Source organism: Rathayibacter sp. AY1A4, from assembly GCF_002930955.1.
GTDB lineage: Bacteria > Actinomycetota > Actinomycetes > Actinomycetales > Microbacteriaceae > Rathayibacter.
This window is the reverse complement of sequence record NZ_PSTN01000017.1, coordinates 1-55988: the sequence shown is the minus strand read 5'-3', so window position 1 is coordinate 55988 and position 55988 is coordinate 1. Positions and strand designations below refer to the sequence as shown.

Here is a 55988-nt window from a genome sequence, read left to right as displayed (position 1 = left end):
CTCTCGGTCTCGACGACGAACACCATGGCGTTCAGCCCGACCGACACGATGCCGCTGTCGAGCCGGATGAAGCTCCTGATGATCGCCGAGGCGTTCACCGGATTCGTCCTGCTGGCTCTCGTGATCTCGCGGGCCGTCAACATCCTCAGCTGACGACCGGGGCGGTCCGCCTCCGGAGGGTCACACGTGCGCGGGGGCGAGCGCGTCGATCGCGGCGCGGTAGGCGTCGATCGAGCGCGGCTCGCCCGGGGCGGTCATGAACGTGTCCCGGATGACGCCGGCCTTGTCGATGAGGAAGGTCGCGCGGGTCGCGTAGCCCTTCGCCTCGGTGAACACGCCGTACTGCTTGGCGACGTCGCCGTGCGGCCAGAAGTCGGAGAGGAGCGTGAAGTCGTAGCCCTGCTTCTCGCCCCAGGCGCGCAGCGTGTGCTTGGAGTCGACCGAGATGCCGATCAGCTCCACGTCGGCGTGCTCGAAGAGGGAGAGGTTCTCGCGCAGCGCGCAGAACTCGCCCGTGCAGGTGCCGGAGAAGGCGAGGGGGAAGAACACCAGGGCGACATTGCGCCGCCCGTGGAAGTCGCCCAGCTGGATGCGCTCGCCGTACTGGTTCGCGAGTTCGAAGTCGGGAGCCAGGGTCAGCTTCTCGAGAGCCATCGGTCCGATGTCCTTCCGTGCGCACGAGAGTCGCGCGAGCACGAGGGGCAATGCTAGACCCGCTCCGCGCAGACTCCAAGGAACGGCCCGTCTCCCCCGATCACGGGCCGGTCGACGCGTCCCGTCTGGCGCTCTCCTACAGTCGTCGGCGCACATCCCTCGTGGATCACCACAGTGCGATTCCAGGTTCGGGGCACGGGAATCGCTAGGCTGACGGAGGTGCCCGCGCGCGGCTCGTCATCCGAGCCCCGGATCCGCGGATCCGCACCGCTTCATGAGAGTGATGTCTCGGGCACGATCTGCCCCCAGAGAGAGGTCGAGGGTGACTGTTAACGATCAGGACCCGTATTCCGTCGGTCACGTGGACTCGGACCCCGAGGAAACGTCGGAGTGGAACGAGTCGCTCGATGCGCTCGTCGAGGAGCGGGGCCGGGGTCGCGGGCGCGACGTCATGCTCAGCCTCCTCAAGCGCTCCAAGGAGCTCCACCTCGGCGTGCCGATGGTGCCCACCACGGACTACATCAACACCATCGCGCCCGAGAACGAGCCCGACTTCCCGGGCGACGAGGACGTCGAGCGCCGCTACCGCGCGTGGATCCGCTGGAACGCGGCCATCCTCGTGCACCGCGCGCAGCGTCCCGGCATCGGGGTCGGCGGCCACATCTCGACGTACGCGTCGAGCGCCTCGCTGTACGAGGTCGGCTTCAACCACTTCTTCCGCGGCCAGGACCACCCGGGCGGCGGCGACCAGGTCTTCATCCAGGGCCACGCCTCCCCCGGCCCGTACGCGCGTGCCTTCCTCGAGGGACGCCTGAGCGAGCACCAGCTCGACGGCTTCCGCCAGGAGAAGTCGCACCGGGGCGGCGGGCTCTCCAGCTACCCGCACCCGCGGCTCATGCCGGAGTTCTGGCAGTTCCCGACCGTGTCGATGGGCCTCGGCCCGATCAACGCGATCTACCAGGCGCAGGCGAACAAGTACCTCACCAACCGCGGCATCAAGGACGCCTCCGACCAGCAGGTCTGGGCGTTCCTCGGCGACGGCGAGATGGACGAGGTCGAGTCGCGCGGTCAGCTCCAGGTCGCCGCGAACGACGGCCTCGACAACCTGAACTTCATCGTCAACTGCAACCTCCAGCGCCTCGACGGACCCGTCCGCGGCAACGGCAAGATCGTGCAGGAGCTCGAGTCGTACTTCCGCGGCGCGGGCTGGAACGTCATCAAGCTCATCTGGGGCCGCGAGTGGGACGACCTGCTCGCCCGCGACACCGAGGGCGCGCTGCTCGACCTGATGAACAAGACGCCCGACGGCGACTTCCAGACCTACAAGACGGAGGACGGCGCCTACGTCCGCGAGAACTTCTTCGGCCGCGACCCGCGCGCCAAGAAGCTCGTCGAGGGCTACTCCGACGAGCAGATCTGGGGCCTGCGCCGCGGCGGCCACGACTACCGCAAGATCTACGCGGCCATGAAGGCCGCGACGGAGCACAAGGGCCAGCCCACCGTCATCCTCGCCCACACCATCAAGGGCTACGGTCTCGGCCGCAGCTTCGAGGGCCGCAACGCGACCCACCAGATGAAGAAGATGACGCTGGACAACCTCAAGTCGTTCCGCGACACCATGCGCATCCCGATCACGGACGCGCAGCTCGAGGAGAACCCCTACCTCCCGCCGTACTACCACCCCGGTCAGAACGACGAGGCGATCGAGTACCTGCAGGAGCGCCGCCGCGCGCTCGGCGGCTACCTCCCCGAGCGCCGCTCGAAGTACACGCAGCTGAACCTTCCCGAGGACTCGGCGTACGCGGTCGGCAAGAAGGGCTCCGGGACGCAGGAGATCGCCACCACCATGGCGTTCGTCCGCATCCTGAAGGACATCCTCCGCTCGAAGGACTTCGGCAACCGCGTCGTCCCGATCATCCCGGACGAGGCGCGCACCTTCGGCATGGACGCGTTCTTCCCGAACGCGAAGATCTACAACCCGCGCGGCCAGCACTACACGTCGGTCGACCGCGAGCTCCTCCTGGCCTACAAGGAGAGCCCGCAGGGCCAGATCCTCCACGTCGGCATCAACGAGGCGGGCGCCCTCGCGGCGTTCACCGCGATCGGCACCTCGTACTCGACGCAGGGCGAGCCGCTCATCCCGGTCTACGTCTTCTACTCGATGTTCGGGTTCCAGCGCACGGGCGACGCGATCTGGGCGGCCGGCGACATGATGTCGCGCGGCTTCATGATCGGCGCCACCGCGGGACGCACCACGCTGACCGGCGAGGGCCTCCAGCACGCGGACGGGCACTCCCCGATCCTCGCGGCGACCAACCCCGCCGTCGTGAGCTACGACCCGGCCTACGGGTACGAGATCGCGCACATCGTGCAGTCCGGACTCGAGCGCATGTACGGCGGGAAGCACACCGACCCGAACGTCATGTACTACATCACGGTCTACAACGAGCCGATCGTGCAGCCGAAGGAGCCGGAGGACGTCGACGTCGAGGGCATCGTCCGCGGCATCCACCGCATCTCCTGGGGTCAGTGGGACGGGCCGAAGGCCCAGCTCCTCGCCTCGGGCGTCGCCGTGCCGTGGGCGATCGAGGCGCAGAAGCTCCTCGCCGAGGACTGGGGCGTCTCGGCGGACGTCTGGTCGGTCACCTCGTGGAACGAGCTGCGCCGCGACGGCATCAAGGCCGAGCAGCACAACTTCCTCCACCCCGAGGACGCCGAGCAGGTGCCGTACGTGACGCAGAAGCTGGCCGACGCGAAGGGTCCCTTCGTCGCCGTCTCGGACTTCTCGCACCAGGTCCCCGACCAGCTCCGCCAGTTCATCCCGGGCGACTTCGCGACGCTCGGCGCGGACGACTTCGGCTTCTCGGACACCCGTGCGGCGGCGCGGCGCTACTTCCAGATCGACGGCCCCTCGGTCGTCGTGCGGACGCTGCAGCTGCTCGCCAAGCGCGGCGAGGTCGACCCCTCGCTCGCGGTCCAGGCGATCGAGAAGTACCGCCTCCTCGACGTCAACGCCGGCACCACCGGCAACGCGGGCGGCGAGAGCTGACGGACGAGTCCGTGCTCTCGCAGGAACCCGCACCGTCGAGTGCGCGGGGTCCTGCTCCTGCGGCGGAGCGTCCGGCCACCCGGCCGGGCGCTCCCCGCACGAAGGAGCAGACCCTCGCCTGGCTGCGCACCCTCGCCGGTGAGCTCTCGACGCAGACGATCAAGCGCCTCGCGGACACGCTGCCCTGGTACGGCAGCATGCCCCCCGGTCGGCGCTCGGCGGTCGGCCTCGTCGCCCAGGCCGGCATCACCTCGTTCATCTCGTGGTTCGACGACCCGTCGGCCACGCCGTGGATCGCGGCGGACGTGTTCGGAGCCGCTCCCCGCGAGCTGCTGCGCTCCGTCTCGCTGACGCAGACGCTGCAGCTGATCAAGGTGACGGTCGAGGTCGTCGAGGACCGGATCAAGAACGGCGGGGAGGACCTCCGCGAGGCGATCCTCCTCTACTCGCGCGAGATCGCCTTCGCCGCGGCCGACGTCTACGCGCGCGCCGCCGAGGCCCGAGGCCTCTGGGACGCGCGCCTGGAGGCGCTGGTCGTCGACTCGATCCTCACGGGCGAGGCCGACGACGAGCTGCCCAGCCGGATCGCCGCCCTCGGCTGGCACGGCCACGGCGAGGTCGCCGTCCTGGTGGGCACCGCCCCCAAGATGCTCGACGTCGACCAGCTGCGCCGCACGGCGCGGCACATGGACGCCGACGTGCTGATCGGCGTGCAGGGCAGCCGGCTCGTCCTGGTCATCGGCCGCGCCGAGCCGAGCGAGAACGCCACGGAGGAGACCGGCCCGCCGGTCGCGTTCCTCGAGATCGCGGAGGCGCTCGAGCCCGGCTTCGGGACGGGCCACCTCGTCCTCGGCCACGAGGTGCCGACCCTGGTCGAGGCGTCCCGCAGCGCCCGCGCGGCCCTCGCCGGCTTCGCGGTCGCCCGCTCCTGGCGGAACGCGCCGCGACCGGTCAACGCCGACGACCTCCTTCCCGAGCGCGCCCTCGCGGGCGACCCGCTCGCCCGGCAGAGCCTCATCACGCAGATCTACCGGCCCCTGCAGAAGCACTCGACCGAGCTTCTGACCACGCTGTGGGCCTACCTCGACAACGGCCGCTCCCTTGAGGCGACCGCCCGCGAGCTGTTCGTGCACCCGAACACGGTGCGCTACCGCCTCAAGCGGGTCGCCGAGGTGATCGGCTGGGACGCGACGGGCGCCCGCGAGGCGCTCATCCTCCAGTCCGCCCTCATCCTCGGCTCCATGAGCGACCCGGACGGCGCCGTCCGCCGGAAGCCGTCCCGCCGCTGAGGCCGTCTGCTCGCCGAACCCCTCCCGCCCCTGAACACTTGTAGACCCGCGACAAGCTCTTTGTGCTTTGTCAGTGGCTCCACGCGCCGCACGTGCGAGCGCAGATCGGAAGACTGGATACCGTGATCGTCGTCGTCGCCCCGGGTCAGGGCTCCCAGACCCCCGGATTCCTCGCCCCCTGGCTCGAGATCCCCTCCGTGGCCGAGCAGGTCGCCGCGCACTCGGAGGCGGTCGGCATCGACCTCGCCGCGCACGGCACCGTCTCGGACGCGGACACCATCCGCGACACCGCGGTCGCCCAGCCCCTGATCGTCTCCGCGGGACTCGTGAGCCTCGCCGCCCTCCTCGAGGGCGGACGGCGCGAGCGCATCGCGGGCATCGCCGGCCACTCCGTCGGCGAGATCACCGCGGCCGCCGGAGCCGGGGTCCTCACCGAGGCCGACGCGCTGGTGTTCGTCCGCGAGCGCGCCCGTGCCATGGCCGCTGCGGCCGCCGCCGAGCCGACCGCGATGAGCGCGGTCCTCGGCGGCGACGAGCAGGCCCTGATCGCCCGTCTCGACGAGCTCGGCCTCGAGCCGGCCAACTACAACGGCGGCGGGCAGATCGTCGTCGCCGGCGCGGTCGACGCGCTCGAGGCGCTCAAGGCGGAGCCGCTCCGCGGGACCCGCGTGATCCCCCTGCAGGTGGCCGGCGCCTTCCACACCCGCTACATGGCGCCCGCCCGCGACTCCCTCGCCGGCGTCGCCGCCGGGCTGACCCCCTCCGACCCGACGCTCCGGCTCTGGACGAACCGCGACGGGTCGGTCGTAGACTCCGGTGCCGCGTTCCTCGAGCTGCTCGTCGGCCAGGTCGCCTCCCCCGTCCGCTGGGACCTCTGCATGGCGGCCTTCGCCGACGCGGGCGTCACCGGGATCATCGAGCTGGCACCCGCCGGCGCGCTGGTCGGCCTCGCCAAGCGCGGCCTCAAGGGCGTGCCGAGCATCGCCATCACGACCCCCGACGACGTGGACGCCGCCCGCGCCTTCCTCGACGAGCACGCCGCCTAGCAGGAGAGACCCCATGACGACCCCTTCCCTCACCCAGTCCAGCGGCAGCGCGTACACCCGGATCCTCGGCATCGGCGCGGCACGCGGCGACCTCGTCGTCCCGAACGACGACCTGATCGAGCCGATCAACTCCTCCGACGAGTGGATCCGCCAGCGCACCGGCATCATCGAGCGCCGCCGCGCCTCCGCCGACATCCACGCGGTCGACCTCGCGACCACCGCCTCCCTCGAGGCGATCGAGAAGGCGGGCATCCGCCCGGACCAGATCGGCGTCGTGCTCGTCTCCACGATCAGCAACACCGTGCAGACCCCGTCGCTGGCCGCGCTCCTCGCGGACCGCATCGGCGCGAACCCCGCCCCGGCGTACGACATCTCGGCCGCCTGCGCCGGCTACACCTACGGCATCGCTCAGGCCGATTCCTTCATCCGCTCCGGCCTGGCCGAGTACGTGCTCGTCGTCGGAGCCGAGAAGCTGTCCGAGCTGGTCAAGTCGACCGACCGCAGCATCTCCTTCCTCCTGGGCGACGGCGCGGGCGCCGCGGTCGTCGGCCCCAGCGACACCGCCGGCATCTCGAAGACCGTGTGGGGATCCGACGGCTCCAAGTGGGACACAGTCGGCATGGACAACCCGCTCGCGGCCTACCGCGACGGCACCGCCGAATGGCCCACCCTCCGCCAGGACGGCCCGTCGGTCTTCCGCTGGGCGGTCTGGGAGATGGCCAAGGTCGCCAAGCAGGCGCTCGCGGAGGCGGGCGTCCAGCCCGAGGACCTCGCCGCGTTCATCCCTCACCAGGCGAACATGCGCATCATCGACGAGCTCGCGAAGCAGCTGAAGCTGCCCGAGACCGTCGCTATCGGCCGCGACATCGAGACCACCGGCAACACCTCCGCCGCGTCGATCCCGCTCGCCACCCACCGCCTGCTCGAGGAGCACCCGGAGCTGCACGGCGGACTCGCGCTGCAGATCGGCTTCGGCGCCGGACTGGTGTTCGGCGCGCAGGTCGTGGTGCTCCCGTGACCGGCGCGACCCCACCCCTAAACTGACCTACGGTCACTGACGAACACCCGAAGAACCCCCAAGGAGAGAACCATGGCACTGTCCAACGAAGAAGTCCTCGCCGGCCTGGCCGAGCTTGTCAACGACGAGACGGGCATCGCCACCGACTCCGTCGAGATGGACAAGTCGTTCACCGACGACCTCGACATCGACTCCATCTCGATGATGACCATCGTCGTCAACGCCGAGGAGAAGTTCGACGTGAAGATCCCCGACGACGAGGTCAAGAACCTCAAGACGGTCGGCGACGCGGTCCGCTTCATCGTCAAGGCGTCCGAGTAGTCGTCGCCCGCGCACCCCGTCCTCGTGGCGGACACCCCGGCCGGCGATCGTCGGCCGGGGTGAGCCCGGCACCCACCCACACGGAACAGAGAAGCTCGTCATGACCAAGAAGATCGTCGTCACCGGAATCGGTGCCAGCACTCCCCTCGGCGGGACCGCCCGGGAGTCCTGGAACGCACTCCTCGCCGGCGAATCAGGCGTCCGCTCCCTCGAGCAGGACTGGGTCGCTCAGTACGACATCCCGGTCACCTTCGCCGCCCAGGCCAAGGTCCGCCCGGAGGAGGTGCTCTCCCGCCCCGAGGCGAAGCGCCTCGACCCCTCCAGCCAGTTCGCGCTCATCTCGGCCCGCGAGGCCTGGGCCGACTCCGGCATCACCGACGTCGACCCGCTCCGCGTGGGCGTCGACTACTCGACCGGCATCGGCGGCCTCTGGACCCTCGTCGACGCGTGGGACACCCTCCGCGAGCGCGGTCCCCGCCGGGTCCTCCCGATGACCATCCCGATGCTCATGCCCAACGCGGCCGCCGCCGCGATCAGCATGGCCATCCCCTCCCGCGCCTACGCCCGCACCGACGTGTCGGCCTGCGCCTCCAGCACCGAGGCCCTCGCGAACGCCTACGAGCACATGCAGCTCGGCCTCGCCGACGTGGTCGTCGCCGGCGGCACGGAGTCGGTCGTCCACCCGCTCCCGATCGCCGCCTTCGCGTCGATGCAGGCCCTCTCGCGCCGCAACGACGACCCGGCGACCGCCTCGCGCCCCTACGACGTCTCCCGCGACGGCTTCGTCCTCGGAGAAGGCGCCGCGACGCTCATCCTCGAGACCGAGGAGCACGCCCTCGCCCGCGGAGCCCGCATCTACGCGGAACTCGCCGGCGGCGCCGTCACCAGCGACTCGTACCACATCACGGCGCCGGACCCCGAGGGCTCCGCAGCCGCCCGCGCCATGATCGGCGCCCTCGAGCAGGCCGGAGCCGCGCTCACCGACGTCACCCACGTCAACGCCCACGCGACGAGCACCCCGGTCGGCGACATCGCCGAGTACCGCGCCCTGCTGCGCGTCTTCGGCGACCACCTCCCGAACATCGCCGTCTCCGCGACCAAGGCGTCCACCGGCCACCTCCTCGGCGGCACCGGCGCGCTCGAGGCCATCTTCACCGTGCTCGCCCTCCACGAGCGCACCGCACCCCCCACCATCAACCTCTTCGAGCAGGACCCCCAGATCCCCCTCGACGTCGTCACCAGCCCCCGCGCCCTCGGCGACGGACCGCTGGTCGCCATCTCGAACTCGTTCGGGTTCGGGGGGCACAATGCTGTTGCCGCTTTCCGGACGGTGTAGCGGGGCGTAGCCCCGCTCCACCGTGCGGAAAGCGGGCTGCGCCGCTCCTTGCGCGGCGCAGGCGCGTCCGCTGGGGAGGGGGGCGGGGTTTCCGAGGGCCGGTGCGGTGCGGCGACGGTGATCCGCTGGAACGCGGATCCCCGGATACGCCTCGTGCCGCGAGGGATCTGCGCCGCCGTCTGGTGCGGGCTGGTGAGCACGCCGTGCTGGTGGGGAGCGCGGGCTTCGCCGCGGCTCGGGTCGGATGCTCGGATCAACGAAGCTGTCCGGGTGGGAGCGCGGGCCTCGCCGCGACTCGGGTCGGACGCTCGGATCAACGAAGCTGTCCGGTGGGAGCGCGGGCTTCGCCGCGGCTCGGGTAGAAGGCTTCGGTTCAAGCAGCTGTGCTCGAGGGGAGCGCGGGCTTCGCCGCGACCCGGGTCGGATGCTCGGATCAGGGCGGCTTCGCTCGTGGGGAGCGTGCGACTCGCCAATACTCGAGCCGTCGGCGTCGTGCGCGACAGAGGTGCGGGCGGGTCCACGAGTCTTCCGACGCCCTCCGCCGGAACGCGGTGCTCCGCCGACCGTCTGGTCGACGTGCCAGCGAGCGGCAACCGCGAGGTGACGACGCGACTTCGAGGCGGGCCTCTGCCGGAACGGGGGTCCGCTGGCCGCCTGGTTCAGCGAGGCGGGCGGTCCCCGCGAGGCATATCCGCCGATCCGCGTGCCAGCGGATCGGCGTCGCCGGCCGCCGGCCGCTCCACGGAACCCGACCACCCGCCCGAGCCGACTGCGCGACGCCGCGCGAGGAGCGGCGTCGAATGAGCTCAGCCGACCCCGTGCATCCAGACGACGGGGGCGAAGTCGCCGCCGTAGCGGAAGGGCTCGAGCTCGTCCTCCCAGGCCTGGCCGAGGGCGAGGCGCAGCTCGCGGTGCAGCTCGATGGGATCGGCGCCGGCGAGCTCCATGGCGGAGCGGATGCGGTCCTCGGGCACGACGGTGTTGCCCGCGCTGTCGGTCTGCGCGTAGAAGATGCCGAGCTCGGGCGTGTGCATCCAGCGGCCGCCGTCGACGCCGGGAGAGGGCTCCTCGGTGACCTCGTAGCGGACGTCGGCCCAGCCGCGGAGAGCGGACGCGATGACGGCACCGGTTCCGACCGGGCCCTCCCAGGCGAACTCGGCGCGCAGCGTGCTGCGGAGCACGGGCTGCTCGATCCAGGCGAAGTTCACGGCACGACCAAGGGCGCGACCTGTCCCCCACTCGAGGTGGGGGCAGAGCGCGCGGGGGGCGGAGTGCACGAAGAGCACACCCCGAGTCTGCTGCGCCACCATGGTGTCCTCCGTTCGTCCCGGTGCGTCTTCCCCAACGACCCGGACCGCGGAACACTCTGCGGTGCGCCTTCTTCGATTATGACGGTGGACGTGCCACCACGCCCGATCATGCAGGAGCGGCGGACCTCCGTCAAGGCGGCTCGCCGCGCCTGCTCGACCGGCCGCCGGCGGCTCCTGCCTATACTCGGGTCGTCCGCGCCGCCGGACGCCGCACACCGCCAGACGCCCGCCGGGAGGAGCACCGTGTCCGTCCGCGACGGCCTGCTCGCCCTGCTCACGCTCGGCCCCGCCTACGGCCTCCAGCTGCACGCCGAGCTCCTCGACCGTGCCGCGCACCGGCCCCGGGTCAACGTCGGCCAGATCTACTCGACGCTCGAGCGCCTGCGCGAGCGGGGCCTCGTCGTCTCGGCCGGGTCCACCGACGACGGCCTCCCCTTGCACGCGCTCACCGACGAGGGCCGCGCGGAGGCGGCCGCCTGGCTGACGGGTGACGGAGCGTCCCCGGAGGAGGATTGGGACGACGTCCTCGACCGGGTGCTGCTGGCCTCGAGCCTGTCCGGCGCCGACCTCGCCGCCGTCCTCGACGCGTACGAGAGCTCGCTGCCCGCCACCGCCGACGAGCATGCGGAAGAGGAGGACGCGCACCCGCAGCGCCGCCTCGCCGCGATCGCCGCCCGCGTGCGGGAGGAGGCCCTGCGGCGCCTCCTCGAGGCGGCCCGCGACGAGCTCACGGGCGACGGGCCGGGACGGGGCGTCCGCGGATACGCTCTCGAGCGTCCCCGCCGGGGCCGTCGAGCCTCGAGCTAGGACGAGACAGGCGCGGGTGCCGTCGCCTAGGGTGGTTCGCATGTCCCGTACCCCCCTCGGTCTCCGCGTCCCCTCCCGGGCGCGCCGGCGCCTCGTCGCCGCCGGAGCGGGCACGGTCCTCGTCCTGTGCGCCGCCCTCGCCGCTCCGCTCTCCGCGTCCGCCGCCTACGACCCGTCCGACTACCCCTCGTGGTCCGATGTGGAGGCCGCGAAGTCGAGCGAGAGCGCCACCGCCGCCGAGGTCGACCGCATCACCGCCTTCCTCGCCGACCTCCGCGACCAGGCCGCCGCCCTCACCGACGCCGCCATCAGCCGGGCCGCCGAGGCGGACGCCGCGCAGAGCGCTCTCGACGAGGCGACCCAGCGCGTGAGCGCCCTGGAGGAGCGCGCCTCCGCCGCCCGGTCGGACGCCGACGCCGCGAAGGAGCAGGCCGGCCGTCTCGCCGCGCAGCTCTACCGCAACGGCGGGACCGATGCGACGCTCAACCTCCTCATCGGCGGCGACGAGTCGAGCGAGCTGCTCTACCGCCTCGGCACCATGACGCAGCTCACCCAGCAGACCAGCCGGCTCCAGACCGCGGCGCAGTCGACCGAGAACCAGGCCGTCTCCCTCGCCGCGCAGGCCGAGCAGGCCCGGGGCGAGCGCGTCTCCCTCGCCACCGCCGCGGCCGACGCGCTCTCGGCCGCCCGCTCCGCGCAGGCCGAGGCCGACGCCAAGGTCGCCGACCAGGAGAAGTACAGCCAGGAGCTCTACACCCAGCTCGCCTCGCTCAAGAACACCACCGCCGAGATCGAGCGGGAGTACGCCGACGGCCAGGACGCGAAGTCGGCGTTCGAGGAGCAGCAGCGCCTCTCCCGTCTCGCCGCCGAGGCCGAGGCTGCCCGCCAGCGCGCGGCGTCGGCTCCCGCCGCGGCCGCGGCTCCGGCAGCGCCCTCCAACAGCGGAGGCGGCGGAGGCGGCCCGGTCGAGCTCGGCGACGACGACCCGACCGGCGCGCGCAACAGCTCCGCCAAGACCATCGCCGCCCTCGGCACCTACGCCGGACGCACGGACGGCCTCTCCCCCGCGCAGGCCCAGGCCTACGCCCGCACCGCTGTCGGCCGCTTCGGCTGGGGCGCCGACCAGGTCGACCGGTGCCTCATCCCGCTGTGGAACGGCGAGTCGGGGTGGCGCTGGAACGCGCTGAACCGCTCCTCCGGCGCCTACGGCATCCCGCAGGCCCTCCCGGCGAGCAAGATGGCCAACTCGGGAGCCGACTACCAGACGAACGCGGCGACGCAGGTCGACTGGGGGCTCTCGTACATCAAGAGCGCCTACGGCTCGCCCTGCAACGCGTGGTCGAGCTGGAACAACCGCTCGCCGCACTGGTACTGATCCCGCGCCTCACTTCGCCTGGTCGTAGGAGTCGACGACGGCGACGGTGACCGGGAAGTCGACCTCGCCCTCTCCGAAGAGCGAGCGTCCGGCGCGCACCGCCGCCTCGCGGACGATCGCGGCGACCCGCTCGCCGACGTCGGCGGGAGCGTGCACGATCACCTCGTCGTGCAGGAAGTAGACGAGGTGCGCCCGGCCGACCGCGCCACCCTCGGCGCGCAGTCGCGCCCGCAGCTCGCCCATCCAGCAGAGCGCCCACTCGGCCGCGGTCCCCTGCACCACGAAGTTGCGGGTGAAGCGTCCCCACTCGCGCGCTCGCGCCGCATCCGCCGAGAGCCCCTCGGGTCCGGGAGGCGAGCTGCGCCCGAGCCACGTCGAGACGCTCTCGCCGCGCTCCCCCACCCGAGCCGCCGCCTCGACGTGCGCGACCGAGCGCGGGTAGGCACGGGCGAGCCTCGGGAGCAGCCGTCCGGCCTCCCCGCTCGTCGCCCCGTACATCGCCCCCAGCATCGCGACCTTCGCCCGCGGCCGGTCGGGGACCACGCCGGCGTCGACGATGCCCTGGTAGAGGTCGCGGCCCCGCCCGGCGGCGGCCATGGCCGAGTCGCCCGAGAGCGCGGCGAGGATGCGCGGCTCGAGCTGCGCGGCATCCGCGACCACGAGGCTCCAGCCCGGATCCGCGGTGACCGCGGCGCGGATCTGCCGCGGCAGCTGCAGCGCCCCTCCGCCCGAGGTCGCCCAGCGGCCGGTGACGACCCCGCCCACCACGTACTCCGGCCGGAACCGTCCGTCGCGCACCCACGCGTCGAGCCAGGCCCAGCCGTTGGCGGTGAGCAGCCGGGAGAGCTTCTTGTACTCCAGGAGGGGCGGCACCGCGGGGTGCTCGAGGGACTGCAGCTCCCAGGAGCGCGTCGACTCGACCGGCAGCCCCGCGCGCCGCAGCGCCTTGAGGAGCTCGGCCGGCGAGTCGGGGTTGAGCTCGGGCGCGCCGAGCTCGTCGCGCAGGCGGTCGGCCAGCGCCTCCAACCGGGCCGGGCGGCCGCCGAAGAGCGGGCGGGGGCCGAGCATCCCGGTGAGCACCCGGTCGTGCACATCGGCGCGCCAGGGCAGCCCCGCGTGGGCGATCTCGCGAGCGATCAGGGCGCCGACGGACTCGGCGGCGAGCAGCAGGCGGAGCCGGCCGGCCTCGGCGGCGCCGGAGAGCGCCTCCTCCTGCCGGGCCAGCTCGAGGACGGGGTCGAGCTCGTCGGAGCCGCCCGCCGCCTCCTCGAACCCGATCAGCGTGTCCTGCGCGGCGGGGGCCGCGGCTCCCGCGTCCCACGGGTCGAGGGGCGAGCGCGCGAGAGCCGATGCGGCGGCGGAGACCGAGCGGCGGAGGATCGCGCGGGCCAGCCGGAGGTCGTGGCACCGGGCGACGACCACGCCGGCCGACAGCAGTGCGGGGTACCAGCGCGCGGTGTCGTCCCAGACCCAGCGCGGGCGCTCCGGCTCCTGCTCCCGGACGAACGCCGCCAGCTCGGCCGGACCCCGGCCGCTCCCGGCCTCGGCGCCGCCGACGGGGTCGACCGCCCGCCACGCCCCCGTGGGGCCGCCGACGAGTGCGAGGAGCATCGGGCCATTCTCCCCCGTGGCGGACACAGAGGCCGCCGTCGCGGGGACGGCCGGGCCCCCTCTCGCTGAAGGAGTCACGGCGACGGCCGCGAGGGCGGGTAGCCGGGGAAGGGCTTCTCCTGCGCCGTCGGCGGCTGATGGGCCCACAGGGCGGCCGCGATGGTGTCCATCGAGCGGGAGTAGCCCACGAGCGTCCGCCTCTCCGGCTCCGCCGCCCAGGTCACCGCTCGGAACCAGGTCTCGCGGTACGGGCCGGTCTCGATGCGGCGCACCAGGCCGATCCGGCCGGTGCGAAGGGCGTCGACCATCACCCACTCGTCCTGCCCGCTGCTGCGCAGCATCTGGAGCGGACTCCACTCGATCATCGCGCCTCCCACCGGTCGATCCGCGGCCGTGGCGAGCACGAGCGCCGCGGCGTACACTCGCAGACTATCGAACACATGTTCGAACGGCCAACCGGGTCCGGCGAGTGAACGGGAGCACGACGATGGCGGTGATCGACGAGACGGCGCTGGTCTCGACCGACGGCGAGGGAGTGCCGATCGCGCTCGAGTGGCGGGGCGGGAGCTACCGGGTGACCGACCGGCCGACGGTGTGGACCTGCACGAGCGAGTGGTGGGCGCCCCTCGAGGGGTTCCCGCCGACGTTCGGGCGCACACCGGTGAGCATCGGCGGCTGGCGCTTCCAGGCGACGGACCTCGCGACCGGCGGAGCGTTCGTGCTCGACGTGGTCGCGTCGACGGAGCCGCAGTGGAGCGTGGTGCGGATCTACGAGTAGTGCCGGCGCGAGGCCGGCCGGGCGGCTACTTGTCGGCCGACCAGGGCGCCCGCGTCATGGCGATGAGAGCCGCGACTCCGGAGACGAGGCCGACACCGGCGATGGCGGACACGACGAGCCAGAGAACGAGTTCCATGCCGCAAGTCTACCGAGCCCCGGAGCGGATCCTCTCCGCCCCGCTTCCATCCCCCGGCTATGGAATAGCCTGGGCAGAGTGACCGACGCCCCCACCCGCGCGAGTGTCGGACTGCGCTCGGAGCGCGGCCCGATCCTGCTGTCCCTGATGATCTCGACCGCTCTGGTCGCCCTCGACGCCACGATCCTCTCGACGGCCGTGCCGTCCATCGTCGCCGATCTGGGGGGCTTCGAGCAGTTCCCCTGGCTGTTCTCGATCTACCTGCTGGCCCAGGCGGTCTCGGTCCCCCTCTACGGCAAGCTCGCCGACGTGATCGGGCGCAAGCCCATCATGCTGATCGGCATCGCCCTGTTCCTGGTCGGCTCGCTCCTGTGCGGCCTCGCCTGGAGCATGCCCGCGCTGATCGCGTTCCGAGCCCTGCAGGGCCTGGGGGCCGGTGCGATCCAGCCGATGGGCATCACCATCGCCGGCGACATCTACACGGTCGCCGAGCGTGCGAAGACCCAGGGCTACCTCGCGAGCGTCTGGGGCATCTCCTCGGTCGTCGGGCCGACGCTCGGCGGCGTGCTCTCGGACCTGGGCGCCTGGCGCGGCATCTTCCTCGTCAACATCCCGCTGTGCCTCCTGGCGGCGTTCCTCCTGATCCGCAGCTTCCGCGAGACCACGCGGGGCGAGAAGCAGCGGATCGACGTGGCGGGCGCCTCCGTGCTCGCCGTGGGCACCGCGCTGCTCATCCTCGGACTGCTCGAGGGCGGCAGCGCCTGGCCGTGGCTCTCCCCCGCCGGAGTCGGCGTGTTCGTCGTCTCGGCCCTCGCGTTCGCCGGCTTCGTCGCGATCGAGCGGCGCGCGGCCGCCCCGGTGCTCCCCCTCTGGGTCCTCACGCGGCGCGTGCTGATCTCGACCAGCCTGGTCTCGGTGACCGTCGGCGCGATCACGCTCGGCGTCACCTCGTACTTCCCGACCTTCGCGCAGGGCGTGCTCGGCAGCTCCGCTCTCGGCGCGGGCTTCGCCGTCGCGGCGATGACGCTCGGCTGGCCGGTCGCGGCGAGCCTGTCGGGCCGGCTCTACCTGCGCATCGGCTTCCGCAACACGGGCTTCCTCGGAGCGGGGCTCGTCGTGATCGGCACGGCGCTGACCGTCCTGCTCGGCGCCTCCTCGACGCTGTGGGAGATCGCCGGCTTCTGCGTGCTCATCGGCGCCGGCATGGGGCTCGTGGCGACTCCGACGCTGATCCGGGCGCAGTCGAGCGTCGACTGGAACGAGCGCGGAGTGGTCTCCTCGACCAACTTCTTCGCCCGCAACATCGGCAGCGCCGTCGCCGTGGCCGTGTTCGGCGCGATCGTGAACGCGAAGGCGGGCGGCGGCGTCCCCGCACCGGCGGACCTCGCCGAGGGCACCCGCTTCGTCTGCATCGCGCTCACGGTCCTCGCCGTGGGCATGCTCGCCGCGGTCTGGGCGATGCCGAAGGAGGGGCGCCCCGTGCCGGGAGAGGATCGGGCGGCGGAGGCCGAGCCCGATGCGGCCCGGCCGGACGCGGCCCAGCCCTAGCAGTCAGGCGGCGCCGTCGGTTCTCGTCGTCAGCCGGAGCGGCGCGCCGCGGCCGTCGCTCGCAGGCGGTCGCGGTGGATGCGGCGCACCCGGTGCGTCCAGCGCTGCAGGGACGACCCCATCCCGGGGTGCCGCGCCAGCGTGTGCAGAGCGCGGTCGAACCGGCGGAGCATGTCGGCGAAGGCGCCGAAGGGGCGGGCCGAGATGCCGACCTCGAGGTGGCGGTCGAGCACGATCCGGTGCCGGAGTCCCAGGTGCACGCTGATCTCGACGTCGTCGTGCACGTAGGCGTCGTGCCGGTGCATCTCCTCCGCGATCTCCTCCCACGCCGACCGGCGGACGGCGCAGTTGGAGCCGAAGAGCGGCCAGTTGGCCAGCGCCGACCCCATCAGCACGAAGTAGGCGTCCATGTAGGCGACCCGCGCGATCACCCGGGCGATCGGGCCGAGCTCGTCGAAGCGTCCGGGACCGGTCACCGCTCCGACCTCGGGATCGGCGAAGTGGCCGGCCAGGCGCGCCAGCCAGTCGGGTCCCGGGCGGGAGTCGGCGTCGAGCCGTGCGAGGACGTCGCCGTGCGCCTCGTCGAAGCCGTGCGCCGTGCTCGCCGGGATCCCGGCTCCGTCGTGCCGCACCACCCGCGCGCCCGCCGCTCGCGCGACGGCGGCGCTGTCGTCGGTGCTCCCGTCGTCGACGACGACGATCTCGAACGGAGCGAGCGTCTGCTCGCGGAGGAGCTCGAGCAGCTGCTCGAGGTGGCGGGCGTCGTCCTTCACGGGGACGACGACCGAGATGCGCCGGTGATCCATCCGCCCAGTCAACGCGATCGGGGCGCTCAGCGGGGACACCGCCACGCGTCTCGCGCGAGCCCGGACCTGTCAACCGGCTCCCGAGCGCGCCGGATCCGCTGATGGGATCGACCCGTGTCCGCCGGATCGGCGGCCCGATCGAGACAGGAGACGACATGACCCAGGGACCTCGAGACTTCCGGCCCACCCGTGCACTGGTGACCGCCTCGGACTCCGGCATCGGCCGGGCGATCGCGGTGGCACTGGCCGAGGCGGGCATGGACGTCGGCATCACCTGGCACAGCGACGAGGAGGGCGCGCAGGGCACGGCGGAGGAGGTGCGCTCCCTCGGCCGGCGCGCCGAGATCGCGCGCCTCCACACGACGGATCTGGAGGGCGCGGGCGACGTGATCGACGACCTCGCGGATCGACTGGGCGGGCTCGACGTCGCCGTCAGCAATGCGGGCGGAGGCGGGGGCGAGCCCTTCCTCGAGCAGAGCCTCGACAGCTGGCGCTCGACCGTCGCCCTGAACCTCGACGGAGCGTTCGTCTGCCTCCAGCGCGCCGCGCGGCGCATGGCGGCCCAGGGCACGGGCGGCAGGATCATCGCGGTCACCAGTGTCCACGAGCACCAGCCGCGGGTCGGCTCCGTCGCCTACACCGCTGCCAAGCACGGGCTGGGCGGCCTGCTGAAGGTCGCCGCACTCGAGCTCGGCTCCCTCGGCATCACCGTCAACGCCGTCGCCCCCGGGGAGATCGCGACGCCGATGAACGACGCCGAGGATGTGGACCCCGTCACGATCGACCGCCCCGGCATCCCCCTCGGCCGCCCCGGCGACGCCCGCGAGATCGCGGCGGTGGTCGCCTTCCTGGCCTCTCCCGCTGCCTCCTACATCACCGGATCCTCGTACGTCGTGGACGGCGGGATGCTGCAGATGGGGCCGCAGGCCGGCTCCCACCTCCGGCAGGACGACTGGCGCGAGGCCTGAGCCGCCGACCACGGCGCCCGCCCGCCGGGTACTCTCGAAGAGGTGCTCCGGCGGGCGGGGCGCCTGCTCCGGGATGTAGGTGACGCACGTGTGGTTCCGGCGTCGACGCAGGTTCAAGATGGAGCCGTACGACCCCGATGAGAACCCGTCGCGCGAGCCCGCCTCCGTCGAGGAGGCCGCCGAGGAGGGCCTGATGCTCGCGCAGTACGCGAGTCGCATGGCCGTGAAGAACCGGGTGCTGATGGACGGCCTCGGCGCTGACGTCCCCTTCGACTCGGTCCGCTACTCCGTCGTCGCCGCGGAGGAGCTCGAGAAGCTGGCGCGCGAGTCCGAGGCGGCCGCCGAGCGCCTGCGCGGCATCGCCGCCGACGTGACCTCCGTGGGCGGCCGCTCCGACCACGTGCACGACTACCGCTCGGCCGACGTCGACAACCTCGACCACCGCGAGCGGCTCTCGCTCCTGGTCGCCGACTCCCTCCACAGGCGGGCGCAGGACGAGGAGTACCTCGCGACGCTCGTCGACGACGCCCGTCAGGACGCGTGGCGCGAGCTCGCGCAGTCGATCGAGGAGACCCTCGACCGCACCTCGCGGATCGACCCGGACGACGAGGAGTACCGCCGCGACCGCTCGGTCCGGATGGCGCTCGTGGTCGTCGACGACCTGGTCAAGCTGGCGGAGGAGCGCGGCGTCAGCCTCGAGGACTGACGGGCTCGTCATGGGACGCCGGGACGGGGCTCAGGCCCAGCCGGCGCGGAACGACTCGGTCGCCTCGGCGGAGCGCTCCCGGACCGACTCCAGCAGCTCCTCCATGGTGGAGCTGCGGAGGAACGCGAGGCGGTCGAGCTCGGTGACCGGTGCGACGCCGGCGAGCTGCCAGGCGTGCGCGGCCGGATCCTCGGCGAGCTCGACGACCGCGCCGTAGCGCTGCTCGACGAACTCGCTCGCGACCGCCAGTGCCGTGCGGACCGCCGACTCCGCCGCAGCCAGCGCGGGGGCGTGCTTCTCGTCCCACTCCAGATCGGGCAGCAGGCGGACCTCGGCGCGCGGGTACGGGTCGTCCTCGTACCAGCGGACGACCTCGAAGCGCTCCTCGCCCACGGAGTCGAGCGTGACGAACGACTCCGCCCCGTCGATGTTCAGGATGCGCGCGCGGGCGCCGACCGCGAACCGCTGGTCGCCGCCGCCCACCTCCTGGCCGCGCTCGATGAGCACGACGCCGAACGCGAGGGTCTCGTCCTCGAGGACGTCGCCGAGCATCCGCAGGTACCGCGGCTCGAACAGCCGGAGCGGGAGCGGCATGTGCGGCAGGAGCACGGAGCCGAGCGGGAACATCGGAAGATCAGGCACGGGTTCAGGCAATCACGTCGAGCGGAGAGCGGCCAGTACGGGCGCGGCGCGTCGGGACGTGCTAGCGCATCGAGCCACCGTGTCGTCCGCTCGCGGATGCTCGCCACGCCCCGGACGATCTCCGACGGCCCGCCCTCACCCGCGAGGCTCCCACTCAGACTGGGAGCATGGATCTCGCCGAACTCCGAGCCGTCGTCCGCGCGGACCTGGCCGCCAAGGGCCACGCCTCCGACCGGCTCACCGTCCTCGTCCTCCGACTCGGGCAGTACTCGAGCTCTCGGAGGACCCGGCTCCCCCTCCACCTCGTCTACCGCCTGGTCGATCTCGTCTGGACCCGCATGATCGTCGGAGCCGAGCTGCCGCCGGCCGCTCAGGTCGGGCCCGGCCTGCGGCTCCCCCACTGGGGCCGCGGCGTGATCCTGCACCCGCGCACGGTGATCGGGAGGAACGCGTTCATCTACCACGGCGTCACCATCGGCGAGTCGAAAGGTCGTACGCCCGTCATCGGCGACGACGTCTACATCGGCGCCCGCGCGACGATCGTCGGGGACGTGACCGTCGGCGACCATGTGCGGATCGGAGCCGGCGCCGTCGTCGTCCGCGACGTCGCCTCCGGCTCGTCCGCCGTCGGCGTGCCGGCGAGGACCGCGTCGGCGGCGTCCTGAGGCACGGCACGCCGGTCCGACAGGAGCGGACCGCCCGCTCCGACGAGACCGGCATCAGGTGGAGGCCCGACCCGGCGCTGGAGAGGAGGAACGACCGCGGGTGGAGCGGAGTAGGGCGTACGGGACTTGAACCCGTGACCGACGGATTATGAGTCCGCTGCTCTGACCGGCTGAGCTAACGCCCCGCGGCGGCCGTCCGAGCGGCCGTCAGGTGGCGGCGGGTGCGGACGCTGCGTCGGAGGCCGGATCGGCCACCGGCTCCCCACGATACAGGCTCTCGAAGGTGCTGATCGTGCGGTTGATGTCGTGCGAGGCGACGATGCGGAGGGAGGCGCGCTTCATCGCCTCGAGGTCCTCCTGATCGGCCGTGAGCACGGCGGTGAGGCGCTCGGCGAGGGCCTCGGCGCTGCCCGGAGCGAAGAGGTAGCCGTTCTCGCCGTCGTGCACGAGGTGCGGGAGGGCCATCGCGTCGGCGGCGACGACGGGGAGGGCCGAGGCCATCGCCTCCATCGTCGCGATGCTCTGCAGCTCGGCGATGGACGGCATGGCGAACACGGTGGCGCGGGTGTACGCCTCCTTGAGCTCGGCGTCCGAGACGTAGCCGGTGAAGCGGACGCGGTCGGCGATGCCGAGGGTCGCGGCGAGCTGCTGGAGGTTGCGCATCTGGTCGCCGCCGCCGACGATCTCGAGCTTCGCGTCGAGCGCCGGATCGAGCAGGGCGACCGCGCGGAGCAGGACGTCGATGTGCTTCTCGCCGGTCACGCGGCCGACGAAGAGGATCGAGTCGCCGGCGCGGGCCGAGAAGTCGGGCGTGTAGTTGTCGGCGTCGATGCCGCAGGAGATGGCGTGGACGCCCCGGAGGCCCGTGTACTTCTCGAGGAACTGCGCGGCCTTGCGGGTCGGCGTGGTGACCGCCTCCGCCCGGCCGAAGGTGCGGCGCGCGGCCCGCCACGCCATCGCCACGGCCTTGGCCTGCACGGCCTTCGGCAGGAGGGTGAACTCGAGCATGTTCTCGGGCATGAAGTGGTTCGTGCCGACGATGCGGATGCCGCGCTTGGCCGCCTCGATCCCGAGGCCGCGGCCGACGATGATGTGCGACTGGAAGTGCACGACGTCGGGCTTCACCTCGTCGAGGATGCGCGCGCTGTTCTGCCGGATGCGCCACGGCATCGCGAAGCGCAGCCAGTCGTGCGGGTACCAACGCCAGCTGTAGAGCCGGTGCACGATGATCCGCTGCCCCTCGTGCGTCTCGACCCGGGTGCCGCTCCAGCCGTCGGCCGAGGGGGCGACGACGTGGACCTCGTGGCCGCGCTGCGCGAGACCGGCGGCGAGGCGCTCGGCGAACTTCGCGGCTCCGTTCACGTCGGGAGCGAAGGTGTCGCAGCCGATCACGACCGTCAGCGGTCGGGAGTCGGGCGATCCCGGTCGGGACGCGTCGCGGGGATCTGACACGGGAGGTCCTATCGGTGTCGTGCCGCTCGGGGAGAGAAGGGAGCGATCGGCGGAGGTCGGTCGGTTTCGTGGCTCTCGGCGCGGACCCATTGTAGGCAGAGGAGTCCTCACCACTCGGGATCCCGCGCCGTCAGCGCGCCTGCGGGTGGTGCTTGGCGAGGAGGAAGACGCCGTAGATGGCGACGGCACCGGCCGCGATGAAGAGCGGGATCGCCCACGGGGCCGCGTACTGCGCCTCCCCGAGCACGACGATGCCGATCGCGACGGCGACCAGCGGGTCGATGACGGTGAGGCCCGCCACGACGAGGTCCGGCGGGCCGGAGGAGTAGGCGTTCTGAACGAAGTACCCGCCGAGCGCGGTCGCGGCCAGGAGCGCCACGATGCAGACCACCGTCAGCGGGTCGAACTCGCCGTACTTGATGCGGTTGAGCACGACCTTCGCGAGAGTCGCGACGAAGCCGTAGACCACTCCGGCGCCCACGATGTAGAAGATCGCCTTCGCTCCGCGGCGGAAGACGCGGAAGGCGACGACGAAGACCGTGAGCACCACGGCGAGGATCACGAGGATCGTGATGAGCTCGGGCGTCTGGATGGACTTGTCGACCGCGTTGAACGCCGCCACGAGGACGAACGTGCCGACGCCTCCGACGCAGAGCACGATCGCCCGGATCGACGCCGCGTTCAGGCGCACCCGGCTGACCCGCGCGTTCACGACCGCGGTGATCACGAGCGCCACCGCTCCGAGCGGCTGCACCACGATGAGCGGGGAGAAGCCGAGGCTCGTCAGCTGGAAGACGATCGCGAGGCCGAGGAGCAGGGTGCCGATCACCCACGAGGGGCGCGAGAGCAGCGCGACCAGCTGGCCGCCGCTGAGCCCGGAGGAGCCGGAGCGCTTCGAGAACCGCTCCACCTTCGCCACTCCCCGGTGCTGGAACTGCGCGCCGAGGGAGAGGAACACCGCGCCCACGAGAGCGATCGGGATGCCGATGAACTTCGCCGGATCGTTGAGGAGTTCGGCGAGATCGGCGGGCATGGGGTCGACCCTACCCAGAACGCCTCCGGGAGTCCTCCGACGCACGGGTGAGGGGCTGAGCCCAGCGGATGATCCTCGCGGACCCGGTCGACGGCCCCGCGGTACCCTGTCCCCCATGGCCGTCCTCCCCATCCGCATCGCCGGCGACCCCGTCCTGCACTCCCCCGCCGCCCCCGTCACCGAGTTCGACGATGCGCTGCGCACCCTCGTCGCCGACATGTTCGAGACGATGGACACCGCCCCCGGAGTCGGCCTCGCCGGCCCGCAGGTCGGCGTCCCGCTGCGCCTGTTCGTCTACGACTACGCCGACGACGACGGCACCCCGCGCCGCGGCGTCGCGATCAACCCCGAGCTGTTCGTCACGCCGACCCCGCTCGGCGAGGCGGACGAGGACACGGAGTCGGAGGGGTGCCTCTCCTTCCCCGGCGAGCGCTTCCCGCTCCGCCGCTCCGAGCGCGCGATCCTCCGCGCGGTCGACCTCGAGCAGGAGCCGTTCGAGATCGTCGCGGACGGCTGGTTCGCCCGCGTGTTCCAGCACGAGTTCGACCACCTCGACGGCGTGCTCTACATCGACCGCCTCGAGCACGACTACCACAAGCCGGTCGCGAAGATCACCCGCAAGCGCGGCTGGGGCGGCCCCGGCGTCTCGTGGCTGCCCGGCGTGGAGCACCTCGAGGACTGACTCAGGCCAGGTCGACCCCGTGCACGCCGTTGTGGTGGCGGATCGCGGGGAACGAGGCGGTGACGCTCCGGCCGACGCCGGGCGTCCGCTTCTCGGTCACGTCGCCGCCGAAGAGGGCGGCCCGCTCGCGCAGCTCGGCGAGCGCGGGGCTGTCGATGCGCTCGGTGAGCGAGCGCAGATCCGCCTCGAGAGCGCTGGCGTCCTGCTCCGCAGCGCCGTGCTGCTCGCGGTCGTCGTCGACCTCCACCCGGAGGCCGGTGGTCGTCCATCGGGAGCTGATGCGGACCTCGGTCCCCGCGCCGCCGGTCTCCAGCGCCGAGTCGAAGGCGTACTCGAGCACCCGGAGCACGGCCACCTCGGCGCCGTCCTGCAGCGGGAACGGCTCGCCGAACGACTCCTCGCGGACGCTCAGGCCTCGCTCGCGGGCGCCCTCGATCAGGGGGACGGAGCCGCCGGTGCGCGGCAGTTCCCCCGGATCGACGGAGGCAACGGTCGCGATGCGGCGCAGCTGCGCCAGCGAGGCCTCGGCCGCCCGCACGGCACGCTGCGCCGACCGCGCGGCTGCGGCGGGGTCGCGGTCGATCGTGAGCCGGACGCTCTCGGCCTCCTCGACGACGTGCGCGGCGCTGCGGACCGCGAGCTGCTCGAGCTCGCCGACGATGCGGAGCCTCGCCTCCTGCTCGCCGACCGCCAGCTCGAGGCGGACGACGCGCGCCGCCTCCTCCGCACGGCTCTCGGCGGCACGGCGCTCGGCGCCGACGGCGCGGCGCCACAGCACGACGACCGCGACCAGGGCGATCAGGGCGAGGACGAGGACGACTTCGAGCACGACGGCCTCCGGGGGGACGGGACGGGTTCGGCACAGGAGCGCCGGAGAGAGATCGTACCCGCGCCGCGGACAGCGGACCTGAGGCCGCGGAGGGGGTTGCGGAGCCGCACTCAGCCGTCGGAGCGCACGGAGCGGGTGACGGTGAAGCGGCGGTCGCGCGCCACCACCGTGGTCGGCCCGACCGCGCGGCGCAGCTCGGCCGGATGCGCGAGGTGGGAGTTGAAGACCGTCCACAGCACGCCTCCGGGGCGCAGCACGCGGCCGGCCGCGCGCAGCATGCGCCGGGCGACGAGGTCGGTGACGGCACCGTCGGAGTGGAACGGCGGATTGCAGAGCACGACGTCGACGGAGGACGCCTCCAGCGTCGAGGCGTTGTCGTCGCGAAGGACGCGGACGGCGAGCCCATTGGCCGCCGCGGTCGCCCGGGCGGACTCGACCGCGGCACGCGAGGTGTCCGTCGCGGTCACGGCGAGGTCGGGGCAGGCCCGGGCCACCACGGCGGCGAGGACGCCGGTTCCGCAGCCGAGGTCGAGTGCGGTGCCCGCGGGAAGGGAGTCGACATCGAGGGCGGCGAGGAGGGCGCGGGTGCCGAGGTCCAGTCGCGCCCCGGCGAAGGCTCCCGGCAGTGCGACGACCTCGAGGTCGAGCTCGTCCAGACGGCGCCGCTCGGGCCCGGGCGCGGGCGGCTGGTCGGGGAGCGCGCCGCTCGCGAGCAGGGCGCGCGACTTCTGACGCGCGAGGGAGACGTCGATCCGCTCGTAGCGCACGGCGAGCACGTCGTTCATCGTGCGCGTCATGTGCTTGATGCGGCCGGCGCCGATCAGGGTCGCCGCCGGGTTCGCGAGTGCGGTCCCGGCCGCGACGGCGGCCAGGGCGTCGAGTGAGCGCGGCAGGCGCAGGAGCACCGCGTCGGCGTCGCGGACGGCCTCCGCGACGGAGTCGACGATCTCGATCGGCGCGAGGTCGACGCCCGACCCGCGCACCGTCTCGAGGTTCTGCGCGAGAGCGCGCTCGGCGGTGATCGAGTCCTGCACGACGCGTACGGCACGGCCGTCGGCGGCGAGGCCGAGGCTCAGTGCCCCGTAGGCGTCCCCAATCACGGCGAGGCGGCCGCGATCGGCGGCGAGGTCGAGCAGCAGGCGGTCGCTGGCGTCGACGGCGACGAGATCCGGCGCCTCGACGTCGGGGCGGCGGCGCAGGAGAGCGAGCACGTCCTCGCGCATCGCGCCTCCGATCGTCGGTCCGAGCGGGTGGGCCCTCGAGGGCGACCGCTCGCGGGCACGAAAAAAGGGCCCGAGAGTGGAGTCCCGGACCCTTCGCTCCCCGACTTGGACTCGAACCAAGAACCTACCGGTTAACAGCCGATTGCTCTGCCAATTGAGCTATCGAGGATCATCCGACCACCCGGAGGCGATCAGCGCGGTACTACTTTAGCAAACTCTCCGCGAACGCAAAATCGGGCGCGCACTCAGTAGCCGGAGCCCGGGTCGACGCGGCCGACGAACGGCCCGCCGGCGGCACAGGCGGCCACGTTGGCGCGCACGCGCTCGGCCAGGAGCGGCGCGGTGATCTCGGGGGTGTCCGCGCTGTGGGGCGTGATCAGGCACCGGGGCTCGCTCCAGAGCGGATGCCCGTCCGGCAGCGGCTCGGGGTCCGTCACGTCGAGCGCGGCGCCCGCGAGACGGCCTTCGGCGAGGGCCGCGACGAGCGCGTCCGTGTCGACGAGGCTCCCCCGGGCGACGTTGACGAGCACGGCGTGGGCGGGGAGCCGCGCGAGCAGACCCGCGTCGACCATCCGCTCCGTGCCCGCGGTGGCGGCGGCGGCCAGGACCAGCACGTCGGCGTCCGCCGCGGCCTCGGCGAGCCGCGACGCCGGCAGGGTGCGGGCGGCGCCCTCCACCGGCTCGTCTCCGCGGCGGACGATCGTCACCTGGCAGTCGAAGACGGCGAGCAGCCGCAGGAGCTCGCGAGCGATCCCTCCTGCTCCGACGATCACCACGGAGGCGCGGTGCAGCGTGACCGCCTTCTTCGGCCCCCACGACACGGCGCGCGCCCGCTCCGGCAGCGAGCGCAGGAGGGCGAGCACCAGCGCGAGCGCGTGCTCGGCCACCGGCTCCGCGTAGGCGCCCTTGGCGCTGGTCCAGACGACGTCCGCGCGGGACGCGGCGAGCACGGGCGCGAAGACGTCGACGCCGGCCCAGGGCAGCTGCACCCAGCGGATCGACGGGTGCTCCTCCAGCACAGCGGCCAGCTCGTCCGTGCGGCCGTAGGACAGCCAGAGCAGCGCGTCCGGACTCCCGTCGAGTCCGACGACCACTCCACCGCCCGACTCCACCGCCTCGGCGAACACCGGCTTCGGCCGCGGGAGCACCGCGACGCGCGGGACGGTCACTGGTCGGCCGCCTCGACGCGCTGCGCTCGGGAGGCGTCGAAGCGCTCGTACTCGGCGAAGGCCGCTCCGAGCTCGCGCACGTAGGGGTGCCGGGCCTCGATCAGAACCTCCAGCAGCGGCCCGTACGCGACGACCTCGCCGCCGACGAGCACGGCGATCCGGTCGGTCGCCCGGCTCAGCACGTCTATGTCGTGGCTGACCACGACGGCGGCGAAGCCCTCCCGGCGCCGCAGGTCGGCGAGGAGGTCCACGATCGACTCGCGCACCGTCGCGTCGATGCCCGAGGTCGGCTCGTCGGCGATCAGCACCTTCGGCCCGAGCACGAGCGAGCGGGCCACGGCCACGCGCTGGCGCTGGCCGCTGGAGAGCTCGTAGGGGTAGCGGTCGAGCAGGAACAGCGGCAGGTGCACGGAGTCGAGCAGCGTCGCCACCCGCACCGCCGCGGCCTTCGGGTCGTAGTGGCGGTCGCGGAGGAAGATCGGCTCGGCGATCAGCTCCGAGACGGTCAGCTCGGGGCGGAGGGTCGCTCCGGCGTCCTGCGCGAGATGCGCGACGTCGACGGTGAATCGCTTGAGCTCGCGGGCGGGGAGCGAGCGGAGGCGGTGCCCCGCGACCGTCGCGTCCCCTCCGATGATCACCGGGCGCGTGCGGCCGCCGTCGTGCCCCAGGCCGTCGCCGCCGAGCACGCGCGCGAGCGTGGACTTGCCCGAGCCGCTGCCGCCGAGGATCCCGAGCACCTCCCCCGGCTCCACGCGGAGGCTCACTCCCCGCAGCGCCGTCCACCGGCGGCTGATGCCGCGCGGCGGGTACTCGACGCTGAGGTCGTCGACGACGATGGGGGCCGGATCCCCGGCGGTCCGGCTCACGCCCGGCGCTCCGCCTCGACGATGCTGCGCAGGAGCTCGCGCCTCGAGGCCTGCTCGACCGGGTCGGGCACGGGCAGGGAGGCGAGCAGGCGCTGCGTGTAGGGGTGCTTCGGCGCAGCGAGCACCTCCGCCCCCGTCCCCTCCTCGACCAGCTCGCCGCGGTAGAGCACCGCGATGCGGTCGGCGAGCAGGTCGACCACGGCGAGGTCGTGGCTGATGAACAGCGAGGCGAAGCCGAACTCGCGCTGCAGCTCGGCGAACAGCTCGAGCACGCGGGCCTGCACCGACACGTCGAGCGCCGAGGTGGGCTCGTCGGCGATCAGCAGCTTCGGCTCGAGGGCGAGGGCCCGGGCGAGGCTGGCGCGCTGGCGCTGGCCGCCGGAGAGCTCGTGCGGGTAGCGGTCGCCGTAGGAGCGGGGCAGCTGCACCGCCTCCAGGAGCTCGTCGACGCGCGAGCGCGCCCCGGCGGCGTCGCCGGCCCGTCCGTGCACGATCAGCGGCTCGGCCACGCACTCCGCGATGGTGAGCAGCGGGTTGAAGCTCGACGCCGGGTCCTGGAACACGAAGCCGATGTCGCCGCGGACCGGCCGGAAGGCGCGCTCGCGGATGCCGCGCATCTCCTTGCCGAGGACCTTCAGCGACCCGCCGGTCACCGGCGTCAGGCCCGCGATGGCGCGCCCGATGGTGGTCTTGCCCGAGCCGCTCTCGCCGACGAGGCCGAGCACCTCGCCCGCGCGGATGCGCAGCGAGACGCCGTCGACCGCGACGAAGCCGGGACGGCCGAGCCGGCCGGGGTACTGGATCCGCAGGCCCTCGGCGGCGACGAGCGTCTCGGCCTCGGGGGCCTCGGCGCGCTCGACGGCGCGGACGCGGGCGCGCTCGACGCCCTGGCCCACGTGCGGGACGGCGGCGAGGAGCTTCCTCGTGTACTCGGCCTTCGGCGCCGAGAACAGCTCGGAGACCGTCGCCTCCTCGACCAGCTCGCCCTGGTACATCACGGCGACGCGGTCGGCCAGATCGGCGACGACGCCCATGTTGTGGGTGATCAGCACGATCGAGGTGCCGAACTCGTCGCGGCACCGGCGGAGCAGGTCGAGGATCTCGGCCTGCACGGTCACGTCGAGCGCGGTGGTCGGCTCGTCCGCGACGATCAGGCCGGGATCCAGGACCAGGGCCATCGCGATGACGACGCGCTGCTTCTGGCCGCCCGAGAACTGGTGCGGGTAGTAGTCGACCCGCTTCTCCGGCTCCGGGATGCCGACGGTGCGCAGGACGTCGATCGCGCGCTTGCGCGCCTCCTTCTTCGAGACGGAGCCGTGAGCGCGCAGTCCCTCCGCGATCTGCCAGCCCACCGTGAAGACCGGGTTGAGGGCGGTGCCCGGCTCCTGGAAGACCATGGCGACGTCGGTGCCGCGCAGCTCCCGGAGGCGGGCCTTGGGCACGGAGACGACATCGGTCGCCGCGCTGCCGTCCTTCTTCGAGAGCAGGACCACTCCGGAGGCGGTGGCCGTCTCGGGCAGGAGGCCGAGGATGGTCTTCGCGGTCACGGTCTTGCCGCTGCCGGACTCTCCGACGATCGCCAGGACCTCGCCGCGCTCGACGCGCAGGCTCACCCCGGCGACGGCGCGGACGGCGCCGCGGTCGCTCGCGAAGGCGACCTCGAGGTCGGTGATGTCCACGATCGGACGCGCTGAGGCGTCCCGGACGATGCGCTGGTCGCTCATCGCGTCTCCTCCACTCCGGCGACGGGGTCGTGCCCCGGCGTCTCCAGGCCGTCGGCGGCGAGGACGCCGCCCGGCACGACGGACGTCGCGGCGACGTCGCCGGCACCGGCGGCCACCGCGCGCCGACCGCGCAGGCGCGGGTCGGCGAGGTCGTTCAGGCTCTCGCCCACGAGGGTGATGCCCAGCACCACGAGCACGATCGCCAGGCCCGGGAAGACCGAGGTCCACCAGATGCCGCTCGTGACGTCCGACAGCGCCTTGTTGAGGTCGTAGCCCCACTCCGCGGCCGACGTCGGCTCGATGCCGAAGCCGAGGAAGCCCAGGCCGGCGAGGGTCAGGATCGCCTCGGAGGAGTTCAGTGTGAAGATCAGCGGCAGCGTGCGCGTCGCGTTCCGCAGGACGTGGCGGAACATGATCCGCGGCGTCGACGCTCCGATGACCTTCGCCGACTCGACGAAGGCGTCGCCCTTGATCCGCACGGTCTCGGCCCGGATCACGCGGAAGTACTGCGGGATGTAGACCACGGTGATCGAGACCGCTGCGGCGAAGATGCCGGCCCAGAGGTTCGACTGCCCGCCGGAGATGACGATCGACATCACGATCGCCAGCAGCAGGGTCGGGAACGCGTAGATCGCGTCGCAGATCACGACGAGCACGCGGTCGAGCCAGCCGCCGAGGTAGCCGGAGACGAGGCCGAGGAAGACGCCGAGGAAGATCGACAGGACCACGGCGACGACGATCACGAGGAACGCGGTCTGCGCTCCCCAGATCACTCGCGAGAGGACGTCGTAGCCGCCGACGGTGGTGCCGAGCAGGTGCTCCGCGCTCGGCGGCTCCTGCGCGCCGAACGACTCGCCTCCCGAGCGCAGCTGCGAGTAGCCGTAGGGCGCGATCAGGGGCGCGAACAGGGCCACCAGCAGGAACGCGCCGGTGATGATCAGGCCGGTGACGAGCATCCCCCGCTGGAGGCCGACGCTCTGCCGGAGCTGGTGGACGACCGGCAGGCGGTCGACGAGGCGGCGGCGCGGACGCGCCGGGGAGGTGGTGCTCATGCTCAGTACCTCACTCGCGGGTCGATGAGCGCCGCGATGACGTCGACGATGAAGTTGGTCAGCGCCACGATGACGGCGAGCAGGGCGACGATGCCCTGCACGGCCACGAAGTCGCGGGCCTGGAGGTACTCGGCGAGCTGGAAGCCGAGGCCCTTCCACTCGAAGGTGGTCTCGGTGAGGACGGCGCCGCCGAGCAGCAGGGCGATCTGCAGGCCGATCACAGTGATGATCGGGATGAGCGCCGGCCGGTAGGCGTGGGTGCGGACGAGCCGGAACTCGCTGACGCCGCGCGAGCGCGCCGCGTCCACGTAATCGGTGCCGAGCGTGCCGATCACGTTGGTGCGCACCAGGCGCAGGAAGATGCCCGCGGTGAGCAGGCCCAGTGCGACGGCGGGGAGCACCGCGTGCGAGAGCACGTCCGAGATCGCGGCCGGGTCGCCCGTCTGGATCGCGTCGATCAGGTAGATGCCGGTCTTGTTCTCGAGGAACTGGAGCGAGAGCTCGGTGCTCGTCGAGGCGCGCCCGGCGACGGGGAACCACTTCAGCCAGACGGAGAACACCAGCTTCAGCAGCAGGCCCGCGAAGAACACCGGGGTCGCGTAGCAGAGGATCGCGAAGATGCGCAGCACGGCGTCGGGCGTGCGGTCGCGGTGGTAGGCGGCGAGCATCCCGAGCGGGATGCCGACCAGGAACGCCACGATCAGGGCGTAGAAGGCGAGCTCGACCGTCGCAGCGCCGTAGGTGAGGAGCACCTCGGTGACGGGGCGGTTGTCGCTCAGGGTGGTGCCGAAGTCGCCGGTCAGCAGCTTGCCGAGGTACTCGAGGTACTGCACGATCAGCGGCCGGTCGTAGCCGGCGGCGGCCACACGCTCGGCGAGCTGGTCCGCGGTCAGGCGGCCGCCGAGGGCCGCCGTGATCGGGTCGCCCGTGGAGCGCATGAGGAGGAACACCAGCGTCACGAGGATGAAGACGGTGGGGATGATGAGCAGGAAGCGGACGAGCAGGTAGCGCCCGAGTCCGCCCCCGGAGCCGCGCGGTCGCCGTGTGGGCGCCGTCGCCGCAGCCGTCGTGGCTGTCGTCACGTGATGCCTTTCGTGGAGAACGGCCGGCGCCTCCTGTCGGGGAGGCGCCGGCCGCGAGGGGGTGGATCAGCCCTTGCTGAGTGCCGCGTAGCGGAACTTGAACGAGGCGTCGAGGGTGTCCTCGGCTCCGCTCACGGTGCTGCCGACGACCGCGACCTGCGAGCCCTGCAGGTAGGGGACGGTCGAGAGCTGCGCCGCGACCTTCTCCTGGATCTGCTCGATCAGCGCGGTGCGCGCGTCGGCGTCGGTGGTCGAGACCTGCTGCGCGATCAGGCTCTGCACCTCGGCGTCGTCGAAGTGGTTCGCGAGGAAGTTCTCCTTGATGAAGAACGGCGAGAGGTAGTTGTCGGCGTCGGAGTAGTCGGGGAACCAGCCGAGCTGGTAGGCCGGGTAGACGTCGCTCGAGCGGTCCTTCGAGTACTGCACCCACTCCGTGGTCTGCAGGTTCACGGTGAAGAGGCCGGTCGACTCCAGCTGGTCCTTGATCAGCGCGTACTCGTCGCCCGAGGACGGACCGTAGTGGTCGTTCGAGTACTGCAGGTTCAGGGTGACCGGAGCGGTGACGCCGGCGGCCTCGAGGGTCGCCTTCGCCTTGTCCGCGTCGGGCGCGCCGTTGCCGTCGCCGTAGAGCGACTTGAGCGGCTCGACCGCGCCGGTCAGGCCGGCGGGGACGTAGGAGTAGAGGGGGGTGTAGGTGCCCTTGTAGACCTGGTCGGCGATCTCGTCGCGGTCGATCAGGTCGGCGACGGCCTGGCGCACGGCGAGGGCCTTGGCGCTGTCGGCCTCACCGGTCGTCGCGCCGAAGGGCTGGGTGTCGAAGTTGAAGACGATGTAGCGGATCTCGCCGCCGGGGCCGTCCACGACCTTGACCGTGTCGTTGCCGCGGAGGTCGTCGATGTCCGTCGCCGAGAGGCTGCGGAACGCGACGTCGATGTTCCCCTCCTGGATGTCCAGCTTGAGGTTGGACGAGTCCGCGTAGTACTTGACGTTGACGGTGTCCGTCTTCGCCTCGCCGAGAACGCCCTGGTAGTCCGGGTAGGCCTTGTACTGGATGAGGTTGTTCACGTCGTAGTTCGCGATCGTGTACTGGCCGGCGAAGGCGTCGCCCGAGACGATGTCGGCGTCCGCGGTCAGCTCGTCGGCCGAGAAGACCTCCTCGTCCACGATCGGGCCGGCGGGGCTCGAGAGGATCTGCGGGAAGGTCTGGTCGTTCTCGGACTTCAGCGTGAAGACCACGGTCGTGTCGTCCGGAGCCGCGACGCTGTCGAGGTTCGCCAGGAGCGAGGACGGGCCGTTCTCGGCCGCGATGCCGACCTGGCGGTCGAAGGAGAACTTCACGTCGGAGGAGGTGAGGTCGTGGCCGTTGGCCCACTTCAGTCCCTCCTTCAGCTTCACGGTGTACTCCGTGGGAGCGGTGAACTCCGCCGACTCGGCGATGTCGGGCTCGACGTCCGGGCTGCCGTAGGGGGTGTTCATCAGGAACGGGAACACCTGGTTCATCACGGCGAACGAGCCGTTGTCGTAGGAGCCCGCGGGGTCGAGCGTCGTGATCTTGTCGGTGGTGCCGATGGTCAGGGCCCCTCCGGCGCTGCCGCCGGACGAGTCGTTCCCGCCGGCGGCGCAGCCCGTCAGCACGAGCGCGACCGCGGCGAAGCCTGCGGCGGCGGCCAGTGCACGGGTGCCGCGAGTGGATGCGGAATTCATCTCCGTCTGCCTCTTCCTGTCAAGGATGGGATGCGGGCGCGCTCCGGGCGCGCGGACTCTCGGCACACAGATCTCCTGTGGGCTGTGGCGTCACGACACTGGACGCCCGCATTGCTGTTCCTCATAGGTAACACAGTTGGAAGCGCTCTCCGAACCGGCACGGGCGTGCGGCCGATTTCTTCACACGACCGCAACACGCTCACTCCGTGCGCAGCGCCCGCTTCTCGCGCTCGAGCTCGACCAGGCGCACCTGCACCGCGCGCGCCATCACCGGATCGGCGGACGCGCGCTGGAGCGCCCCGCGCAGCTCGGCGATCTCGCGGAGCAGGTCGCGCTCGATGAGCGAGATCGCCACGTCGCGGGAGTAGCGGGCGAGCCCCTCCTCGTCGGCGGCCGGGATCGGCGCCACCGCGAGCTGGCGCACCAGCGAGGCGAAGGGGCCGGGGACGTCGTCGGCGACGTGCTCGACCCAGTCGCGGTCCTCCGCCCGCTCGAGGTTCGCGACCACGGCGTCGCGGACCACGCGGAGGGTCTCGTTGGTGACCGCCGCGTGCGCCGCCCTGGCCAGGAGCTCCGGACCCATCGCCTGCGGAAGCTGGAGCATCGCCATCAGCGCCTCGCGCTCGATGCGCGTGACGACGTCGACGGGGAGGTCGGCGATGCGCGCGCCGAGGGGCGCCTCGGCCGCGGGTGATCCGCCGCCGCCTCGGCCGCCCTGCTGGTCGCGGCCCTCGGGTCCGGAGGAGCGGGGCCGGGATCCGGCGGAGCGCACGGCGGAGTTGACCTCGGCCATGTCCAGGCCGAGCATCCGGGCGAGCTCGCGGGAGTAGCCGGGCCGCAGCGCCGGGTCGCGGATCTCGGCGACGACCGGGGCGGCCGCGCGCAGGGCCGCGATCCGGCCCTCGACCGTCTCGAGGTCGTAGCGGTCCAGCAGCTGCCGGATCACGAACTCGAACATCGGCTTCTTGTCGTCGACGAGGCGGCGGACGGCGTCGTCTCCGCGGTTCAGGCGGAGGTCGCAGGGGTCCAGGCCCTCGGGCGCGACGGCGACGAAGGTCTGCGCGGCGAAGCGGTGCTCCTCCTGGAACGCGCGCATCGCCGCCTTCTGGCCCGCCGCGTCGGGGTCGAAGGTGAAGACGACCTCGCCGACGCCGCTGTCGTCGCCCAGCACCCGGCGCAGCACCTTGATGTGGTCGACGCCGAAGGAGGTGCCGCAGGTGGCGACCGCGGTGGTGACGCCGGCGAGGTGGCAGGCCATGACGTCCGTGTAGCCCTCGACGACGACCACCCGGTGCCCGCGGGAGATGTCCCGCTTGGCGAGGTCGAGCCCGTAGAGCACCTGGGACTTGTGGTAGACGGGCGTCTCGGGGGTGTTGAGGTACTTGGGGCCCTTGTCCTCCTCGAGGAGGCGGCGGGCGCCGAAGCCGACGGTCTGGCCGGTCACGTCGCGGATCGGCCAGACGAGGCGGCCGCGGAAGCGGTCGTAGACGCCGCCGCGGTTGTTGCTGCTGACCAGGCCGGCCGTGGTCAGCTCCTCCTCCGAGAAGCCGCGGCGCTTGAGCGCGGTCGTGAGACCGTCCCAGCCGTCGGGCGCGAAGCCGACGCCGAAGCGGTCGGCGGCGGCGCGGTCGAAGCCCCGCTCGCCGAGGAAGCGCCGACCGACGTCGGCGCCCGGGGCCGCGAGCTGCTCGCGGAAGTACTCCTCCGCGGCGTCGTTCGCGGCGAGGAGGCGCGCTCGCCCGCCGGTCTCGGGCGCGCGGCCGTCGCCGTCCTCGTACTGCAGCGGGAAGCCGATGCGCCCGGCGAGGCGCTCGACGGTCTCGCTGAACGAGCTGTGGTCCATCTTCATGATGAAGCTGTAGACGTCGCCCGACTCCTGGCAGCCGAAGCAGTGGTAGAAGCCGGCCTGCGGGCGGACGTGGAAGCTGGGGCTGCGCTCGTCGTGGAAGGGGCAGAGGCCCTTCAGCGAGCCGATGCCGGCCGACTTCAGCGTGACGTACTCGCCGATCACGTCGCCGATGTTCACCCGCGCCTTGACCTCCTCGACATCTGACTGTCGGATCCGAGGCATGGGGTCCATCGTATCGGCCGCCGGAGCCGCCGAGCCGGGGTGGGGAGAACTGCACCAGGGCGGCGCGGATCACCCCGGAGACCTGTGATCGGCCCCGCACCCCGAGATCAGGGTCATCCCTGATCCGCACCCGCCCGCCGTCTCCGAGAATCGACCCATGCCCCCTGCCGCCGCCCGCCCGCCTCTCCTGCGTGCTCTGCTCGTCGCCCTGCTCGGCGGTCTCGTCCTGGGCGGGCTCACCAGCCTGCTGCAGGGCTCCCTCCCGCCGTCGGTGAGCTCGTTCGCCAACTCCTCCGGGGGCTGGTCCATGCTCGTGTTCGCGCTCGTGCGCCTCGGCGGCGCCCGACCGGCGGCGGCGACCGCTCTCGGCCTGCTGAGCTTCTGGGCGCTGCTCGAGGGCTACGACCTGGTGACCGCGGCGCGCGGCTTCGGCTACTCGCCTCCCTTCACGGACGTCTTCTGGCTGCTCGCCGTCCCCGCCGGGCCGATCCTGGGCGCCGCCGCCGCACTCACCCTCCACGGCTCGAGGACGTGGCGCGTCCTGGCTGTCGCGCCGCTCTCGGGCGTGCTGATCGGCGAGGGCGTCTGGGCGCTGGGCGCGGTCGCCGACACCACGAGTCCGGTGTACTGGTGGCTCCAGATCGTCCTGGGCGCGGGCTTCCTCGTCCTGGCCGTCGTGCGGAGGAGGCCGCGCGCACTCGTCTCGCTCGCGGCGCTCGGCATCACCGCGGCGGCCGCCGTCGCCTTCTTCGTCGTCTACTCCGCGCTGTGAAGCGTTCGAGAGGGTCGTCGCGGACCCTCCGCGCACTCGCGGGTTCCGCCCTCCTCCTGGCCCTCGCCGGGTGCACCACCACCGCGGACGCCCCGGTCGCGCCGCCGTCGTCCGCCTCCGTGCCGTCGTCGGCGTCCTCCGCCACCCCTCCTCCGATCGACGTCGCCGCCGAGCTGGCCGTGCTCGAGAACGAGTTCGACGCCCGGATCGGCGTCAGCGCCGTCGACACCGGCTCGGGTCGCCGGGTCGATCACCGGGCCGACGAGCGCTTCGGCTTCGCCTCGAGCCTCAAAGCCCTCGCCGCGGCGGAGTTCCTGCGCACCGTCCCCGCCGCCGAGCGGGACGAGGTGGTCACCTGGACCGTGGCCGACGTCGAGGCGGCGGGCTACTCCCCCGTCACGGAGGAGAGCACCGCCACCGGCCTGCCGCTGTCGCAGCTCGCCGAGGCGGCCGTCCGCCGGAGCGACAACACAGCGCTGAATCTCGTCCTCCGGCGCCTCGGCGGACCCTCCGCCCTCGACCGTGGACTCGAGGCTCTCGGCGACACCACCACCGAGGTGGTGAACGAGGAGCCCGCTCTGAACACGATCGAGCCCGGCAGCATCGACGACACCACCACCCCGGCCGCGTTCACGGCGGACCTCGCCGCGGTCGCCACAGGTGACGTGCTGTCCGCGGAGGACCGGGCACTCCTGCTCGACTGGATGAGCGGCAACGCGACCGGCGACACTCTCGTCCGGGCGGGCGCTCCGGCCGGCTGGAGCGTCGCGGACAAGTCCGGGGGCGCCGGCGGGATCCGCAACGACGTCGCCGTGGTGACGCCTCCCGGGCGGGACGCGGTCGTGCTGTCGATCCTCTCGGCGCGCAACGACCCCGAGGCGGACTACGACGACGCGCTGGTCGCCCGCGCCGCGGCCGTCGTGCTGGGAGCCCTGCGGTAGCGGCCGCCCGGCGTCAGCAGTGCCGGTTCACGTAGCCCGCTGCGCCACGGGGGACGACGTCGCGGTCGCGGAGGGTGACCGAGATGCTCCGGCCCTGCGCGGCGCAGGCCTCGGAGTAGGCGGACCGGCCGTTGTCGGTGTACTCGATCTCGTAGACCTGGCGCCCGTAGACGTCCGTGTACGCCGCGCACTCGTCGTAGACCTGGCACTCCTCGACGACGGCGAAGTCGAAGCCGACCGTCCTCTTCCCGGCAGCGGCGAGATCGGCTCCGTTCTTCTGGCCGATCGCCAGGCCGGAGCGGTGAGCGCGCGCCGTCAGGAGGGTGGCGAACGCCAGCGCCTGCGACTTCGTCAGCCTCCCGCCCGAGCGGGTGTAGCTGTCCAGATTATCGGCCTCGACGGCGTCGAAGCCGTCCTCGGCGCAGCCGTCGATCCAGGCGCCGACGATCGCGAGCAGAGCGGTCCGCTTCGCGGCGGTCGAGACGTCGAAGAGGTACTCGCCCGGCCAGCCCGGATCGGCGAGGGGCTTCCCGTCCGCTCGCCTCACCAGGAGCTCGGGGTGCCGCTTCGCGAAGGCGGCGCTCTCGCCGGGCTGGGTCTGGAAGGCGTTCACGTAGCAGATGCTGTAGCGGCCGGCGGCGGGCGCGTCCGTGCGGTCGCGGTCGACGATGGTGACGCTCGACGCCGGAGCGTAGGCGCCTCCCAGCTGGTAGTCGAGGACGCCGTTCGCGGGAGGGAGCAGCGGTGCAGCCGAGGCCGCGGCGGGCTGGACCAGCAGCAGCCCCGCGACGACCAGGGCGAGGAGGCCGAGACGGGGCCGACGCGGCCTCATCCGGGAGCTCCCGGCGTGCGCCCTGCGGCTCGCACGCCCGTGGCCGCCGGCAGCGCGCCGAGTGCGAGCTCGCCGATGACCGCGATGCGGTCCGCCGGTGCTCCGTCGCGGGCCTGCGTCGACATCCCGCTGAGCACGGCGACGACGAAGGCGGCGACGGATCCGGCGTCCGTCTCCGGCGGCGCGTCGCCCTCCTCGATCCCGCGCTCGACTCGGGCGGCGACGAGCGCCTCCATCTCGCGGCGACGGGCCTCGAGCCGGGGCTCGCTCAGCACGAAGCAGCCGGCAGGAGTGCCGGGCGCGGAGTACCCCTCCGCGCTGACGCGCACGACGGCGGCGACGGCCTCGCGCGCCGTCGGCCGGTCGAGCAGCTCCTCGAGCACGGCGTTCGCGGTGCCGGAGTAGCAGGCCGCGGCGGCCTCGAAGAGCTCGTCCTTGTCGCCGAAGGCGGCGTAGAGGCTCGGGGCCGAGATGCCGATGTCGCGGGTGAGCACCGCGACCGTCGTCTCGTCGTAGCCGTCGCTCCAGAAGCGGTTCATCGCGGTCCGCAGCGCCGCTTCGCGATCGAAGCTCCTCGGTCGTCCTGCCATGCCCATCAATCTATAGCAGGCGCTACGGAATGTGCTAGCGTCGTCACCCGTTCTTTATCGATCGCTACAGAAAGCGGACCCCATGCAGATCCACGATTCCACCGCCCTCGTCACCGGCGCCAACCGGGGCATCGGCGCCGAGTTCGTCCGGCAGCTCCGCGCCCGCGGCGCCCGCACCGTCTACGCCGCCGCCCGCGAGGTCTCCTCGATCGCGGTGAGCGAGGGCGTCGTCCCCGTCGCACTCGATGTGACGGACCCGGAGCGCATCGAGGAACTGGCCGCCGAGCTCGGCGACCTGCGGATCCTCGTCAACAATGCGGGCATCGCGCCGACCGTGCCCTTCCTCACCGGCGACATCGCCGAGATCCGCCGCACCGTCGAGACGAACGCGTTCGGACCGCTCCTGCTGACCCGCGCCTTCGCCGGCCACCTCCGTCGCGCCGGCGGCGGCGCCGTGCTCACCGTGCTGTCCGTGTCGTCCTTCACGTCGTTCCCGGGCGCCGAGTCCTACTCGATGTCGAAGGCCGCGGCGTGGAGCGCGACCGACGGCCTCCGCCTCGCTCTGGCCGAGCAGGGCACCCAGGTCCTCGGCCTGCACATGGGGTTCGTCGACACCGACATGGCGTCCTGGACGGACGCGCCCAAGTCCTCGCCGGAGGCGATCGTGACCGCCGCCCTCGACGGCCTCGAGCGCGGCGACTCCGAGGTGCTCGCCGACGACATCGCCCGCAGCGTCAAGGCCGGCCTCGCCCTCGATCCCGCGGAGCGCTACGGGCAGCTGCTCGCCGGCTGATCCTCGACAGGCGGCGTCACCGGAGGTCGTCGTCGATGCCGCGGAGGTCGAGGACGAAGCGGTAGCGCACGTCGTTCCTCGCCAGCCGGTCGAGGGCGATCTCGACCTCCGCGACCGGCAGCACCTCCACCTCCGCGGCGACGCCCTCCGCGGCGCAGAAGTCGAGCAGGTCCTGCGTGCAGCGGCGCCCTCCGCTGCCGGCCGAGGCGAGCCGCTTCCTGCCGACGAGCAGGTCCAGGACGTCCACAGTCACGGTGCCGAGGTGCCCGAGCAGGAACAGGGTGCCGTCGAGGGTGAGCACGCGCAGGTAGTCAGCCGGGTCGTGCGGGGCGGACACCGTGTCGATCACGACGTCGAGCGAGTCGCGGGCGGCGGTGAGCGCCTCCGCGTCCGTCGTGACGACGACGTGCTGCGCTCCGAGCCGGCGGGCGTCCGGCTCCGTGCCCGGAGACGTGGTCAGGAGCGTGACCTCGGCGCCGAGAGCCGCGCCCAGGCGGACCGCCAGGTGGCCGAGTCCGCCGAGGCCCGCCACACCGAGGCGGGTCCCGGGCCCGACTCCCGACGCTCTCAACGGCTCCCAGACCGTGATCCCCGCGCAGAGAAGCGGTGCGGCCGCGGCCGGGTCCAGACCCTCGGGGAGTGCGTAGGCGAACCGCTCGCTCACGACGTACCGGCCGGAGTACGCCCCGAGCGTGGGCGTGCCGTCGATCCGGTCCGTGCCGCCGTAGGTGAGCGTCGGGGAGCTCGCGCAGAAGTTCTCCTGGCCGGCGCGGCACATGCCGCACTCGCCGCACGAGTCGACGATGTTCCCCACCGCGACCGCGTCGCCCGGGCGGAACGCCGTGACTCCCGTGCCGACGGCGAGGACCTCGCCGACGAACTCGTGGCCGGGGACGAGCGGGTATCCCGCGTCGGCGCCCAGCGCGTGGAGGTCGCTGTGGCAGACGCCGCAGAAGTCGACGCGGACGTCGAGGTCGTCGGCGCGCAGCTCGCGCCGCCCGACGACGGTGGAGCGGAGGGAGTCGCCGGGACGCTCGGCGAGGAGTGCAGTGGTGAGCATGCCGGCAACACTACCTACCGGTTGGTAGCTTCTCCGGGATCGTCAGCGGAGTCGCAGGGCCGCGTCGACGACCTGTCCCAGTGCGGCTCGTCGGCGCTGGTGCACAGGGTCGGGGTCGCCGGGGTCGGCGACCGTGGTGACGGAGCCCTGGGCCCAGGCCGCGGCGGTCGCGATGAGGAGGGTCCAGAGATCGGCAGGGTCGAGGTCGGGGCGGAGGAGGCCGGCGCGCTGCTGCTCCGCGATGTCGGCGAGGTTCGCCTCGTCGATGCCCTCGTTGCCCGCGTACAGGTAGCCGTCCGGTTCCTGCTCGAGCCGCTTCCACATGACCAGGCGCATCAGCGCGGGGTCGGCCAGGTAGTCGTCGTAGAGCCGTCTCGCGTAGTCCGCGGGGTCCGCCGCCGTGAACGGCACCCGCTGGGCGTTGGCGAGCACGTGCGCGTCGAACACCGCGTCGAACAGCCGCTCCTTCGCTCCGAAGTGGGAGTACAGCATCGGCTTGCTCATCCCCGACCGTGCCGCTATGCGGTCGACCCGCGCTCCCGCCAGCCCGTGCGCCGCGAACTCCTCCGTCGCCGCCTCGAGGATCCGCTGCCGTGTCCGCTCCGCTCCCACGCCCTCACCGTACCCGCCGCCCCGCGCCCCTCCGCGCCTCGCGGTGCGGCGCCCTCCCCGCCCTCCGAGCCGACCGGCCGACCCGCATGCCGACGCATCGCCTCAGACGGACGCACCCGGCTCCCTGGAACCCACCACCCCGACAAGCCGACCGCGGTGACGCCTGGCGGTGACCGGCGTGCACCGCCACCGCCGAACGGCCGATCCGCGTGCCAGCGGATCGCCCTAGGCGGACGCACCCCGCTCCACGAAACGCACCACCCCGACAAGCCGACCGCGGTGACGCCCGGCGGTGACCGGCGTGCCCCCGGCACCGCCGAACGGCCGATCCGCGTGCCAGCGGATCGCCCTAGGCGGACGCACCCCGCTCCACGAAACGCACCACGTCGCCGAGCCGACCGCGCCACGCCGGGCAGGGACCGGCGTGGAATCGAGCACAGCCGAACGGCCGATCCGCGTGCCAGCGGATCGCCCTAGGCGGACGCACCCCGCTCCACGAACCGCACCACGTCGCCGAGCCGACCGCGCCACGCCGGGCGAGGACCGGCGTGGAATTCAGCACAGCCTCTCGAACCAGGCGAGGGCGCTCTGGTCGGTGAGGTTGGCGACCTGGTCGACGACGACGCGGCGGCGGGCGCCGTCGTCGGGGGCGGCGTGCCAGTCCTCGGCGAAGCCGGGCTCGAGGGTTCCCGGGCCGCGGTCGAGGAGGGTGTCGGCGAGGCGGGTGAGGACTTCGCGCTGCTGAGCGTAGATGGGCTGGCGGGTGTTCCGCGACATCACGAACGTCGCGACGATCCCCTTGAGCACGGCGATCTCGGCCTGCTGCTCGCGGGGGACGACGACGTGGCCGCCGAAGCGGACGAGGTCGGGGTGCTGGTACGCCTCGCGGGTGGCCTCGGTGGCGGCGGCGGCGAAGCGGCCGATGAGCTGGCTGGTGAGGTTCTTGAGCCGGGCCTGGTCGCGGCGGGAGCCGTCCCAGGAGGAGACCCACACGTCGAGCGAGTCGAGACGGTCGAAAGCGGCGACGAGCTCGTCGTGTCCGACCTCCCCGCCGACCCAGGAGTGCATCGACTGCACGAGGTCCTCGTGGTCGGCGCGGGAGCCGAGTGCTTCGACGTCGATGTAGCCGGAGACCACCGCGTCCTCGAAGTCGTGCACGGAGTAGGCGATGTCGTCCGAGAGGTCCATCACCTCGGCCTCGATGCAGCGCACCCCCTCGGGGGCGCCCTCGCGCATCCAGGCGAACGCGGGGGCGTCGTCGGCGTAGAAGCCGAACTTGGCGCGCCCCGACGGGTCGGCGACCGAGCGCGTGTCGGGCCAGGGGTACTTGCAGCTAGCGTCGATGCTGGCGCGGGTGAGGTTCAGCCCGTAGGGGCGGGCGTCGTCGCCGAACACCTTCGGCTCGAGCCGCGTGAGCAGCCGGAAGGTCTGCGCGTTGCCCTCGAAGCCGCCGATCCCCTCGGCCCAGGTGTTGAGCGCGCGCTCGCCGTTGTGCCCGAACGGCGGATGCCCGATGTCGTGCGCGAGGCAGGCCGTGTCGACGACGTCGGGGTCGAGGTCGAGGCTCGTGGCGAGCTCCCGGCCGATCTGCGCCACCTCGAGCGAGTGGGTCAGGCGGTTGCGCGCGAAGTCGACGCCCGCCGTGGGGCTGAGCACCTGGGTCTTCGCGGCCAGGCGGCGGAGCGCGCTGGAGTGGAAGAGCCGGGCGCGGTCGCGGGCGAAGTCGGAGCGGCGGGTCGAGTGGTCCTCCGGCAGGAACCGCTCGGTGTCGACGAGCGAGTACCCCCAGAGCGCGCGGTCATCCACCGCTGTTGTGGATCTCGGCGGCCGAGACCGCGTCGCGCTGCCCGGCGTCGAGCTCGCGGGACTCGAGCCAGCGGTCCGGGAGGGAGGGGACCTTGGGCGAGCCGGCGCGGCCCCGCTGCCCCTCGGCCGCCTCGCCCGGATAGGGCTGCGTCCAGTCGAGCGTCGCCAGGAGCTCGTCGAGCTGCGCGAGCGACTCGACGGTGGCCAGGCGGGCGCGGAGGTCGCCGCCGACGGCGTAGCCCTTGAAGTACCAGGCGACGTGCTTGCGGATGTCGCGGCAGCCGCGCTCCTCGCTCTCGAAGAAGTCGACGAGCAGCTCCGCGTGGCGGCGGAACGCTTCGGCGACCTGCCCGAGCGAGGGGCGGAACCGCTCGTCGGAGCCGGCGAACGCGGCGGCGAGGTCGCCGAAGAGCCAGGGGCGCCCGAGGCAGCCGCGACCGACGACGACTCCGTCGCAGCCCGTCTCGGCCATCATCCGCAGCGCGTCCTCGGCCGACCAGATGTCGCCGTTGCCCAGCACGGGCACGCTCGTGACCGTCTCCTTGAGCGTGGCGATCGCCGACCAGTCGGCGTGCCCGCTGTAGAACTCGGAGGCGGTGCGCGCGTGCAGCGCGATCGACGCGACCCCGGCGCCCTCGGCGGCACGGGCGGCCTCGAGGTAGGTGAGGTGGTCCGGGTCGATGCCCTTGCGCATCTTGACGGTGAGCGGGACGTCGCCGGCGGCCTTCACGGCGCCCTCGACGATCTGCCGGAACAGCGGGAGCTTCCACGGCAGGGCCGCTCCCCCGCCCTTCCGGGTGACCTTGGGCACGGGGCAGCCGAAGTTGAGGTCGATGTGGTCGGCCCGGTCCTCGGCGACGAGCATGGTGACCGCCTCGGCGACCGTGACCGGGTCCACTCCGTAGAGCTGGATCGAGCGCACCGACTCGCTGGGGTGGTGGCGGATGAGGCGCATCGACTCCGGCGTGCGCTCGACGAGCGCGCGGGAGGTGATCATCTCGCTCACGTAGAGGCCGTTGCCGAACTCGCGGCAGAGGCGGCGGAACGCCGTGTTGGTGATGCCCGCCATGGGGGCGAGCACCACCGGCGCGTCGAGTTCGAGGGGGCCGATCCGGAGCGCCGGCGCGGTGCGCGCGGGCGGGGCGGCCGTGAGAGTGGAGGACATCGGTATCGATTCTCCCAGATCCTGTGTTGGGGAAGGCGGAGTGACGAGCAGAGAGGTGGAGAGATGAACGGGAACACACCTGTGGAGGACGGTTCGCAGCGGCTGGAGGCGGACGCGTCCGCCCGCGGCCTGGCGGTCGAGATCGTGGAGAGGCCCGCTGCCGGCAGCCTGCACGAGGCGGCCGCGCTGCTCGGCATCGAGCCCGGCGACATCGTGAAGTCGCTCGTGGTGAAGCGCCACGACGGCGGCTACCTGTTCGCCCTCGTCCCCGGCGGGCGGCAGATCGCGTGGCCGAAGCTGCGCGCGGTGGTCGGAGTGAACAAGCTCCGCCTCCCGGACGAGACGGCCGCCCTCGAGGCGACCGGCTACCGGCGCGGCACCATCACCCCGATCGGCTCCACGACGGCCTGGCCGGTCTACGCCGACGAGCGGATCCTCGGCCGCCGCGTCGCGATGGGAGCCGGCGCCGACGGGCGCAGCGCCTTCGTCGACGCGGACGCCCTCGTGGCCGCCTACGGCGCGACCGTCGCCGACATCACCGTGGAGGAGCCTCCGCGGTGATCGGCGGCACCTCGGCCTGCGGTTCTGCGGCCGGGGGCACGGCGCAGACGCCGTCCTCGCACAGCGGCCCGCCGGAGTCGCCCAGCATCTCGAACGGCCCGCTCACGCGACGGCCGCCCGCTGCTCCAGCACGTGCTCGAGGACCTCGGTGAACGCCGCCGGCTCCTGGGCGCCGGAGACGCCGAAGCGCCCGTCGAGGACGAAGAACGGCACCCCCGATATCCCGTACTCGCGGGCCTTGGCGATGTCGGACTGCACCCGCCCGAGGTAGCGCCGGTCCTCGAGAGCGCGGCGCGTCTCCGCCGGGTCGAGCCCGACCTCGCCGGCGAGCGAGGCGAGCACCTCCGGATCGGCCAGGTCGCGGCCCTCGACGAAGTACGCGCTCAGGAGACGCTCGACGAGCTCGAGCTGCAGTCCGTTCTCCTTGGCGTGGTGGAGCGCCTGGTGGGCGGTGACCGTCTTGACGTGGCGCACCGACTCGAAGTGGTAGTCGAGGCCGACGCTCGCCGCGATCGCCGTGACGGAGTCGAGCATCTGCTGCGCCTGCGCCTCCGGGATGCCCTTGTGCTCGGCAAGGAACGCCGCCTCTCCCCCGCGGTAGTCCTCCGGCGTGTCCGGCGAGAGCTCGAAGCTGCGGTACTCCACGACGACCTCCGGAGCCTCGGGGTGCGCGGCGCGGAAGGCCTCGAGCCCGCGCTCGAACCGGCGCTTCCCGATGTAGCACCAGGGGCAGGCGATGTCGGACCAGACGTCGACGGACAGGGGGCTCGGCTCAGCACTCACCCCCAGGACAACGGAGGGGGCGCCCCGCTATTCCCGCAGCACGCGGACGAGCTCGTCCACGTCGGACTCATCGTTCCAGAGGTGGAAGGCGATGCGGAGCCGGCCGCCGCGGCCGGAGACGCGCAGACCCGCGGCCTGCAGCAGCTCCAGGTCCGCTCCCCCCTCGTCCGGCCAGGACACCAGCGCCCGGTGCTGAGGCTCCCGGTCCAGCCGCTCGCACAGCAGGTCGCCGAGGCCGGAGGCGTGCGCCCAGACCGCGTCGAGGTCGAGCGAGCGGAACAGAGCGAGCGACGCCTCGGCGCCGGCGAACGCCTGCCAGGCCGGCGAGACGTCGAAGCGGCGGGCGTTCTCGGCCAGGTGCATGGCCGGACCGTAGCAGGACGACCACACGTCCTCCCCCGAGTACCAGCCCGCCTGCACGGGGACGAGCTCGGCCGCATAGGCGGGCGAGACGGTGAGGAACGCCACTCCGCGCGGCGAGCACAGCCACTTGTAGGCGTGGGTGAGGGTCGCGTCGAAGCGGGAGGCGTCGACCGGCAGGACGCCGGCCGCCTGCGTGAGGTCGCACGCGGTTCGCACTCCGTGGCGCGCGGCCGCCTCGAGGACGGCGTCGAGATCGGCGAGCGCTCCGCTGCTGGACTGCACGGCGGAGAAGACGACGAGGTCGTCCCCGTCCTCGACGGAGTCGGCCAGCGCCTCGAGCGCGACGGAGCGCACGGTCACTCCGCGGTGCGCCTGGGCGAGGAAGGGGAACACGATGGAGGAGAAGTCGCCGTCCACGCAGAGCACGCGGGCCCCGTCGGGCAGCGAGGCGGCGAGCACGGCGGCCATGGCGGAGGTCTGCGAGCCGATCGCGACACGGTCGACCGGGACGCCGGCGATCGCGGCGAACGAGGCACGCGCGCGCTCGGCGACAGCGCCGTAGGCGGCGGCCGTGCTCTCCCCGGACGACCAGCCGTCGAGGTCCGCCCGCAGCGCCTCGACGGTCTCCCGCGGCGGCAGGCCGAGGGTGCAGGCGTTGTGGTAGCCGCGGGCACCGGCGAAGCGCGCGCGCAGGTCGGCGGAGTTCGGCAGTGCGGTGCTCACCTCTCGAGGATGACGCTCCGGAGCCGGATCGCCAAGACCGGGGAGCGACCGGGCGCGTCGGCGGCGGGCCCGGTCAGCGGGCGGCGAGGGCGTGCGCCTGCTCGAGCACGGCGACGACCTCGCGGGCCTCGCGGACGTTCACCGGCGAGGGAGCGCCGTCCAGGAGCGACCGCGCGACCTGCTCGAGGAACGCGGCGTATCGTCCCCGCTCACTCGGCACGGGGTGTGCGCCGGAGTCGTCGACGAGGACGCCCCATCCCTCCGGCGCGACCTCGCCGAAGCCGTCGTCGTCGGGCCTGGCGCCGCCGGTGCGGAGCGCGGTCTCCTGCGGATCGAGACCGTCGACGCTGAAGGCGGCGCGGGTGCCGAGCACGCGGAAGCGTGGCCCGGTCGCCCGGGCGACGCGGCTCATGGTGAGGTGGGAGCGGACGCCGCTGTGATGCAGGAGCGAGACGAACGCGTCGTCCTCGCTCGCCGAGCCCTCGTGGACGGTCCGGGTCTCGGCCGCCGTGACGACCGCCGGGCCGAACAGCAGCAGCGCCTGGTCGACCAGGTGGCTGCCGAGATCGAAGAGGATCCCGCCGCCCTCGGCCGGACCCGTCTCGCTCTGCCACCGGCCCGTCTTCGGCGCGCTCCAGCGCTCGAAGGTCGACTCGAAGCGGAGGACCTCGCCGAGGACCCCTTCGCCCAGGAGGCGGCGGAGCGTGAGCAGATCGGCGTCCCAGCGCCGATTCTGGAAGACGAAGACGGGCGCACCGCTCCGCTCGGAGGCGGCGATGATCGCGTCCGCGTCGGCGGCGCTCGGTGCGAAGGGCTTGTCGATCACGACGGCGACACCGGCCTCGAGCACCCGGACGGCCTGCTCCCGGTGCACCGACGGCGGCGAGGCGAGCACGACCAGCTCCGGCCGCTCGGCGAGCACCGCGTCGAGGTCGGGCACGATCCGGGCCTCCGGATGCGCGACGGAGGCCGCGGCCCTCCGACCGGCGTCGCGGGTGGAGACGGCGACGACCTCGAAAGCGGGATCCGCCGCGAGGAACGGACCGTGGAAGACGCTGCCCGCGAGCCCGAAGCCGACGATTCCGGCCCGGATCACGAGGAGGCCCCCGGCACGTCGACCGCGCCGCCGAAGCGGCGGGAGCGGCCGGAGTAGTGCTCGATCGCGTCCCAGAGGTCGGTCCGCGTGAAGTCCGGCCAGAGCCGGTCGAGGAACACCATCTCGGCGTAGGCGCTCTGCCAGAGCAGGAAGTTGCTGGTGCGCTGCTCGCCGGAGGAGCGCACGAAGAGGTCGACGTCCGGCATCTCGGGCACGTAGAGCGCCCGGGCGATCGTCTTCTCGGAGATGCCGGAGGGCTTGAGCCGCCCTGCCTGGACCTCGGCGGCGAGCCGCTGCACCGCGTCGGCGATCTCGGTGCGCCCGCCGTAGTTGACGCACATGGTGAGGGTGAGCACGTCGTTGTCCGCGGTCATCCGCTCGGCGAACTGCAGCTCGTTGATCACCGACGCCCACAGGCGCGGCTTCCGGCCGGCCCAGCGGATGCGCACGCCCCACTCGTTGAGCTGATCGCGCCGGCGGTGCAGCACGTCGCGGTTGAAGCCCATCAGGAAGCGCACCTCCTCGGGCGAGCGCTTCCAGTTCTCGGTCGAGAACGCGTAGACGCTGAGGTGCTTCACGCCGATCTGGATCGCTCCGGCCACGACGTCCAGCAGCGCCGTCTCGCCGCGCTTGTGCCCCTCGATCCTCGTCAGGCCGCGGGAGTTCGCCCAGCGGCCGTTCCCGTCCATCACTATGGCGACGTGCCCCGGAACGGCCTTCCGCGGGATCGCGGGCGGGTGGATCCCGGTCCAGTCGAGGGGGCGGTACGGCTCGGCGTCCTTGTGGGTGAAGGGCTTCATCGGGTGACGTGCTCCAGGGATCTCAGACCGCGTTCGAGATGGAACTGCGTGTAGGCGGCGACCACTCCGCTCGCCCGCGACCGCGTGGTCGGCTCGGTGGTCTCGGCATGGGCCCAGTCTCCTGTAAGCAGTGCGCCCAGCAGGACCACGACCTCCGGAGCGACCCGCGGTGCGCCGGGCGGCGTGCAGTCGGCGCAGACGACGCCTCCGAGCTGCACCACGACCGCGCCGTGGGGCCCGGGGGCGCCGCAGCGCGCGCAGTCCTCGAAGCTGGGCGCCCAGCCCGCGATCGAGAGCGCCCGCAGGAGGTAGGAGTCGAGCGTCAGCACCGGCTCGTGCTCGTGCTTCGAGAGCGAGCGCAGGGCCCCGACGAGCAGCAGGTACTGCTGCAGGGAGGCGTCCGCGTCAGTGAGGCGGTCCGCCGTCTCGACCATCGCGCTCGCCGCCGTGTAGCTGTCGTAGTCGGCCGCGATCAGCGCACCGTAGGCGCCGAGCGACTCGGCCTGCGTGACGATGTCGAGGCTCCGGCCCTCGTAGAGCTGGAGGTCGGCGACCATGAACGGCTCGAGCCGCGAGCCGAACTTGGAGCCGGTCTTGCGCACGCCCTTCGCCACCGCGCGGATCTTGCCGTGGCTGCGCGAGAGCAGCGTCACGATGCGGTCGGCCTCGCCCAGCTTGTGCGTGCGGAGCACCACGGCTTCGTCGCGATAGGTGGGCATCCTCCGATTATCCCCCCGACCCCCGACACCCGGCTGGCAGCCCGGCCGGAGCAGGGCCCGCGCCGTGGAACGATGTCCGGGTGGCAGCCTCCCTCTTCGAGATCCCGGCCTGGGCCGACCTGCTCGCGATCGCCATCGGCTGCCTCCAGGGCGCGATGTTCGCGGGCGAGTTCCGCGACCGCCGGATCGACCTGCTCGGCGTCACGATCATCGGCACGGCCACCGGCCTCGGCGGCGGCGTGCTCCGCGATCTGCTGCTCCAGACGCCTCTGGTGGCCCTGCACACCGACGCGTACCTGATCGTCGCGGTGACCGCCTCCCTGCTCGGGATGCTGCTCCAGCACCTGCTGAACCGGGTCGACGGGACGATCACCGCCCTCGACGCGCTGACCCTCGGGCTCTTCGGCGCGATCGGCACCACGAAGGCCCTGTCGCTCGGCGTGCCGGAGGTGCCGGCCGTGTTCGTCGGCACCGTCTCGGCCGTCGGCGGATCCGTCGTCCGAGACATCCTGCTGAACCGGCCGATCGCGCTGATGCACGTCGGCTCGCTCTATGCGGTCGCCGCCTCGGTGGGCACCGGCGTCCTGGTCCTCGCGCTGCGCTTCGGAGTGACGATCGACTTCGCCGCGCCGCTCGCGGTGGGCGTGACCACGGTCATCCGGCTGCTCGCGGTCCGCTACGGCTGGAGCCTGCCCGAACAGCGCGCGCTCAGCGGGGTGCCGCGCCTGCGCTGGCGCCGCCGGACCTAGCGGCGGCCGACCCGGACGCAGGGAGCGGAGTCCCGCGCGGTCCGCGCACGGGAATGCCGTGGGAGCCGCGACGCATCACGGCTCCCACGGCGGGGATCGGGCCCGATCAGGCGGAGGCGCCGGCCAGCTCGCGGACCGGGACCTCCTCGCGCAGGGCGCGGTTGACGGCCGAGACGATGGCCTTGAGGGAGGCGGTCGAGATGTCGGCGTCCACGCCCACGCCCCACAGGGTGCGGCCGTTCACCGTGCACTCGACGTACGAGGCGGCCAGCGCGTCGCCGCCGGCGCTGAGCGCGTGCTCGACGTAGTCGAGGACCCGGACCTCGACGCCCTGCTGCTCCAGCACGGCCTCGAAGGCGTTGATCGGGCCGTTGCCCCGCGAGCTGGCCGAGACGCGCTCGTCGCCCACCCGGAGGACCGCGTCCAGCGCGATGCTGCCGCCCAGATCGCTCGACGTGTTCGTGCGCAGCAGCTCGAAGCGGCCCCACTTCTCGTCGGCGCGCTCGGCGGGCGCCGGCAGGTACTCGTCCTGGAACACCGTCCAGATCTGCTCGCTCGTGACCTCGCCGCCCTCGGCGTCGGTCTTGGCCTGCACGACGCCCGAGAACTCGATCTGCAGCCGGCGCGGCAGGTCGAGCGCGTGGTCCGTCTTCAGCAGGTACGCGACTCCGCCCTTGCCGGACTGCGAGTTGACGCGGATGACCGCCTCGTAGGAGCGGCCCAGGTCCTTCGGGTCCACCGGCAGGTAGGGCACGGCCCAGGTGAGCTCGTCGACGCTTCGGCCGGTCCGCTCGGCCTCGGCCTGCATCGCCTCGAAGCCCTTCTTGATGGCGTCCTGGTGCGAGCCGCTGAAGGCGGTGAAGACCAGGTCGCCCGCCCAGGGGCTGCGCTCGGGCACGGGCAGCTGGTTGCAGTACTCGGCGGTGCGCTTGATGCCGTCCATGTCGCTGAAGTCGATCTGCGGGTCGATCCCCTGGGTGAACAGGTTCACGCCCAGCGCGACCAGATCGACGTTGCCGGTGCGCTCGCCGTTGCCGAAGAGGCAGCCCTCGATCCGGTCGGCACCGGCCAGGTAGCCCAGCTCGGCCGCCGCCACGGCCGTGCCGCGGTCGTTGTGGGGGTGCAGCGACAGCACGATGTTCTCGCGCTGCGCGAGGTTGCGGCTCATCCACTCGATCGAGTCTGCGTAGACGTTCGGGGTGGCCATCTCGACGGTGGCGGGCAGGTTCAGGATGACCTTGCGCTCGGGAGTCGGCTCGAAGACCTCGACGACCCGGTCGCAGATCTCGCGGGCGAAGTCGAGCTCGGTGCCGGTGTAGCTCTCGGGCGAGTACTCGTAGTAGACGGCCGTGCCGGGGACGGTCGACTCCATCTCGCGGCACTTGCGGGCGCCGGCCAGCGCGATGTCGATGATGCCCTGACGGTCCTTGCGGAACACGACCTCGCGCTGCAGCACGCTCGTGGAGTTGTAGAGGTGCACGATCGCCTGGCGCGCGCCGCGGATCGACTCGTAGGTGCGCTCGATCAGGTGGTCGCGGGCCTGGGTCAGCACCTGGATGGTGACGTCCTCGGGGATCGCGCCCTCCTCGATGAGGCTGCGCACGAAGTCGAAATCGGTCTGGCTCGCGCTCGGGAATCCGACCTCGATCTCCTTGTAGCCCATCCGGACCAGCAGATCGAACATGATGCGCTTGCGCTCGGGGCTCATCGGGTCGATGAGCGCCTGGTTGCCGTCGCGGAGGTCCACGGCGCACCAGCGGGGCGCGGTCGTGATGCGCTTCGACGGCCAGGTGCGGTCGGGCAGGTCCACGGCGATCAGCTCGTGGAAGGGACGGTACTTGCCGATCGGCATGGGCGACGGCTTCTGGTTGTTCAGCATGAGGTGCTCTCCCGGCGCAGTGGTGCGCACGTGTCTGTTCTCGCTCGTGACCGATCCCGCTCGCGTGCGGCTCCGCTGGTGGGCGGTGCCGGTCGGGCGGTCTCGCGGGGATCCGGATGCGGATCGACCTCGCGGGCGAGGGATGGTTCAGCCGACGACGGACTCCGCGACGAGGATGGCCTGAGGATCAGATCTCGTCGCGGCGGAGAAGGAGGAGCTGTCCGAAGCGCACCCGGTCAGGGTAGCACCGCCCCCGCGGCGCGTCACCCCGGCGTCCCGCGCTAGGAGACCAGGCCGTTCTCGTAGGCGTAGACCACCAGCTGCACGCGGTCGCGCAGGCCGAGCTTGCCGAGGGTGCGGCTGATGTGCGTCTTCACCGTCGCCTCGCTCAGGAACTCGGCGCGCGCGATCTCGGTGTTGCTCATCCCCCGCGCGGCCAGGTGGAAGATCTCGCGCTCGCGGTCGGTGAGGGTCGCGAAGGCGGGCGGGGTCTCGCGTCCGCTGCCCGCCGCTCCGAAGTGCTCGAAGAGCTCGCGGGTCGCGGAGGCGGCGACCACGGCGGTCCCCGCGTGCACGGTGCGGACGGAGGCGAGGAGGAAGCCGGGCTCCGTGTCCTTCAGGAGGAAGCCGCTCGCGCCCGCCCGGATGGCGCGCGCGGCGGCCTCGTCGAGGTCGAAGGTGGTCAGCACGAGGATGCGCGGAGGCTCGACCCGCCGCTCCTGCGCGTCCGCGAGGATCCGCCGGGTCGACTCGATCCCGTCGACGCCCGGCATCCGGATGTCCATCAGCACGACGTCGGGGGCCAGCCGCGCGACCAGCTCCGCACCCTCCGCCCCGTCCGAGGCCTCGCCGACCACCTCGAGGTCGGGCTGCGAGCCGAGCAGCATGCGGATGCCGGCGCGGAAGAGGGCCTGGTCGTCGACGAGGACGAGGCGGATGGTGTCGGTCATGCGGGGCTGCCTCCGGAGGCGAGGGGTGGGGCGGTGCGGGCGAGGGACGGGGAGGAGGGCAGGCGCGCGTCGACGACGAAGTCGTCCCCGACCGGGCCGGCGGCGAGCACTCCCCCGACGAGCGCGGCGCGCTCGCGCATGCCGACCAGGCCGTGGCCCTCGCCCGGCAGGGAGTCGCGCTCGACGTCGGCGCACCGGGCGTTGCGCACGGTCAGGGCGAGCTCGCCGCCATCCTGGCGCAGGGCGATGTCGAGCGGCGAGCCCGGGCGGCCGTGGCGGAGAGCGTTCGTGGTCGCCTCCTGGGCGATGCGGTACAGGGCCAGACCGACGGCGCGCGGCACCGCCTCCAGGTCGACGGCGAGCTCGGCGCGGACGGGGGCTCCGGCTCCGCCCACGCTGTCGAGGAGGGCCGGCAGGTCGCGGGCGCCGGGCTGCGGGCCGTCGCTCTGCGAGTGCCGCAGCTGGGCGAGGAGCACGCGCACGTCGCCGAGGGCGTCCCGGGCGACGGAGGAGATGGTCAGCAGCGCGGCGTCGGTCTGCTCGGGGCTGGTGGCGCCGAGGTAGCGCGCGCCGTCGGCCTGCGCGATCACCACGGCGAGGGAGTGGGCGACGACGTCGTGCATGTCGCGGGCGATCCGGTTGCGCTCCTCCACGGTGTCGAGCTCGCGCTGCGCTCGGGCGCGCTCCTGCTCGGCCTGCGCGCGCAGGGTCTGGCCCTCCCGGGCCCGGCGGACCGCCCGCGAGAGCAGGCCGATGGTCCAGGAGAGGCCGAGCGTCGCGAGGATCCCGCCGAAGGTGGCTCCGGCCGACAGCAGGCCGTCGTAGGCGCTCGCGACGAGGTCGAAGACGAGGACGAGGTAGACCACGGCGACCACGGCGCCGAGGACGGCCGACACCGCGCCCGCGATCCGCACCCGTCGCGACTCCGACGCGCCGGCGCCGAAGAGGACGGCCAGGATGGCCAGATCCGCCGGTCCGGGAGTGAGGCTCGCGCTCATCTGCAGGGCGGCACCGGCCCAGGCGATCGAGAGGGCGAGGACCGGTGACCGCCGGTGCAGTACCAGCGCGACCGCGAGCACGCCCGCGACCAGCAGCTGCATCGCGCCGTCCACCCCGGCGAACGGGAGGCCGGCGACGAGGAGGAGCACCAGCGCCTGACCACCGGCGACCCCCACCGCGAAGGGGTCCTGCGGCCCGGCGACCCGGGTCAGCAGCGCGTCGATCCGATCGCCCGCGAGGACCGGCGCCCGCAGCGCGTTGAGGTACACGAGGACCTTCGCCGCACCGAGCACGGAGGCGACCGCGAGGGCGACCAGGGCGAGGACCACGAACTCCACGCGCGCCGGGAGCCCGGACGGATCGAGCGGGCCGGAGAGGCCGAGCGCGACGGTGACGCCGCCGATCCCGGCGAGAATCAGGCCGCCCGCGAGCGCCAGGGCACGGGTCCAGGGGCCCACCCGGCGGGTCGTCTGCCAGAGGACGACCAGGCCGACGAGCACCCCGTCGACGGGGACGCCGCCGAGCAGGACGCCTCCGTCGGCGAGCGCGCCGACCGCGACGAGCGAGGGGGCGAGCGCGGGCAGGAATCCCGCGACGGCGAGGGCCAGCGCGAGCACGAGGCCGCCGGCGATCCGCTCGGTCGGAGTGACCCCGGTGAGCCCGAGCAGCAGATGGAGGGCGGCGAGCAGCGCCCCGGCGATCGGCAGGGCCGCCGGTCGGTCGAGGAGGGCGCGCATGAGGACCACGCTACGGGTCCGCGCGCCCGGGGGCGTCGTCCTGGAGGGTGACCGCGGTCGTCCTCCGGCGTCAGAAGCCCAGGCGCCCCAGCAGCTTCGGGTCGCGCTGCCACTCCTTGGCGACCTTCACCCGGATGGAGAGGAACACGCGGCGGCCCAGCAGACGCTCGATCTGCTCGCGGGAGACGGCTCCCACCTCGCGCAGGCGCTGGCCGCCCTTGCCGATGATGATGCCCTTCTGACTGTCGCGCTCCACGAAGACGTTGGCGTAGATGTCGATCAGCGAGCCGTCCTCGCGCTCGACCATGTCGTCGAGCGTCACGGCGAGGGAGTGCGGCAGCTCGTCCGAGACGCCCTCGAGGGCGGCCTCGCGGATGAACTCGGCGATCCGCGAGGACAGGTCCTCGTCGGTCACCGCCTCCTCCGGGTAGAGGGCGGGCGAGACCGGCATCAGGCGCAGGAGCTCGACGGCCAGGACGTCCAGCTGCTCCTCGGTCACGGCCGAGATCGGCACGATCGTGTCCCACTCGCGCAGCTCCGAGACGGCGAGCAGCTGCTTCGCCACGGACTTCTTCGAGGAGAGGTCGACCTTCGAGACGATCGCGACCTTCCGGGCGCGCGGGAAGGAGTCGAGCTGCTCGTTGATGAAGCGGTCTCCCGGGCCGATCGGCTCGTCCGCCGGGAACAGCATCCCGATCACGTCGACGTCGCCGAGGGTCGAGGTGACGAGCGAGTTCAGCCGCTCGCCGAGGAGCGTGCGCGGCCGGTGGATGCCGGGGGTATCGACGACGATCAGCTGGCCGTCGGTGCGGTGCACCACTCCGCGGATAGCGCGCCGCGTGGTCTGGGGCTTCGAGCTCGTGATGGCGATCTTCTCGCCGACGAGGGCGTTCGTGAGCGTCGACTTGCCCACGTTCGGGCGGCCGACGAAGGACACGAAGCCCGCCCGGTAGGGAGCGGCGGCGGGAGTGGTGTCGGTCATCGTGCGTCCTCGTGCTGATCGCCCGTGGCTCCGCGGGTGGGAGCCGTGCTCGGGCTGGGGGTGGTGGTGCCGCCGTCCGCGATGATCGCGACGGGGCCGGTGCCGGGCTCGCCGGCGGTGTCCAGATCGGGATCGCGGCGGACGATCACCGTGGAGATGGTCCCACGGCGAGGGTCCGCCTGCTCGGCCTCGAGCAGCACTCCGCCGATCCGCGCCGTCGCGCCGCGCTCGGGGAGGCGCCCGTAGGCCTTGGTCAGCAGTCCGCCGACCGAGTCGACGTCGTCGTCCTCGAGGTCGAGCTCGAACAGCTCGCCGAGCTCGTCCACCGGCAGGCGCGCCGAGACGCGGTAGACCCCGGGCGCCGTCTCCTCGAAGAGGTCGACCTCGCGGTCGTACTCGTCGGAGATGTCGCCGACGAGCTCCTCGATCAGGTCCTCCAGCGTCACCAGGCCCGCGATGCCGCCGTACTCGTCGACCACCATCGCGAGGTGGTTGGACTCGAGCTGCATCTGGCGGAGCAGCTCGTCGGCCTTCTTCGACTCGGGCACGAACAGCGCGGGGCGCGCGAGATCGGCGACCGTGTCGTCGTCGTCCGGCCGCTCGTAGGTGTGCCGGGCCACGTCGCGCAGGTAGAGCACGCCGAGGACGTCGTCGACGCCGTCGCCGATGACGGGGAGCCGGGAGATGCCGCGGCTCAGCAGGAGCCCCATGCCGGCGCCGACGGAGGAGGTCGCCTCGATCGTCACCATGTCGGTGCGGGGCACCATCACCTCGCGGACGAAGGTGTCGTTGAACTCGAAGATCGAGTGGATCAGCTCGCGGTCGTCCTGCTCGAGCACGTCCTGCTCGGTCGCCTCGTCGACCATGCTGAGCAGCTGCTCCTCGGAGGAGAACCCCGCCGAGCGCCCGGTTCCCGGGGTCACCCGGTTGCCGAGGGCCACGAGCCCGTGCGCGACCGGACCCAGCGCGAGCCGGAGCACGTGCACGAGCGAGGCGCTGGTGGACAGGACCGCGCGGGCGTTGGCGCGCCCGACGCTGCGGGGGCTGGAGCCGACCAGGACGAACGAGACCGCCGCCATGATCAGGACCGCCAGCAGGAGCGCGAGCCAGAGCTGCGGGACCTC

General features: G+C 72.7%; 53 protein-coding genes and 2 tRNA genes (1 of these 55 running past the window's edge). 20 read left to right on the top strand and 35 right to left on the bottom strand.

What is annotated here, in order from left to right:
- Window positions 1-153: the 3' portion of a hypothetical protein gene (locus C5B92_RS11330; RefSeq protein WP_104226669.1), read on the top strand. Its footprint begins 543 nt before the window's first position; the window shows 153 of its 696 coding nt (coding positions 544-696); the start codon falls outside the window, past its left edge; its stop codon occupies window positions 151-153.
- A gap of 27 nt (window positions 154-180) precedes the next feature.
- Here C5B92_RS11330 and C5B92_RS11325 read toward each other — a convergent pair whose 3' ends face one another.
- Entirely contained in the window at window positions 181-654 is a 474-nt protein-coding gene (locus C5B92_RS11325; RefSeq protein WP_104238203.1) for a peroxiredoxin, read from the bottom strand.
- A 322-nt stretch (window positions 655-976) separates the two neighbouring features.
- Between C5B92_RS11325 and aceE the strand changes: the two genes are divergently transcribed.
- The 6 genes from aceE to C5B92_RS11295 all read left to right on the top strand — a co-directional run bounded on the left by aceE (window position 977) and on the right by C5B92_RS11295 (window position 8713).
- Window positions 977-3703 carry a pyruvate dehydrogenase (acetyl-transferring), homodimeric type gene (gene aceE, locus C5B92_RS11320; RefSeq protein ID WP_104247522.1) on the top strand — a complete coding sequence of 909 codons (2727 nt, stop codon included), beginning with the start codon at window positions 977-979 and terminating at the stop codon, window positions 3701-3703.
- A 122-nt stretch (window positions 3704-3825) separates the two neighbouring features.
- Complete coding sequence (locus tag C5B92_RS11315) at window positions 3826-4992, top strand: CdaR family transcriptional regulator (protein WP_181028812.1); 1167 nt, start codon at window positions 3826-3828, stop codon at window positions 4990-4992.
- Between the two features lie 122 nt (window positions 4993-5114).
- Window positions 5115-6038 carry an ACP S-malonyltransferase gene (locus tag C5B92_RS11310; RefSeq protein ID WP_104226672.1) on the top strand — a complete coding sequence of 308 codons (924 nt, stop codon included), beginning with the start codon at window positions 5115-5117 and terminating at the stop codon, window positions 6036-6038.
- A 13-nt stretch (window positions 6039-6051) separates the two neighbouring features.
- Complete coding sequence (locus C5B92_RS11305) at window positions 6052-7056, top strand: beta-ketoacyl-ACP synthase III (RefSeq protein ID WP_104223464.1); 1005 nt, start codon at window positions 6052-6054, stop codon at window positions 7054-7056.
- Between the two features lie 72 nt (window positions 7057-7128).
- Complete coding sequence (locus tag C5B92_RS11300; RefSeq protein ID WP_104223463.1) at window positions 7129-7377, top strand: acyl carrier protein; 249 nt, start codon at window positions 7129-7131, stop codon at window positions 7375-7377.
- A gap of 100 nt (window positions 7378-7477) precedes the next feature.
- Complete coding sequence (locus C5B92_RS11295) at window positions 7478-8713, top strand: beta-ketoacyl synthase (protein WP_104226673.1); 1236 nt, start codon at window positions 7478-7480, stop codon at window positions 8711-8713.
- An 806-nt stretch (window positions 8714-9519) separates the two neighbouring features.
- Here C5B92_RS11295 and C5B92_RS11290 read toward each other — a convergent pair.
- Window positions 9520-10023, bottom strand: coding sequence for a DUF3145 domain-containing protein (locus C5B92_RS11290; RefSeq protein WP_104226674.1), 504 nt, complete (start codon window positions 10021-10023; stop codon window positions 9520-9522).
- 243 nt (window positions 10024-10266) lie between these two features.
- On the opposite strand from C5B92_RS11290, the gene C5B92_RS11285 reads away from it, so the two are divergent.
- Window positions 10267-10830 (top strand): PadR family transcriptional regulator, encoded by a 564-nt coding sequence (locus C5B92_RS11285; protein ID WP_181028809.1) that lies wholly within the window; start codon window positions 10267-10269, stop codon window positions 10828-10830.
- Between the two features lie 40 nt (window positions 10831-10870).
- Complete coding sequence (locus tag C5B92_RS11280) at window positions 10871-12205, top strand: hypothetical protein (protein WP_104267569.1); 1335 nt, start codon at window positions 10871-10873, stop codon at window positions 12203-12205.
- A 9-nt stretch (window positions 12206-12214) separates the two neighbouring features.
- On the opposite strand, the gene C5B92_RS11275 is transcribed toward C5B92_RS11280, so the two are convergent.
- Window positions 12215-13816, bottom strand: a complete 1602-nt coding sequence (locus C5B92_RS11275; RefSeq protein WP_104350409.1) for a bifunctional 3'-5' exonuclease/DNA polymerase — start codon at window positions 13814-13816, stop codon at window positions 12215-12217.
- 74 nt (window positions 13817-13890) lie between these two features.
- Complete coding sequence (locus C5B92_RS11270; protein WP_146076962.1) at window positions 13891-14181, bottom strand: hypothetical protein; 291 nt, start codon at window positions 14179-14181, stop codon at window positions 13891-13893.
- Window positions 14182-14285: 104 nt separating this feature from the next.
- Here C5B92_RS11270 and C5B92_RS11265 point away from each other — a divergent pair, with 104 nt between their 5' ends.
- Both C5B92_RS11265 and C5B92_RS11260 read left to right on the top strand, forming a co-directional pair.
- Window positions 14286-14594, top strand: a complete 309-nt coding sequence (locus tag C5B92_RS11265) for a hypothetical protein (RefSeq protein WP_104226677.1) — start codon at window positions 14286-14288, stop codon at window positions 14592-14594.
- Between the two features lie 283 nt (window positions 14595-14877).
- A complete protein-coding gene (locus C5B92_RS11260; protein WP_104255746.1) occupies window positions 14878-16278 on the top strand; it encodes an MDR family MFS transporter in 1401 nt (466 codons plus the stop codon).
- 29 nt (window positions 16279-16307) lie between these two features.
- Here the strand turns inward: C5B92_RS11260 and C5B92_RS11255 are convergent, their stop codons facing one another.
- Window positions 16308-17084: a glycosyltransferase family 2 protein gene (locus tag C5B92_RS11255; RefSeq protein WP_104250964.1), complete on the bottom strand. Its 777-nt coding sequence runs from the start codon at window positions 17082-17084 to the stop codon at window positions 16308-16310.
- Between the two features lie 155 nt (window positions 17085-17239).
- Here C5B92_RS11255 and C5B92_RS11250 point away from each other — a divergent pair, with 155 nt between their 5' ends.
- The gene (locus C5B92_RS11250) at window positions 17240-18052 is read left to right on the top strand and encodes an SDR family oxidoreductase (protein WP_104350414.1); all 813 of its coding nucleotides are present in this window, start codon (window positions 17240-17242) and stop codon (window positions 18050-18052) included.
- A gap of 118 nt (window positions 18053-18170) precedes the next feature.
- Window positions 18171-18758, top strand: a complete 588-nt coding sequence (locus C5B92_RS11245) for a hypothetical protein (protein WP_104350408.1) — start codon at window positions 18171-18173, stop codon at window positions 18756-18758.
- Between the two features lie 30 nt (window positions 18759-18788).
- On the opposite strand, the gene C5B92_RS11240 is transcribed toward C5B92_RS11245, so the two are convergent.
- Entirely contained in the window at window positions 18789-19400 is a 612-nt protein-coding gene (locus tag C5B92_RS11240) for an LON peptidase substrate-binding domain-containing protein (protein WP_244229436.1), read from the bottom strand.
- Between the two features lie 167 nt (window positions 19401-19567).
- Here C5B92_RS11240 and C5B92_RS11235 point away from each other — a divergent pair, with 167 nt between their 5' ends.
- Window positions 19568-20065, top strand: a complete 498-nt coding sequence (locus C5B92_RS11235; protein WP_104350407.1) for a serine acetyltransferase — start codon at window positions 19568-19570, stop codon at window positions 20063-20065.
- Between the two features lie 111 nt (window positions 20066-20176).
- Here the strand turns inward: C5B92_RS11235 and C5B92_RS11230 are convergent.
- The 3 genes from C5B92_RS11230 to C5B92_RS11220 form a co-directional block, all read right to left on the bottom strand.
- Window positions 20177-20250 (bottom strand) — tRNA-Ile (locus C5B92_RS11230).
- Window positions 20251-20272: 22 nt separating this feature from the next.
- A complete protein-coding gene (locus tag C5B92_RS11225; protein WP_258060483.1) occupies window positions 20273-21517 on the bottom strand; it encodes a glycosyltransferase in 1245 nt (414 codons plus the stop codon).
- A gap of 130 nt (window positions 21518-21647) precedes the next feature.
- Window positions 21648-22550 (bottom strand): DMT family transporter, encoded by a 903-nt coding sequence (locus C5B92_RS11220; protein WP_104234188.1) that lies wholly within the window; start codon window positions 22548-22550, stop codon window positions 21648-21650.
- A gap of 115 nt (window positions 22551-22665) precedes the next feature.
- Between C5B92_RS11220 and def the strand changes: the two genes are divergently transcribed.
- On the top strand, window positions 22666-23232 hold the full coding sequence (gene def, locus C5B92_RS11215) for a peptide deformylase (protein ID WP_104223450.1): 567 nt from the start codon (window positions 22666-22668) through the stop codon (window positions 23230-23232).
- A gap of 1 nt (window position 23233) precedes the next feature.
- Here def and C5B92_RS11210 read toward each other — a convergent pair whose 3' ends face one another.
- From C5B92_RS11210 to dnaG, 10 genes are all read right to left on the bottom strand, one after another.
- A complete protein-coding gene (locus tag C5B92_RS11210; protein WP_104223449.1) occupies window positions 23234-24061 on the bottom strand; it encodes a hypothetical protein in 828 nt (275 codons plus the stop codon).
- A gap of 110 nt (window positions 24062-24171) precedes the next feature.
- A complete protein-coding gene (locus C5B92_RS11205) occupies window positions 24172-25284 on the bottom strand; it encodes a class I SAM-dependent methyltransferase (RefSeq protein WP_104350406.1) in 1113 nt (370 codons plus the stop codon).
- A gap of 96 nt (window positions 25285-25380) precedes the next feature.
- Window positions 25381-25453: transfer RNA gene (locus tag C5B92_RS11200), tRNA-Asn, on the bottom strand.
- 76 nt (window positions 25454-25529) lie between these two features.
- Window positions 25530-26453: an NAD(P)-dependent oxidoreductase gene (locus C5B92_RS11195; protein WP_258061363.1), complete on the bottom strand. Its 924-nt coding sequence runs from the start codon at window positions 26451-26453 to the stop codon at window positions 25530-25532.
- On the bottom strand, window positions 26450-27319 hold the full coding sequence (locus tag C5B92_RS11190; RefSeq protein ID WP_104223447.1) for an ATP-binding cassette domain-containing protein: 870 nt from the start codon (window positions 27317-27319) through the stop codon (window positions 26450-26452). The genes C5B92_RS11195 and C5B92_RS11190 overlap by 4 nt, the downstream gene beginning before the upstream one ends.
- On the bottom strand, window positions 27316-29043 hold the full coding sequence (locus tag C5B92_RS11185; protein WP_104226684.1) for an ABC transporter ATP-binding protein: 1728 nt from the start codon (window positions 29041-29043) through the stop codon (window positions 27316-27318). Before C5B92_RS11185 ends, C5B92_RS11190 begins: the two co-directional genes overlap by 4 nt.
- Window positions 29040-30095 (bottom strand): ABC transporter permease, encoded by a 1056-nt coding sequence (locus C5B92_RS11180; protein WP_104226685.1) that lies wholly within the window; start codon window positions 30093-30095, stop codon window positions 29040-29042. The genes C5B92_RS11185 and C5B92_RS11180 overlap by 4 nt, the downstream gene beginning before the upstream one ends.
- Before the next feature lie 2 nt (window positions 30096-30097).
- Window positions 30098-31177, bottom strand: coding sequence for an ABC transporter permease (locus tag C5B92_RS11175; RefSeq protein ID WP_104223444.1), 1080 nt, complete (start codon window positions 31175-31177; stop codon window positions 30098-30100).
- Window positions 31178-31243: 66 nt separating this feature from the next.
- Entirely contained in the window at window positions 31244-32881 is a 1638-nt protein-coding gene (locus C5B92_RS11170) for an ABC transporter substrate-binding protein (protein WP_104223443.1), read from the bottom strand.
- Window positions 32882-33080: 199 nt separating this feature from the next.
- The gene (gene dnaG / locus C5B92_RS11165; RefSeq protein ID WP_104350405.1) at window positions 33081-34952 is read right to left on the bottom strand and encodes a DNA primase; all 1872 of its coding nucleotides are present in this window, start codon (window positions 34950-34952) and stop codon (window positions 33081-33083) included.
- A 157-nt stretch (window positions 34953-35109) separates the two neighbouring features.
- On the opposite strand from dnaG, the gene C5B92_RS11160 reads away from it, so the two are divergent.
- Window positions 35110-35724 (top strand): DUF6518 family protein, encoded by a 615-nt coding sequence (locus C5B92_RS11160; RefSeq protein ID WP_181028808.1) that lies wholly within the window; start codon window positions 35110-35112, stop codon window positions 35722-35724.
- Window positions 35721-36665 (top strand): class A beta-lactamase, encoded by a 945-nt coding sequence (bla, locus tag C5B92_RS11155; RefSeq protein ID WP_104350404.1) that lies wholly within the window; start codon window positions 35721-35723, stop codon window positions 36663-36665. The genes C5B92_RS11160 and bla overlap by 4 nt, the downstream gene beginning before the upstream one ends.
- A gap of 13 nt (window positions 36666-36678) precedes the next feature.
- On the opposite strand, the gene C5B92_RS11150 is transcribed toward bla, so the two are convergent.
- Entirely contained in the window at window positions 36679-37497 is an 819-nt protein-coding gene (locus C5B92_RS11150; RefSeq protein WP_104350403.1) for an endo alpha-1,4 polygalactosaminidase, read from the bottom strand.
- Entirely contained in the window at window positions 37494-38087 is a 594-nt protein-coding gene (locus tag C5B92_RS11145; protein WP_104350402.1) for a TetR/AcrR family transcriptional regulator, read from the bottom strand. The genes C5B92_RS11150 and C5B92_RS11145 overlap by 4 nt, the downstream gene beginning before the upstream one ends.
- Before the next feature lie 82 nt (window positions 38088-38169).
- Here C5B92_RS11145 and C5B92_RS11140 point away from each other — a divergent pair, with 82 nt between their 5' ends.
- Window positions 38170-38880: an SDR family oxidoreductase gene (locus C5B92_RS11140; protein ID WP_104350401.1), complete on the top strand. Its 711-nt coding sequence runs from the start codon at window positions 38170-38172 to the stop codon at window positions 38878-38880.
- Window positions 38881-38896: 16 nt separating this feature from the next.
- Here the strand turns inward: C5B92_RS11140 and C5B92_RS11135 are convergent, their stop codons facing one another.
- The 4 genes from C5B92_RS11135 to dusB form a co-directional block, all read right to left on the bottom strand.
- Window positions 38897-39940 carry an NAD(P)-dependent alcohol dehydrogenase gene (locus C5B92_RS11135; RefSeq protein WP_104350400.1) on the bottom strand — a complete coding sequence of 348 codons (1044 nt, stop codon included), beginning with the start codon at window positions 39938-39940 and terminating at the stop codon, window positions 38897-38899.
- A gap of 42 nt (window positions 39941-39982) precedes the next feature.
- Window positions 39983-40552 carry a TetR family transcriptional regulator gene (locus C5B92_RS11130; RefSeq protein ID WP_104283504.1) on the bottom strand — a complete coding sequence of 190 codons (570 nt, stop codon included), beginning with the start codon at window positions 40550-40552 and terminating at the stop codon, window positions 39983-39985.
- Between the two features lie 555 nt (window positions 40553-41107).
- Window positions 41108-42358, bottom strand: coding sequence for a deoxyguanosinetriphosphate triphosphohydrolase (locus C5B92_RS11125; protein ID WP_104350399.1), 1251 nt, complete (start codon window positions 42356-42358; stop codon window positions 41108-41110).
- Window positions 42351-43523 (bottom strand): tRNA dihydrouridine synthase DusB, encoded by a 1173-nt coding sequence (gene dusB / locus C5B92_RS11120; RefSeq protein ID WP_104223437.1) that lies wholly within the window; start codon window positions 43521-43523, stop codon window positions 42351-42353. Before dusB ends, C5B92_RS11125 begins: the two co-directional genes overlap by 8 nt.
- A gap of 63 nt (window positions 43524-43586) precedes the next feature.
- Here dusB and C5B92_RS11115 point away from each other — a divergent pair, with 63 nt between their 5' ends.
- Window positions 43587-44084, top strand: a complete 498-nt coding sequence (locus C5B92_RS11115) for an aminoacyl-tRNA deacylase (RefSeq protein WP_104350398.1) — start codon at window positions 43587-43589, stop codon at window positions 44082-44084.
- 102 nt (window positions 44085-44186) lie between these two features.
- On the opposite strand, the gene C5B92_RS11110 is transcribed toward C5B92_RS11115, so the two are convergent.
- The 5 genes from C5B92_RS11110 to recO all read right to left on the bottom strand — a co-directional run bounded on the left by C5B92_RS11110 (window position 44187) and on the right by recO (window position 48568).
- On the bottom strand, window positions 44187-44867 hold the full coding sequence (locus C5B92_RS11110; protein WP_104350397.1) for a DsbA family protein: 681 nt from the start codon (window positions 44865-44867) through the stop codon (window positions 44187-44189).
- A 27-nt stretch (window positions 44868-44894) separates the two neighbouring features.
- Window positions 44895-45953 carry an aminotransferase class V-fold PLP-dependent enzyme gene (locus tag C5B92_RS11105; RefSeq protein ID WP_104283503.1) on the bottom strand — a complete coding sequence of 353 codons (1059 nt, stop codon included), beginning with the start codon at window positions 45951-45953 and terminating at the stop codon, window positions 44895-44897.
- A gap of 73 nt (window positions 45954-46026) precedes the next feature.
- Window positions 46027-47049 carry a Gfo/Idh/MocA family oxidoreductase gene (locus tag C5B92_RS11100; protein WP_104350396.1) on the bottom strand — a complete coding sequence of 341 codons (1023 nt, stop codon included), beginning with the start codon at window positions 47047-47049 and terminating at the stop codon, window positions 46027-46029.
- Window positions 47046-47849: an isoprenyl transferase gene (locus tag C5B92_RS11095; RefSeq protein WP_104238220.1), complete on the bottom strand. Its 804-nt coding sequence runs from the start codon at window positions 47847-47849 to the stop codon at window positions 47046-47048. The genes C5B92_RS11100 and C5B92_RS11095 overlap by 4 nt, the downstream gene beginning before the upstream one ends.
- Window positions 47846-48568 (bottom strand): DNA repair protein RecO, encoded by a 723-nt coding sequence (gene recO / locus C5B92_RS11090; RefSeq protein WP_104223431.1) that lies wholly within the window; start codon window positions 48566-48568, stop codon window positions 47846-47848. Before recO ends, C5B92_RS11095 begins: the two co-directional genes overlap by 4 nt.
- An 80-nt stretch (window positions 48569-48648) precedes the next feature.
- Between recO and C5B92_RS11085 the strand changes: the two genes are divergently transcribed.
- A complete protein-coding gene (locus C5B92_RS11085; protein ID WP_104223430.1) occupies window positions 48649-49317 on the top strand; it encodes a trimeric intracellular cation channel family protein in 669 nt (222 codons plus the stop codon).
- Between the two features lie 106 nt (window positions 49318-49423).
- Here the strand turns inward: C5B92_RS11085 and leuA are convergent, their stop codons facing one another.
- The 5 genes from leuA to C5B92_RS11060 all read right to left on the bottom strand — a co-directional run.
- Window positions 49424-51196 carry a 2-isopropylmalate synthase gene (leuA, locus tag C5B92_RS11080; protein WP_104238221.1) on the bottom strand — a complete coding sequence of 591 codons (1773 nt, stop codon included), beginning with the start codon at window positions 51194-51196 and terminating at the stop codon, window positions 49424-49426.
- Between the two features lie 281 nt (window positions 51197-51477).
- Window positions 51478-52146, bottom strand: coding sequence for a response regulator transcription factor (locus C5B92_RS11075; protein WP_104234459.1), 669 nt, complete (start codon window positions 52144-52146; stop codon window positions 51478-51480).
- Window positions 52143-53882, bottom strand: a complete 1740-nt coding sequence (locus C5B92_RS11070) for a sensor histidine kinase (RefSeq protein WP_146079305.1) — start codon at window positions 53880-53882, stop codon at window positions 52143-52145. The genes C5B92_RS11075 and C5B92_RS11070 overlap by 4 nt, the downstream gene beginning before the upstream one ends.
- A 70-nt stretch (window positions 53883-53952) precedes the next feature.
- Window positions 53953-54864, bottom strand: coding sequence for a GTPase Era (gene era, locus C5B92_RS11065; RefSeq protein ID WP_104223426.1), 912 nt, complete (start codon window positions 54862-54864; stop codon window positions 53953-53955).
- On the bottom strand, window positions 54861-55988 hold a 1128-nt coding region (locus tag C5B92_RS11060), incomplete at its 5' end, for a hemolysin family protein (protein ID WP_104350395.1). The genes C5B92_RS11060 and era, both read right to left, overlap by 4 nt.

Coding starts and splice junctions, on each gene's coding strand:
- C5B92_RS11325 (WP_104238203.1), bottom strand. CDS start 654: ATGGCTCTCGAGAAGCTGACCCTGGCTCCCGACTTCGAACTCGCGAAC.
- C5B92_RS11305 (WP_104223464.1), top strand. CDS start 6,052: ATGACGACCCCTTCCCTCACCCAGTCCAGCGGCAGCGCGTACACCCGG.
- C5B92_RS11300 (WP_104223463.1), top strand. CDS start 7,129: ATGGCACTGTCCAACGAAGAAGTCCTCGCCGGCCTGGCCGAGCTTGTC.
- C5B92_RS11295 (WP_104226673.1), top strand. CDS start 7,478: ATGACCAAGAAGATCGTCGTCACCGGAATCGGTGCCAGCACTCCCCTC.
- C5B92_RS11290 (WP_104226674.1), bottom strand. CDS start 10,023: ATGGTGGCGCAGCAGACTCGGGGTGTGCTCTTCGTGCACTCCGCCCCC.
- C5B92_RS11280 (WP_104267569.1), top strand. CDS start 10,871: ATGTCCCGTACCCCCCTCGGTCTCCGCGTCCCCTCCCGGGCGCGCCGG.
- C5B92_RS11275 (WP_104350409.1), bottom strand. CDS start 13,816: ATGCTCCTCGCACTCGTCGGCGGCCCCACGGGGGCGTGGCGGGCGGTC.
- C5B92_RS11270 (WP_146076962.1), bottom strand. CDS start 14,181: ATGATCGAGTGGAGTCCGCTCCAGATGCTGCGCAGCAGCGGGCAGGAC.
- C5B92_RS11260 (WP_104255746.1), top strand. CDS start 14,878: ATGATCTCGACCGCTCTGGTCGCCCTCGACGCCACGATCCTCTCGACG.
- C5B92_RS11255 (WP_104250964.1), bottom strand. CDS start 17,084: ATGGATCACCGGCGCATCTCGGTCGTCGTCCCCGTGAAGGACGACGCC.
- C5B92_RS11250 (WP_104350414.1), top strand. CDS start 17,240: ATGACCCAGGGACCTCGAGACTTCCGGCCCACCCGTGCACTGGTGACC.
- C5B92_RS11245 (WP_104350408.1), top strand. CDS start 18,171: ATGGAGCCGTACGACCCCGATGAGAACCCGTCGCGCGAGCCCGCCTCC.
- C5B92_RS11235 (WP_104350407.1), top strand. CDS start 19,568: ATGGATCTCGCCGAACTCCGAGCCGTCGTCCGCGCGGACCTGGCCGCC.
- C5B92_RS11220 (WP_104234188.1), bottom strand. CDS start 22,550: ATGCCCGCCGATCTCGCCGAACTCCTCAACGATCCGGCGAAGTTCATC.
- def (WP_104223450.1), top strand. CDS start 22,666: ATGGCCGTCCTCCCCATCCGCATCGCCGGCGACCCCGTCCTGCACTCC.
- C5B92_RS11205 (WP_104350406.1), bottom strand. CDS start 25,284: ATGCGCGAGGACGTGCTCGCTCTCCTGCGCCGCCGCCCCGACGTCGAG.
- C5B92_RS11185 (WP_104226684.1), bottom strand. CDS start 29,043: ATGAGCGACCAGCGCATCGTCCGGGACGCCTCAGCGCGTCCGATCGTG.
- C5B92_RS11180 (WP_104226685.1), bottom strand. CDS start 30,095: ATGAGCACCACCTCCCCGGCGCGTCCGCGCCGCCGCCTCGTCGACCGC.
- C5B92_RS11170 (WP_104223443.1), bottom strand. CDS start 32,881: ATGAATTCCGCATCCACTCGCGGCACCCGTGCACTGGCCGCCGCCGCA.
- dnaG (WP_104350405.1), bottom strand. CDS start 34,952: ATGCCTCGGATCCGACAGTCAGATGTCGAGGAGGTCAAGGCGCGGGTG.
- C5B92_RS11160 (WP_181028808.1), top strand. CDS start 35,110: ATGCCCCCTGCCGCCGCCCGCCCGCCTCTCCTGCGTGCTCTGCTCGTC.
- C5B92_RS11150 (WP_104350403.1), bottom strand. CDS start 37,497: ATGAGGCCGCGTCGGCCCCGTCTCGGCCTCCTCGCCCTGGTCGTCGCG.
- C5B92_RS11145 (WP_104350402.1), bottom strand. CDS start 38,087: ATGGCAGGACGACCGAGGAGCTTCGATCGCGAAGCGGCGCTGCGGACC.
- C5B92_RS11140 (WP_104350401.1), top strand. CDS start 38,170: ATGCAGATCCACGATTCCACCGCCCTCGTCACCGGCGCCAACCGGGGC.
- C5B92_RS11135 (WP_104350400.1), bottom strand. CDS start 39,940: ATGCTCACCACTGCACTCCTCGCCGAGCGTCCCGGCGACTCCCTCCGC.
- dusB (WP_104223437.1), bottom strand. CDS start 43,523: ATGTCCTCCACTCTCACGGCCGCCCCGCCCGCGCGCACCGCGCCGGCG.
- C5B92_RS11115 (WP_104350398.1), top strand. CDS start 43,587: ATGAACGGGAACACACCTGTGGAGGACGGTTCGCAGCGGCTGGAGGCG.
- C5B92_RS11095 (WP_104238220.1), bottom strand. CDS start 47,849: ATGAAGCCCTTCACCCACAAGGACGCCGAGCCGTACCGCCCCCTCGAC.
- recO (WP_104223431.1), bottom strand. CDS start 48,568: ATGCCCACCTATCGCGACGAAGCCGTGGTGCTCCGCACGCACAAGCTG.
- leuA (WP_104238221.1), bottom strand. CDS start 51,196: ATGCTGAACAACCAGAAGCCGTCGCCCATGCCGATCGGCAAGTACCGT.
- C5B92_RS11075 (WP_104234459.1), bottom strand. CDS start 52,146: ATGACCGACACCATCCGCCTCGTCCTCGTCGACGACCAGGCCCTCTTC.
- C5B92_RS11070 (WP_146079305.1), bottom strand. CDS start 53,882: ATGCGCGCCCTCCTCGACCGACCGGCGGCCCTGCCGATCGCCGGGGCG.
- era (WP_104223426.1), bottom strand. CDS start 54,864: ATGACCGACACCACTCCCGCCGCCGCTCCCTACCGGGCGGGCTTCGTG.